This window comes from Paraburkholderia sp. BR10937, from assembly GCF_040965695.1.
Taxonomy (GTDB): domain Bacteria; phylum Pseudomonadota; class Gammaproteobacteria; order Burkholderiales; family Burkholderiaceae; genus Paraburkholderia.
This window is the reverse complement of the sequence record NZ_JBFRCL010000002.1, coordinates 225,732-283,402: the sequence shown is the minus strand read 5'-3', so window position 1 is coordinate 283,402 and position 57,671 is coordinate 225,732. Positions and strand designations below refer to the sequence as shown.

The window sequence follows — 57,671 nt, the reverse complement described above, 5'->3', positions numbered from 1 at the left end:
CGGCGAGCGTGGGCATGCCGCCCTGCGCACCGGCGCGCGTCACCGAGAGCGCGCCCGCTGCGTTCGCGCGCCGCACGGCCTCGCCAATGCCGAGATGCCAGAACGCCGCGAGCGCGCCGTTGAAGGTGTCGCCGGCGCCGGTCGTATCGACGGCTTCGACGGTGAATCCCCGCTGATGCACGAGCGCGCCATCGGCGTCGGCGTAGTACGCGCCGTCTTTACCGTGCGTCATGGCAATGCGCACAGGCGAGCGTGCGATGACCTCGGCCCACGCGCCTTCCGGCGTCTGCAGGGCGGTCGCGAGCTCATGCTCGTTGGGCGTGAGCAGCGTGGTCAGTTCGAGCAGCTCGCCGCTCAGTTCGACTGCGGGCGCGGGATTGAGGAAGAACGGCTTGCCGTGTTCGCGAGCGCGCCGCGCGGCGTGCAGCACCGTTGCATAGGGCACTTCGAGTTGGGCCAGCACGACGTCGGCCTGGGCGATCGCGGCGCTTGCACGGTCGATGTCTTCGGGCGAAAGCTCGTGGTTCGCGCCCGGCACGACGATGATCGCGTTATCGCCGCCCGAGAGCGTGATCGACGCGATGCCGGTCGCCTCGCGCCCCGTGCCCACATGCGCGATATCGACGCCTTCGCGCGCCAGCGTCGCTTTCATCTCGCTGCCGAACGCATCGGCGCCGACGCAGCCGATCATCGTCACCTCGGCGCCAAGACGCGCCGCCGCGACCGCCTGGTTCGCGCCCTTGCCGCCCGGATGGGTCGAAAAATGCGTGCCGAACAGCGTCTCGCCGAGCCGGGGAAACGTGTCGGTCGTGACGACCATGTCCATGTTGATGCTGCCCACCACCACTACGCGCGCCATTGCACTCCCTTTCCACGGCTTGCCGCGCCTGCGGTTTTTTGCCGTGCTAAAACGTAATCAGCTTGGGAGCGCAGTTATACCAGAGTCGTCACGCGGGTGAAATAGACCCAGGGTATTACCGGATACGCACAGGAATATGTCCCCGATTAGTGGCAACCAACCGAAGCGGGACGACGCCGCGTCATGCGAAGCGCTATGCTGTCGAACCCAATTGAGGAACAGCAAGGAGATGACGAAGCATGAACAGAACGGTGACGGTGGCGGGCGTGATCGGCACGGGATTGATGGGCGTTGGCATCGCGACGCAATGTGCGCTGCACGGCCTGCGCACGATCGTCCATGACGTCGATCCCGCGCGGCTCGACAGTGTGTCCGTGAAGGCCCAGGCCGTGCTCGACGAACTGATCGACGCGGGCCGCATCGACGCGGCAACAGGCGCGGCCGCGCTTGCGCGAATCGAAACGAGCGCGACACTCGAAGCCATGGCCGAAGCCCAGTTCGTCTTCGAGGCCGTGCCCGAAGTCCTCGATCTCAAGCACCGGCTCTATGCGCAACTCGGCGCGGTGCTGGCCCCCGATGCGATTCTCGCGAGCAACACGAGCGGCTTCGAGCCGGATCTGCTGGCAGGGCCGCTAACCGCGCCCGAGCGCTTCGTGATTGCGCATTTCTGGAATCCGCCGCACATGATCCCGCTCGTCGAAGTCGTGCCGGGGCGCGCCACCACGCCCGACGTCACCGCGCGAACCGAGACGCTCATGCGCGCGATCGACATGGAGCCCGTCGTGCTCGCCAAAGCGATCCCCGGCTTCGTCGGCAACCGGCTGCAATTCGCGGTGCTGCGCGAGGCGCTCAATATCGTGCGTTCGGGCGCGGCGAGCCCCGAGGTGGTGGACCGCGTGATGAAGGCGTCGCTCGGCCGCCGGTGGGGCATCGTCGGCCCGTTCGAGAGCGCGGACATGGGCGGCCTCGACACCTTCGTCGACATCTCCTCGCATCTCATGCCCGAACTGGCGAAGGACGAAGACGTGATCGATCTATTGCGCGCGCAAGTCCAGGCAGGCCGCGTGGGCGTGCGCAGCGGCGCGGGCTTCTACGACTGGGATGAAGCGCATGTGGCGCGCGTGAAGGCCGCGCGCAAAAAACTCATTGCCGGCGGGTGACTGCGCAGACTCACAGCATCAAACATCGATACCGAGGGCGACGATCCGCCGGTACAGCGTCGCGCGCGCCATGCCGATCTGCGCTGCGGCTTTCGTCACCTGGCCGCCCGCCGCGCGCAACGCTTCAGTCAGGAAGCGGCGTTCGTAGTCGCGCATTGCTTCGTCGTACTGCTGATACTGCGGCACGCCGGTATCGTCCTGCGTGTCGTGCTGAGCGCCCGGCTCTTCGTCGCGGCGCTGCCCGCGCCCATCGCCGATGAAGCGCGCGAGCGAGCGCGCATCGATGCGCTCGCTCTCCGATAGCAGCACCGCGCGCTCGAGCGTATTGCGCAATTCGCGCACGTTGCCCGGCCAGCCATACGCACACAGCACCGCAAGCGCATCTTTGTCGAGTTCGAGATGCCCCGCGCCGCTCTCCACCGCGAGCTTGTCGAGAATCGAATACGCCATCGCCTCGATGTCCGCCAGGCGCTCGCGCAGCGGCGGCACGCGAATCATCAGCACGTTGAGCCGATAGTAGAGGTCAGCGCGAAAGCGGCCCTGCGCCACGAGCGCGGGCAGATCCGCCGAGGTCGCCGCGATGATGCGCACGTCGGTGCGCACGATGCGATTCGAGCCGAGCGGCTCGAACTCCTGCTCCTGCAAAACCCGCAGCAATTTGCCCTGCAGCGCGAGCGGCATGTCGCCGATCTCGTCGAGAAAGAGTGTCCCGCCCTGGGCCAGCTCGAACTTGCCGATGCGCCCCTTGCGCTCCGCGCCCGTGTACGCGCCCGCCTCAGCACCGAAGAACTCGAGTTCCAGCAACGTGTCGGGAATCGCCGCGACGTTCACCGTCACGAGCGGACTGTCCGCGCGTCCGGACGCGCCGTGGATGGCGTGTGCGAGCAATTCCTTCCCCGTGCCCGTTTCGCCAAGCAACAGCACCGGCGACGCGAGACGCGCGGCCCGGCGCGCCTGGCGCTTCACTTCGAGGCTCGCAGCGCTGGTGCCGATCAGGCTCGAAAAGCTGTACTTCGCGCGGCGCACCTGCGCGAGCGACTGGCGCGTGCTGATCAGTTCGGCGCGCAGTCGCGCGTACTGGCTGAAGAGCGGCGACAGTCCCTTGAGTTCGTTGAACAGCACGAAGCCGACGGCGCCGATCGTTTCGCCGTTGTCGTCCTTGATCGGCAAACGCGTGACGACGATCGGATCGCGATCGGTCTCGAGAATGTCGAGCAGGATGGGTTCGCCCCCCTTCACGACGTCGCGCATCATGCTGTTCGGAATGACGGCTTCGCAATCGAGACCGATCACGGCCATGGGGTCGTCAAAGCCGAAGCGCGCCGCGTAGTCCCGGTTGATCCAGACCACCCGCGCGTTGCGATCGACGATCACGGTGCCTTCGCTGAACTTGTCGAGCGATTGAAAGAGCGATTGCATCGCCAGCTTGCGCACGTGGTCGTAGTCGGCCAGCAGCGCGGTCGTTTCGATTTCCATTCGGTGCTTTTGTTTGGGCGCGGCCCTGACGTAGCCCGTCAAGGCTAGTGGATTCTCATTTTCGGGACGCATTATCTCAGAAATGAGATTGCGCCACGTCGCCTGAAATTTCCCGGCTTTGCGCGCGGGGTGGCAAGCAGCGGCGCGCTTTCTTAGCCCAAGCCGTCTCAGTTTTGAGACTCGCAGCCGCCGCAAGCGTCCCAGCGCACCCCTGCGCCCCATGCCGCCCGTTTGCGCGCCGCTTCGCGCAAGGCTCCCCGCCCGCTGGCACATATCGTGCTCAATTGCGCGGTCGCGCCGGCTTCGGCGCACGCGAACAACAAACAGACCTGCACGAATAAACCAACTGGAGACAAGATGTCCTTTGTGATTGTGATCGCCGCTTTGGCGTTCCTGATGTTCGTGGCCTACCGCGGCTACAGCGTCATTCTCTTTGCGCCCATCGCCGCACTGGGCGCCGTGCTGCTGATCGATCCCTCCGCCGTCGCCCCCGTGTTTTCCGGCATCTTCATGGAAAAGATGGTCGGCTTCGTCAAGCTCTACTTCCCCGTCTTCCTGCTCGGCGCCGTGTTCGGTAAGGTCATCGAACTATCCGGCTTCTCCGAAGCGATCGTGGCCGCCGCGATCCGCTACATTGGCCGCTCGCGCGCCAACGCCGTGATCGTCGCGGTCTGCGCGCTGCTCACGTATGGCGGCGTCTCGCTTTTCGTCGTGGTGTTCGCGGTGTATCCGTTCGCAGCAGAACTCTATCGCCAGAGCAACATTCCGAAGCGCCTCATGCCTGGTGCGATCGCGCTCGGCGCGTTCACGTTCACGATGGATTCGCTGCCCGGTACGCCGCAGATCCAGAACATCATTCCCACCACGTTCTTCAAGACCACCGCGTGGGCCGCCCCCTGGCTCGGCGTGATCGGCTCGGTCTTCATCATCGTGGTCGGTCTCACGTACCTCGAATGGCGCCGCCGCAGCGCCATGGCGAAGGGCGAAGGCTATGGCACGTCGCTCGTGAACGAACCGGAGCGCGTCGAGACCGGCAATCTGCCGCATCCGGCGCTGGCCATTGCGCCGCTCGTGCTCGTTGGCGTTGCCAACTTCCTGCTCACGAAGTGGATTCCGCAGTGGTACGGCGAGAGCTTCACCGTCTCGCCCGACGTGCTGCCCGGCATGCATGCGCCCGTGACGGTGGCCGTGAAAAGCGTCGTGGCGATCTGGGCCGTGCAGGGCGCACTGCTGCTCGGCATTCTGCTCGTCATCGTGACGGCGTTCGGCCGCGTGAAGGAACGCTTTGCGACCGGCACGAAGACCGCAGTAAGCGGCGCGCTGCTCGCCACGCTCAATACGGCATCCGAGTACGGCTTCGGCGGCGTGATCTCGGCGCTGCCCGGATTCCTCGTGGTCGGCAATGCGCTCAAGGCCATTCCGAATCCGCTCGTGAATGCGGCCGTTTCGGTTTCGGCGCTCGCGGGTATCACGGGTTCCGCGTCGGGCGGCATGAGCATCGCGCTCGCCGCCATGTCGGACACCTTCATCAAGACCGCACAAGCCATGCACATTCCGATGGAAGTGCTGCACCGCGTGGTGGCGATGGCGAGCGGCGGCATGGATACACTGCCGCACAACGGCGCGGTCATCACGCTGCTCGCGGTCACGGGCCTCACGCACCGCGAGTCGTATCGCGACATTTTCGCGGTCACCATCATCAAAACGCTTGCGGTTTTCTTCGTGATCGCCGTGTTCTACCTGACCGGCATCGTCTAACCGGCAACGACACCAGGCCCACCCATGCATCTCCCCAACACGCTCTCCCTCGCCGGAAAAACCGCCGTCGTCACCGGTTCGACCAGCGGCATCGGTCTCGGCATCGCGACGGCGCTGGCTCGCGCAGGCGCCGACATCGTCCTGAACGGTTTCGGCGATCCGGCGGCCGCGCTCGCGCAAATCGAGGCGGCCGGCGTGCGCGCCGTGCATCACAATGCGGACATGAGCCGTCCTGCCGAGATCGAAGCCCTAGTGGCTTTCGCGGCCAGCACGTTCGGCGGGCTCGATATTCTCGTCAACAACGCGGGCATTCAGTATGTCGAAACGATCGAGAACTTCCCGGTGGAGCGCTGGGATCAGATCATCGCGATCAATCTGAGCGCGACGTTTCACGCCACGCGCGCGGCGCTTCCCATCATGCGCGCAGCGGGTTGGGGACGCGTGATCAATATCGCTTCGGTACATGGGCTCGTGGGCTCGGTGGGCAAGTCGGCCTATGTCGCGGCCAAGCATGGCGTGATCGGGCTCACCAAGGTCGCCGCACTGGAAACCGCGCGCAGCGGCGTGACTGTCAATGCGATCTGTCCGGGCTGGGTGCTCACGTCGCTCGTGCAGAAGCAGATCGACGATCTGGCCCACCGCGAGGCCATGTCCGTCGAAGACGCTACGCTGAAACTGCTCGGCGAAAAGCAACCGTCGGCAAGCTTTGCGACGGTGGAGCAGATTGGCGGCGTGGCGGCGTTCCTGTGCTCGGAAGCGGCGAACGAGATGCGCGGCGCCGAACTCAAGGTGGATGGCGGCTGGCTCGCGCAGTAAAACGGCAGCGGCGCGCGAGCGACGTACAACGCGTCAATCGCGCGCCATGCGCCGCAGTTTCATGGCGTGCAGCCAGTGGCTGAGCCCCTTGAATACACTGCTTTCGTGCGGGTCGCCAAAGTGAAACAGGACGGTGCATCGAACACTGGAAGGGGCGCAGGCCTGATTCGCATGCAGCGAGCGCAAGCCCCAAATGAAGTATAGATTCCCCGGCTGCAACGTTACGACTTTCGCAGAAAGCCACTTCTGCACACGTGGTGAGCGCCAGATCCTGGCGAGCAGCTTTTCCATGATCGCCTTCTCGACGATATTGACGATCGCAAAGCGCCGCGCATTACGTAGATTCGGAAACATCACGAGATGGCCTGCCAGTTCGCCCGGGTCATTGGGAATCTGAATCGGCAGCAGGATCGATATGGCGTACGAGTCGTAGTGGAAATTGTTCGAGTGACGGACGCCCTGTTTTCCCGAAAGCACGCGCATCACCGGATAAATCCGCTCGCTCGGCGGCAGCGTCCCCATCTTGCGCACATATAGCTGGCGCAACAACGCGTGCAGCCCCGAGTCTTCGAATAGCGGGGCGAGACAGGTGCCCGTTACCCATTGCGCCCCGCTAAAGCCGAAGTATCGGGCGCCTTGCTGCTCCACCAGCACGGCTACCCCGCTGCGCAGCTTCGTGAGAATGGCGGCTGGCACGATGTCGCGAAGCACGCCCACTCCGTCGTCGTCCATCGACTGAGCGAGCGCCTGCGCACTCTGCACGTCTACCCGCACGAATTCATCTTGCGGCCGTTCATCGTCCAGCACGTTCATCGCGGTCCCTCGCGCAGCCCGATCGGCGAATACGGGCACACGGTCAATGCAGACCGTAGACTGAGGGAAAAAACTTTCGTATTCCGTACGTCTCCGTACAGAACGCCGGAACGCGTCGATTTATATGCTGGCTGATTATTCCGGGTCGTTGCGCAGTGAATCGAAGCGATGCTGCCGCATCGATTCGTTAGCGATCGCTCCGCTCTGGCTCGCCCGTCGCGCCTTCTGCGATCAACGACCAGACCACCTGTTCGAACTGCTCGGGCTCGATCGGCCTGGAGTACAAATAGCCCTGCGCGAAATCACAGCCCATCGACTTCAGAAAATCCCGCTGTTCGATGGTTTCCACGCCTTCGGCAATGACCTGGATTCCCAGCTTGTGCGCGAGCACCACCATCGCCTCGCAGAGCACCTGATTGTTTTCATCCACGCTCAGGTTCTGGACGAATGAGCGATCGATTTTCAGGTAATCGATGTCGAAGCGTTTGAGATAGGCCAGCGAGGAATAGCCCGTGCCGAAGTCGTCGATCGAAATGCCAATGCCTGCAAGACGGAAATCGAGCAGCCTCGCGTCGATATTCGATTCGGCCTGCAGCAGCAACCCCTCGGTGATTTCCACCACCACGCTTTGCCCCGGCACGCCCTCGCGATCGAGATAGTCGTGCCACCGCACGCCGACCGTGCTGTCCTGGCGGACCTGAACCGGCGACATGTTCACGCTGATCTGGAACGACGGATCGTATTGCTCACGCCAGATGCGCGCCTGCTGCACGGCTTGCCGGAACACCCAGTCGCCGATGGGAATGATCAGGCCGGTATCTTCGGCCAGCGGAATGAATTCCAGCGGACTGATCATGCCGCGCTCGGGATGCAGCCAGCGCAACAGGGCTTCCGCCTTGCAGACCCGGCCCGTTGCCAGGTCGACGACTGGCTGATAAACCAGCCGAAGCTGACCGCGAGGCAGCGCCGAACGCAGGTCGCTGGTCAGGCGCAAGCGCGTTTCCGCCTCCAGCTGCATGTCGGGCGTGAAGTAACTGAAGCGGTTGCGTCCGGCATTCTTGGCCGCGTACATGGCCTGGTCGGCGTTCTTGAACAACGCGTCGAGTTCAACCGTGTCGTCGGGGAAAACGGTGACGCCGATGCTCGCCGAAATGTAGACCTCGTCCGCGCCGAGCTTGAACGGCTCAGTCAGTTTGCGATTGATATTGCGCACGGTCTGCTCGACCGCTTCCATGTCTTCGAGATCGGGCAAGATCACCGTGAACTCGTCGCCGCCCAGTCGCGCGACGGTATCGAGATTGCGCACACACGCGCTGATACGGCGCCCAGCCTCGATCAGCAGCACGTCGCCGCGGTCGTGCCCCAGCGAGTCGTTGACTTCCTTGAAGCGATCGAGGTCGATCAACATCAGGGCCACGCGCCTTTGCGAACGGCGCGCGAGCGCGGCCTCCTCGGTGAGACGATCGTGGAATAACTGCCGGTTCGGCAGCCCCGTCAATGCATCGAAATTGGCCTGCTTCCAGATGGTCGCCTCGAACGCCATCCGGTCGGAGAGATCGCGACCGACCGCCAGCACGGAAGTGACATGGCCGGACCGATCGATCTCAGGCGTGATGCGAATGTGAGTGCATTGCTCCTGCCCGTCCTTTCCCGCCCACCGCAGTTCGAACTGCGCGCTTTTTCCCGTCGCGATGACTTCGCCGATCTTCCTTTCGTAGACCAGCGCATTGGCCCCGCCGGGAAGCTCCGAGGGCCGCTTGCCGAGGACGGTCGCGAGATCGCATCCCGCCGACGTGCAAAAGGCCGGATTGGCGAAGGTGCGGCGCAGCTCGCGGTCATATCGCGTGATCGTATCGGGCGAATTCTCGATCAGCGTGCGCGCCTCCCGTTCGCGGGCGACGAGTTCCGCCGTCCGGTCGACGACCGTCTGTTCGAGCGACGCATTGATTTCGTTGATCTTGTGAATCTTCTGCCTGATCGCCGTACGCATGCGCTCGAAACGCTGCGCCAGGCGTGCCAGTTCGTCCGGTCCGCCAAGCGGCCCTTCCCCGTCCTTGCCGTCGTCGTCGACGGCGCCGGCATCCTCGCCGGTGTCGTGCATGCGGCGCACCAGATCCTGGAGCGGAGCCGAAATGCTGTACGAAATAAAGTAGGCGAGGAAAATGGAAAGCAGAAACCCGGAGATGCCGACCACCACGATCTGGTTGCGTACGGCCTGGGCCTCCGCAGTGAGATTCTGTTCGGCGATCGTGCTGACCACGAACCAGCTCGTGCCGGGAATGCGCGCGTAGGCGGCGAGATAATGGCCGCCGCGCTTTGCTGCGAAATTGACGAACCGGCTCGACTCGCCCGATACCCGGTGGCGCGCGATATCCTCGATCAGGCCAGGCTCGGGCGCGGCGCCCGGGTTGGGCGACGACGCGTGATTCGGGACTACGATGATCTTGTTGTCGCTCGCATCGAATACGTAAATCTCTGTTCCACTGCCCGTCGCGACGTCGTTGAAAATCGTCGAGAAGTACTCGGGGCGAACGACCAGAACCAGACTGCCGATCTTCGCGTTGTCGCTCTTGTTGTAGATGGCGCGCACCATCCCCAGGTTCTGCTGCCCGACGCCGTCGTCGTAGCTGCCCCAGTAGGTGCGTTCATGCGACTCTTCCGCGATGCCGACGAGCGCCGTCACACCCGAAGTCAACTGCGCAAATGCCTGCGTATCCAGAATCCGGTCTTTCTGGTCGAGCAAATATTTCTGGTTGATGAAATCGACCGACCCGTAATGCTCGAGCAGCATACGCGTCATGTCCTCACGCGCCTCGCTCTGCTCCCTCGCGCTGCCGCTCGCCGCTCTCGCCAGCGCGCCCTGGACCCGGTCCGAAAGCACGAGCAGATTGCTTTCCGTTTCGATCTCGTGCATGCGCAGCTCGACATTTCTCGAAACCTGCCTCACCACCTCTTTCGAGAATATCTCCGCATTTTCCTTGATCGCAGCAACTGACTTCACATAGGAAATGCAGCCCGAAATGATAATGGGCAACAGCGCCAACAGAATGAAAGCGGCAATCAGTCGATAGCGAATCTCGACGCGTCGAAGCAAATCCTGGCAGAGGTAGTCGAAAGCGCGTCGCAGCAGTGCGGAGATTGCATTCATTTGTAGTGCATCTTCGCTTCAGTCTTGACCGAGATGTCCAGGCGCTGCGCAGCCTGCCTGGGTGTAATTTTCCTGAGCAGCACATCCTGCATCAATTTATGCACCAGCTCAATCGTGTTGGAAGGAAGCGACGAATAATAAGGGCTGGCCGTGACCGGATAACGGCTGACCGCGTTCGTGTAGTCGACGATCTCCACGTCGCTCACCACGGTGCCCATGCCTTGCTGGAACGGCGAAATGTTGTGGCGCTTCCTCTGAAGAATCGGGAATCCCTTGCCGGCGACGAATTCCAGAAAGCGCATGGCCGCGGCCTTGTTGGGCGTTTCGCAAACGGCAAAGCCCGTTTCGCTGCCGAGCACCGGCACGATACGTTCGCCGCGCGTATTCCAGGGCGGCACGAACACGCCCACCGAGAAATCGTTTCCATGCAGCATGAGCCCGGCGGCCCAGCTACCCTGGAACGCCATCGCCACCTTGCCTTCCTTGAAAAGGCGAATGCCTTCGTCGTAGCCCGTCGTCATGAACGAGGGCTGCGCGTAACCGCGCTCGGGTATCAATGCGATCCTGGCGAAGATCTCGGCCACCTCCGGTGTATCGAGGTTCAGCGTGCCGTCCGCCATTTTCTCTTTCCAGTGGGGCTCGTGTGCGACCACATCATTGGCAAAGCCGGAAGCGAATGGCCCATTGCCGAGCATGTTCGGAAAGCCGCCGCTCCACATCACCGGAATCATGCCCGCCTGCTTGAGCCTCGCGCACACCGCCAGAAACTCGTCGAAATTCGTCGGCAGCGTGTCGATGCCGGCCGTGGCGAACATGGCGCGGTTGTAATAGATCATCGTCGTCGCCACGCCACCCGAAACACCGAACCCCTTGCCGTCGCGACTGGTCCAGTCGGCCTTGAGCGGATCCAGCATGTTCTTCCACGCGGCGCTCTGGCGGACATCGGCGAGCACGCCCTGGTCGGCCAGCTCCGCGGCATAGGCGTTCGGATTGATGCTGACGAGGTCCGGCAGCGTGCCCGCCGCCACGCGCGGCTTGATGTTCTCCTCGACCGAGTTGCCGACCATGAACTGCACGTTCACGTGCAGATCGGGATTGAGCTTGTCGAACTCGGCGGCGATCTGGAGCATCTCCTCCGGCCAGTCCGGCGCCCAGATCAGCGCGGTGATGGTGGTCCGTGCCGGCGCGGCCTTGCTGCTCTGGGCGCCGTTCTGATGATCGCAACCCAGGAGCAAGAGCATGCCGACCAGACCAGACCACAGCCAGGCAAACTTGATTCCGTGCACGTAACGCTCGCTTTCAGTTCGGGAATGGCGGACCCTGCGGAACGCAGGGGAACCCCATTGCATATCGGCCGAAACCGGGCGTCACTTGAGGGGGTTACGCATGAGCGTGGCACGCGATAGTCGGCGAGCCTTGCGGACGGACGATCATGCCCGTTCGCAAACGTTAGCGCAGTGCGCGATGCGCTAACGTGGTGCAATGGAATCAGGTCTCTTTGCGCAGACCCGGAGCGCGCTGCGGCGAGTTGGATGCCTCGCCGCCTTGTGTCGCTCCCGTTTCAATCGTTTCAATCGAGCGACGGGCTGCATTCGCATTCGAGCGCCGCGACCCGCGCCGGCCGCTCCATTGCCGCAAGCCGCTGCAGCGTCACGAGTCCGAACACGGCGAGCGCGCAACCGAGCAGCAGATCGGCACGTATGCCCGCACGGTCCACGATCGTGCCGCCTACCGACGAGCCAAGGGCAATCGCCACCTGGATCACGCTCACGAACATCGCCGAACCCGCTTCGGCGAGATCGGCCGTGCCGCGCTGGATCCACACGGAGAAGCACAGCGGAATCGCGCCGAACGCCACGCCCCACATCAGCATCGCCGCGATCTCGCCGATGCGCACGTGGTCGAGCAGAATCATCGCCGAGAGCGCGCACAACAGCAGCGCCGTCATCGTCGCCACGGCGGACTTCAGGCGCGTGGCCACGACCGCCGACGTCAGCGCGTTCGAGAAAAAGCCGATCACCCCGAATGCGAGCAGCAGCAGCGTGATCGCGCTCATCGGGAAGTCCTGCTGAAGCAGCGGGGCGATGAACGTATAGGTCGAGAAATGCGCGCCGAACACGAGCGCCACCATCAGCATGCTCAGGCGCACATGCGGGCGGCGCAGCAGCGTGGCGAAATCGGCGAGACGCAATGCGGCTGCGGAAGGCAGTGAAGGCACCAGCAACGCCTGCGCAACGAGCGCGAGCGCGACGAGGCCGCCCGTCACGAAGAACGACATGCGCCACGACGCGAAACCGGCGATAAAGGTACCGAGCGGCACGCCGATCACCGTCGCGAAGGTCACGCCGGTCAGGATGATGGCCGTTGCGCGCGGGGCGTCGCTCGTATGCACGAGGCGGCCCGCCGCTGCGGTCGCGAGGGTCCAGAAGCCGCCGAGCGCTGCGCCGAGCATCGCGCGGCCGACCAGCATGAGCGCGAAATTCGTCGCAAGCGCGGAGACGATATTCGATGCGAGCAGCATGGCCGTGAGCAGGAGAAATACCTGCCGCCGGTCCATGCGGCCGGCGAACATCATCAGGCCCGGCGCGAAGATCGCCGCCATGACACCCGGCGTGGTCACCATGAGGCCGGCCGTGCCTGGCGTCACGCCGAGGTCGCGGGCGATCTCGGTGAGCAGACCGACCGGCAGGAATTCGGACGTCACGAACGCGAATGCACTGATCGCCACGGCAAAGACGGACAACCACTGGCGCAGTGTCGTCTCTTCGAGCGGCGCGGGCGCGAGATTGGGAGAACGGTCGTTCATGTATCTATGACTGTTTTGTGTGTGGCGAATAATAAAAGCCATTGTTCGGCAATTTCGCACCAAAAAATGGGGAAAATCGCCGTTTAAATGGCTAATCGGGAATGACGTTTAAATTAACATCAAATAAAGAATGGCGTGCGGCCCTGCGATTAGCGGGGTCGTCAAAAGGGTTATGAATGGAATGTGACGCGGCCTGCCGAGCGCCGCGCCGGCGGGGCAGAGATTATGTCATTTCAGCCCCGGAAAAATAAGCGATATTTTTCTGGGGACAATATAGGCATCGAATAGATGCTTATGCTGGTCGCTGGCCAGGAGACTAAGGGCGCCGGGAAAGCGCCCCGTGAGGAAATGCCGGAAAGCCGGTCCATCAAGTCAAGCGAGGCGCTCGCAGGCGCCTGGGTTCAAAACCGCGTCTGCATGCCCACGCGGGCGATGAACTGATTAGGTCCACTCGACGTACCATCGGGGTCGAGCACGCCGCTGATCAGCGCCTGAGCCCCGGCGTTCGTACGCTGATACACGGTCTCCGCATACACGACCGTCCGCTTGGACAGGAAGTGATCGACGATCGCCGTGACCTGGTGCGCATGATTGTTGTCGAGATACGCGTTGCCCTTCATGTACATGTAGTCGGCGGCAATCGCCCAGTCTGGCGCAAGCAGCCAGTTCGCGCCGGCCTCGGCCTGGGCAATGGCGCCGCCGTTGAAGGTATTGCGCACGGTCGTCACCAGCAGCGTCGCCATGACCTTGCCGAAGTCGTAGTGCGCGCCCACGCCCCAGTTGCGAATGCCGACATCGGGTTCGCCGGTCTCCACGTATTTAGCTTCCGTATACGCAGCCGCCATGCCAAAGGCGCCGTTGGTGTAATTCGCGCCGGCACTGACCGTATTGCCGCGTCCGAATGCGCCCGGAATGCCACCAAAGCCGTACAGGCCGCCGAAGCTGAATCCGGCAAACTTCGGCGATTGATACTTGACAGAGTTCTCGACCGTGGCGCCGGCCATGCGGTCCCAGTCGAATTGCTGCGCGAAGGGCGGATTGCCCGGAATCGCGATCTTCGCAAACGGGCCCGCGCGGAAGTTGTAGAGGCCCCCGACTTCCATCGCCGCGTCGTCGTGGCCGAAAAACAGCGAATCGGTCATGAAGTCGTATTGATTGCCCATCGTCAGCCTGCCGTACTGGTCGCTGTCGAGGCCAACGTACGCATTGCGCCCGAAGATCCCTTGTCCTGAGATGATCGAGCCCGTCCCCATCGAAAATTGATCGACGAGATCGAACACCGCATGCAAGCCGCCGCCCAGATCTTCGCGCCCGCGTATCCCCAGCAGGTTCGGCGTGAAAATGCCGTCGTCGAACTTCACCACCGAGTGGCCGCCCTGGTTGCTGACCCACGACACGCCCGCATCTACCATGCCGTACAGCAACACGCTGTCACCCGCCGGGCCGCCTTCCGCATGTGCCTGGGCGCAAGCCATCACCGATACCGCCGTGCACCACAGTGCGAGGCTCTTCATTGACGTCTCCTTTACCTTGATCTCTTTGTTGGCACCGTTTTATTACGGATACCTTATTAATATGAATAATCGTCGAACTTCGGGAAACGGTGACGGCGCCAGGGCGCCGTCACCGCAACATCAGTCGGATTGCAGTGCGACCGGGGCCGAACGGCGTGCCAGCGCGCGCGGTGCGGTTTCGATCAGGAACGTCGAAACGAAGATGCCGCAAATGAGCCCGCCGAGCGCGAACTGCAGCGTGAACTGAATGCCATCGTGCTGCGCGACATACCCCGCAATCGCCGGCGCAATGCCGCCGCCAAAAATCTCGCCGGCACCCGAAGTAATGCCGATGGCCGAGGCGACGAGACCCGCCGGTGCGGCTTCAGTCGCGATCGGCCCGGTGAGGACGCCCAGCATGCCAAGCGCGAAGAACGACACGACGAACAGCGCGGCAAACAGCGTCCACGGGTTCGCGCCGATGCGGGCGAACACGTAGAGCGAAATCGCCGCGCCCGTGAACGAGACGACCGAAGTCAGCCGCCGCCCCGCAACGTCGGAGAGACTGGCAAGGCCGAACTCGCCGAGAAAGCCGCCGAAGCCGATCGCCGACACGACAAAGCCCATCTGCGCGGTGTCGAGATGCAGGTAGTCCACGAGATAGTTGGGCACCATCGCGCCGATCACGAAGATGCCCGCCATCGCGCAAAGCGTGGCCAGCATGGCGAGCACGACGTTGCGGCTGCCGAAGAGCGCGCTCCAGCGCGGGCCGCCCGTTGCGTGCGAAACCGCCGCGTGCACCGGCTTGATTTGCGGCGCGTCACGCAACATCGTCGCGATCAGCACGGCCACGATGAGGCCCGGCACGGCGGAAACCGCGAACACCCAGTGCCACGACGGCACGATGCGCAGCAACTGCGTCGCGATGATCGGCGCGAGGCCGAGACCCATCAGCGCGAACATGCTGAGTTGCAGCCCCTGGTTGCGCCCGCGGCGCGATGGATGCGAGGCCTCGCCTACCGTTGCCACGCTCGTGGGCGTGAATGCGCCCTCCGCGACGCCCATCAGCGCGCGAATGAGCAGCAGGCTCGCGAAGCCAGTGGCAAAACCCGAGAAGCTCGAGAGCAGCGAGAACATCACCATCGCCGCGATCATGATCTTGCGCCGGCCGATGCGGTCGGACAGGCGGCCCATGAGGATCGAGAACACGCCCCACGCAATGCTGAGAATGCCGATCAACTGGCCGAACTGCTGGTAGCTCAGGTTGAGGTCTTTCATCATGTGAGGAAAGAGCGGCGCGATCATCCAGCGATCGAGCCCGACCAGACCGAAGCCGATGGCGAGCAGGATCAGCGTCCTGCGTTCGTTTTTCAGATCGTGTGGTTCATGCGGATGGTGTGATTGGGCATGCCTCGTCACGTTTGTCTCCTGGTTTGTCTTGCGTGTTCGTATTGCGAACTACGCTTCGTTTATCGAACTTCGAACGAGATCGTAGGAAACCTCACCCGATGATGTCAATCAAAAAAGACCCTCGTTGTACACAATTTCTCTTTACTTTCCGCTTACTTTTCCACGTTTACCCTGTATTTGGCGACAGTTCTATTGAATAGATCGAACCGTTGTATACAATCTGTACACAGCACGGCGCAGAACTGCAGGCTGTCTCTGGCCGCACCCCATTCGCTTTTCACCACTTCCTTACGCATGAACGGCATCGACGACACTCCCGCCAGCACGCGCGCCGGCTTCGCCGCTTCGCAGACCGTCAAAGCCCAGCTCGGGCTGCGAGAACTGATACTCGGCGGCGAACTCGCGCCCGGCGAGCGCATTTCCGAACTGGGCGTGGTCGAGCGCCTTGGCGTCTCGCGCACGCCGGTGCGTGCGGCGCTCATGCGCCTGCAGGAGGAAGGGCTGCTCGAACCGATTCCGAGCGGCGGCTATGCCGTACGCTCGTTTTCGGAAAACGAAATACGCGACTCGATCGAATTGCGCGGCACGCTCGAAGGGCTGGCTGCGCGCCTTGCCGCCGAGCGCGGCATCACCCATTCGATGTTCCGCGACCTGCACGACTGCATCGACGAGATCGACGAACTTCTCGTGGGCGAGCTGAGCGAGGAAACCTTCTCCCGCTATGTCGAAGCGAACGGTCGCTTTCACCGGCTGCTGGCCGTGGCTTCCGATAGCGAAGTCGTGGCGCGGCAGATCGAGAAAGTCGCCACCTTGCCGTTTGCGTCGGCCAGCGCGTTCGTCGTCGTGCAGTCGCTCGACCCGCGTGCGCGCGAAACGCTGATCGTCGCGCAGGCCCAGCATCGCGCCGTGCTCGAAGCGATCGAAAGCCGCGAGGGCGCGCGCGCCGAAGCGCTGATGCGCGAGCACTCGCATATCGCCCATCAAAACCTCAAGCGCGTGCTCGACAACCAGCGCGCCATGACGAGGCTGATTGGCGGCAATCTCATTCGCCGCAATCCGCGCTAGTGGCGCGCGGTATACGCGCTCGCTAAACGGCTTGATTCGAACGGCGGCATGCGTGCCGCCCCTCACCCTGAACGACGGCGCAACCAGGCGCCCTGGAGGAGACAGATGTTCCTGAAAAACGCGTGGTACGTGGCATGTACCCCCGATGAAATCGACGGTAAGCCGCTGGGGCGGCAAATCTGCGGCGAGCGCATGGTGTTCTGGCGCACGGCCGAAGGCGGCGTCGCCGCGCTCGAAGACTTCTGCCCGCATCGCGGCGCGCCGCTCTCGCTCGGCAGCGTACGCGAAGGGCATCTGGTGTGCGGCTATCACGGCCTCACCGTGGGCGCGAGCGGGAAATGCGTGAGCATGCCGTGCCAGCGCGTGGGCGGCATTCCGTCCGTGCGCAGCTATCCCGCGGTCGAACGCTACGGCTTCATCTGGGTATGGCCCGGCGACGCGGCGCAAGCCGACCCGGCCAGGATCCATCACCTCGAATGGGCCGATAATCCCGCGTGGGCATATGGCGGCGGCCTGTATCACATCGAGTGCGACTATCGCCTGATGGTCGACAACCTCATGGACCTCACACACGAGACCTACGTGCATGCCTCGAGCATCGGCCAGCCCGAGATCGAGGAAGCGCCGCCCAAGACCACGGTCAACGGCGACGTGGTCACCACCAGCCGCTTCATGCACAACATCATGCCGCCGCCGTTCTGGGCCGCGGCGCTGCGCGGCAACGGCCTCGCCGACGACGTGCCCTGCGACCGCTGGCAGATCTGCCATTTCTCGCCGCCCAGCCACGTGATGATCGAAGTGGGTGTGGCGCACGCGGGCAAGGGCGGATACGACGCCGATGTGCGCGACAAGGCATCGAGCATCGTCGTCGACTTCATTACGCCGGCAACCGAAACGTCGATCTGGTACTTCTGGGGCATGGCGCGCAGCTTCGCCGTGCACGATCACGCGCTCACAGAAACGATCCGCACGGGCCAAGGCAAGATCTTCTCGGAGGATCTGGAGATGCTCGAATCGCAGCAGCGCAATCTGCTCACGTGGCCCGAACGCCGCATTCTGAGCCTCAACATCGATGCCGGCGGCGTGCAGTCGCGCCGCGTGCTCGACCGTCTGATCGCCGCAGAACGCAACGCAACGGCCACCGCCGCGGCGGTCTGATTCGCCCGAAGCCACGGTCGCGCGAGGACGCGCGGCCGCTCCCGTTCCCTTGCCCCAACGCCTCATGAAAGTCACCCTTTTGCGCAAGATTCCCGTTGCCACCGACATCTGCGTGTTCGAGCTGGCGGGCGCCGACGGCGCACCGCTTCCGGCATTCGCGGCGGGCGCGCACATCGACGTCCATGTGGATGGATTCGTGCGCCAGTACTCGCTATGCAACCGTCCCTCCGAGCACGGCGCCTACTGCATCGGCGTGTTGCGCGACGCCGCTTCGCGCGGCGGCTCCGTCGCGCTGCACGCGCTCGATGCCGGTACGAACCTGGAAATCAGCATCCCGAAGAATCATTTCCCGCTAGACGAACAGGCCACGCATACCATCCTGCTCGCGGGCGGGATCGGCATCACGCCGCTCATCGCCATGGCCGAGCAGTTGCGCGAGGAAGGCCGCTCGTTCGAACTGCACTACTGCACCCGCGACCCACAGCGCGCCGCCTTTCGCGAGCGTCTTGCCGAAGCGGGTTTTGCGGAGCACACCCACTTCTATTTCGACAGCGAAGGCGCCGATGCACGCATCGACCTCGCGCGCGTGCTTCGTGCTCCGCACGACGGCAAGCATGCCTACGTATGCGGCCCGGCGGGCTTCATCGATGCCGTGCTCGCAGCCACGGCCAGCGCAGGGTGGCCCGCGCAGAACGTGCACCGCGAGTACTTCGGCGCGGCCCAACCAGGCGCGAGCGCGAACGCCGACGCCAACGGCGCCTTCCAGGTCACGCTCGCGAGTTGCCAGCGCGTATTCGACGTGCCGGCCGGCACGACCATCGTCGAAGCGTTGCGCGCGGGCGGCGTCGAGGTGCCGGTCTCATGCGAACAGGGCGTATGCGGCACCTGCATCACGCGCGTGCTATCCGGCGAGCCGGACCATCGCGATCTGTACCTGACCGACGAGGAGCGCGCCGCCAACGACCAGTTGCTGCCGTGCTGCTCGCGCTCGCGCACGCCCATGCTCGTGCTTGACCTCTGACACGGCGCGGCGGCGCCGCACATCAGGACTCGCGCGCTCGCCTCACCGCGAGCAGCGCGGCGAGCGCCGCCACCAGCGTGACCGGAACGCTCGCGCCGATCACCGTCGTGGCGCTCGCACCGCCCGCCAGCAACTGCCCTGCCGCGAGAGGACCGACGATCGACCCTACGCGGCCCACCGCCACCGCCGCGCCCACGCCGGTGCCGCGCATGACGGTGGCGTAGCTCGTCGCGGAAAGCGCGTAGAGCATCGACTGCGCGCCGACCACGCCCATGCCCGCGAGCAACACCGAAACCGAGATCCAGAACAGGTTGCCTGCGCCCGCGAGCATGAAGAGCGAGATTGCGATACCCGCATAGACAGCCGCGACGACACGCCCGGGCTTGACGCGGTCCATCAGCATGCCGATGCCGAGCACGCCGATCACGCTGCCCACGTTGAAGAAAATCTGCGTGACGCCTGCCTGGCTGCGCGAAAGGCCCCGGCTCACGATCAGCGAGGGCAGCCAGTTGAGCAGGAAGTACAGCACGATGAGCGTGCAGAAAAAACTGATCCAGATCTGCGCCGTCACCGCGGCGCGTCCGTCGCCGAACAGCACCCGCCACGTGGGCGGCGGGCCGCCCTGCGTGGACTGCGCGCGGCTCGAGGCCGCTTCATAGGCCGCGGATTCGGGCAGGCAGGCGAGGATCAGCGGCGCGACCACGAGCGGTCCGACGCCGCCCGCATAAAAGATATGCCGCCATTCGGTGTCGCCTGCACTGAGCACGCCGATCAGCGCCGCAAGCGCGCCGCCGAGCGGCATGCCGCAATACATGATGCTGACCGCCGTATTGCGCAGCCGCGGCGCCACGGCTTCGGCCGAGAGCGCGATCAGGTTCGGCATGGCGCCGCCGAGGCCGACGCCGGTGAGGACGCGCGCCACCAGTAGCGTGGCGAAGCTCCACACATGGGCGGTAAAGATCGAGAACACGCCGAATGCCACCATCGAGAGCAGCAGCACACGCTTGCGCCCGATGCGGTCGGCGAGGCGTCCGCCGATCATCGCGCCGGGCAGGAGCCCGAGCATGCCCGCGCTGAACGCGAGCCCCATCTGGCTCACCGAAAGACCGAACTCGCGCGCCATGCGCGGCGCGGCCACGCCCGTCGACTGGAGATCGACACCCTCCAGCACCGCCACGATCAGACACAAACCCAACACCCATGCGGTGCCCGCCGCCGTGCGCGCGCTCACCTGCGTAGTCGATGACGACACGTTGCCTCCTCGTTTTGTAATGGAATGTCGCGGCCTTTCACCGCGCCGTCACTAGTTAGTTAACCTAACCTGTGTGCTAAAAAAATTTCATGCATAGGGCAGCGAAGCGCGGCAGCCCGCTTCGACGAGCCGCAGCCGGTGATCGAACGCCATGAGCGGGCAAGCGAAGAAGTAATGCGCGGTGACGCGCTTTTCGGCATAGAACGGATCGTCGGCGGAGGCATCCATCGCGATGCGCAGCGTGCGCGCCCAGGCGAATGCAAGCAGCAGCCAGCCGATGAGCGCGAGATAGTCGTCGGCCACGCGGTAGGGCAACTCGCGATCGTCTGCGCTGCCCTGCCTGATTTCGCAAGTGATGCGCTGCACGTCCGCCACCAGCGCGTCGATCCGTGCGCCTGCGCCGTGAAGTGCGTGATCGTGGGAAGCCACGCAGCGTGCGGCTTCCGCCGTGACATGCGCAAGCAACGCGCGCATCGCATCACCGCCATCGCCGAGCACCTTGCGCACGAGCAGATCGATCGCCTGGATTTCGTTCGTGCCTTCGTAAAGCATGGCGACGCGGCTGTCGCGCAAGGTCTGCTCCACGCCGTATTCGTGGATATAGCCGTAGCCGCCGAACACCTGCAGCGCACTCGATGCCGCCGCGAAGCCATTGGCCGTGAAGAACGCCTTGGCGACAGGCGTGAGCAGCGAAGCAAGCTGCCCCGCAGCCTGGCGCTCGTGCGCATCGGGATGGCGCGCGGCCACATCGAGCCAGTAACCGATCCAGTAGCCGATGGCCCGCTCGCCCTCCACCGTCGCGCGCAAATCGAGCAGGATGCGCCGCATGGCCGGATGAAACGCGATCGGTGCGGCCTGCGCCGGCTCGCCCTCGTAATGCGCAGGAGCGCTCACCGCGCGCATTTGTGCGCGTTCGTGCGCGTAGGCGTGCGCGCGCTGCCAGGCAAGCTGCGCATGGCCCACGCCCTGCATCGCCACCTGCAGGCGCGCCGCGTTCATCATGACGAACATCGAAGCGAGGCCGCGGTGCGGTTCGCCCACCAGCCAGCCCAGCGCGTGCTCGAAACGCATCGAGCACGTCGGGCTGGCCTTGAGGCCCATCTTCTTCTCGACGCCTTCGCAATGCACGCCGTTGCGCACGCGCTCCCCGGTCTCGCCAAAGGTCCATTTCGGTACCACGAAGAGCGAGAGGCCCTTCGTACCCGCCGGCGCATCGGGCAGACGCGCGAGCACGAGGTGCACGATGTTGTCGGTCAGATCGTGATCGCCGCCCGTGATGAAGATCTTGCTGCCGTCGATGCGCCAGGCGCCGTGCGCCGCGTCGGGCGTCGCTCGCGCGCGCAGCAGCGCGAGATCGCTGCCCGCCTGCGGTTCGGTCAGACACATCGTGGCAAGCCACTCGCCGCTCGCGATCCTGGGCAGCCAGTCGCGCTTCAGTGCATCGGAGCCGTGCGCCATTAGGCACGCCGTCGCGCCATGCGTGAGGCCGGGCGACATCAGCCACGCGTGGTTAGCCGCCGCGAGCATTTCCTGCAGCGCGACTTCGAGCAGCTGCGGCAGGCCCTGGCCGCCCGCGTCGGCGTCGAGCGCGAGCGTCGGCCAGCCAGCTGCGACGAAATCCGCATACGCCTCCCGAAAGCCCGTGGGCATCGAGACCTCGCCGTCCTCGAAGCGGCACCCCTCGAGGTCGCCCGCCGGGTTCAGTGGCGCGATGCGTTCCATCACGAAACGTGCGGCTTCTTCGAGCACCTGCTGCGCCGTCGCGCTGTCGAGGTCCTCCCATGCGGGAACGCTGCGCCACCATGCGGGTGCTTCGATCCATTCGTCGATCACGAAGCGCATGTCGCGCAGCGGGACCTGATAGTCGAGACTCATCGTGACCGTTCCTCAAACGTGCTGCAGATGATGGGCGAAGATCACACGCGTTTCCGTGCCCCGTGCGGCGTATAACGCATCCACGAGCGCCGCGCGCTGGCTCAGCACGACGCGCTGATTGATCGACCCTTTGTCCGTGATCTCGCCGAGATCCAGCGACGGCGGCGCGTCCATCACGTGCAGTCGCGTGATGAGGGTCGCGCTGCCCGTCGCCTCGCGGTTCAGCCGCTGCATCAGGTCAGCAAAGAAGTCGCGCACGGCGCTCGCGTCGAGAACGTCGCGCGCGGCGGCGCTCGCGTCGAGCCCCGCGAGCCGGCGGCATTCGTCGAGGCGCGGGAAGATCAGCACGCCGATGTCGTCGCGGTCCATGCCCGCGATCACCGCGTCCTGCACGTACGGCGCGCCGCCCGAGACGATGCGCGCGCGCATGGGCCCCACGCTCACGAACGTCCCGGAGCTGAGCTTGAAATCCTCGGCAATGCGTCCGTCGAACAGCAGGCCCAGTTCGGGTCGCCCGGTATCGACGAAGCGCACGGCGTCGCCGGTGCGGTAGTAGCCCTCTTCGTCGAACACGTCGTGACGGTCCGCCTCGTTCGCGCGCCAGTAGCCGCCCATCACGTTCGGGCCGCGAAAGCGCGCTTCGAGCTTGCCGTCCACGGGCACGAGACGCGTCTCGCAGCCCGGCGCGGGCAGGCCGATATAACCTGCGCCCATCACCGGGCCGGTCGTGAAGAGGCACGACGGCGCGGTCTCGGTCATGCCGAGGCCCGCCATGATGCGGATGCGCTCGCCGCAATGGGCCTGCGTCACGCGTTCGAGCCGGTCCCACGCCGCCTGCGAGAGCCCCGCGCCCGCGAAAAAATACATCTTCACGCGCGAGAAAAACGTCTCGCGCAACTGCGCGTCGGTTTCGAGCGCTGCGGTCAGTTCTTCCCAACCCTTCGGAACGTTGAAGTAGAGCGTGGGGGCGATTTCGCGCAAATTGCGCAGCGTCTCTTCGAAGCGGCCGGCGACGGGCTTGCCGTCGTCGATATAGAGCGTGCCGCCGTTGTAGAGCGCGATACCCACGTTGTGGCTGCCGCCGAAGGTGTGATTCCACGGCAGCCAGTCCACCAGCACCGGCGGCTCGATGCCGAACTGCGGGAACGTCTGCAGCAGCATCTGCTGGTTGCTGCACAGCATGCGATGCGTGGTGGGCACGGCCTTCGGCAGGCGCGTCGATCCGGAAGTGAAGAGGAACTTCGCGATCGTGTCGCCGCTCACGCGCGCCTGCGCGTCTTCGATGCTGCCCGCCCGCGTCTCGAGCAACGCCGAAAACGGCGTCTCGCGGCGCGCGCCGCCAGCCGGCGTCACGACCACGCGCTCGATATCGCCGGGCACCGCGGCATCGAGCGCCGCGGCAAAAGCGGGGCCGTCGGCCGCGAATACGAGGCCGGGATTGAGCAGACCCAGCGTGTGCCGCAGCTTGTTGTAATCGCTGGAGACCAGCGAATACGCGGGAGAAATGGGCGCATAGGGCACGCCGACCCATAGCGCGCCGAACGCCATCTGCAGATGTTCGAGATCGTTGCCCGAGAGCAGCGCGACCGGGCGCTCGGCCGACAAGCCGCGCTCGATCAAGGCCTGTCCGATCGCGCGGGCGCGTTCGAGCATCTGCGCGTAGCTGATGCCCTGCCATTGCCCGTCGGCGCCGCGGCGCGCCACGAGCCAGCGGTCCGGATGCGCGCGCGCGCCGCTCACGAGCCGGTCGGTCACGCGCTCGGGGAAGTCGTCGAGCGCCTCGGTCGAGCGCAAATACCAGCAGTCGCCGCGCCGTTCGATCTGCGGCGCGGCCGAGCCGATCGCGACGGCGCGATAACCGGCGAAATCCGGCTGCACGACGGCGCGAGCATGCGTTTGGGTCGGCTCCGAATCCAAAGCCTGTCTCCTTTGCTTGACCGGTGCCGGGCTGCGCGGTGCATCGGCGCAGACGGCCCGGTGGTTCATGTCGTGATGGGCGCGTTCAGATCGGATAGTGGCGCGGGCCTGTCTGCACGGTGATCCAGCGCAGGTCCGTGAATTCGGCGATCGAAGCCTTGCTGCCGAAGCGGCCATAGCCGCTCGCCTTCACGCCGCCGAACGGCATTTGCGCTTCGTCGTGCACCGTCGGCCCGTTGATATGGCAGATGCCCGATTCGATGCGCTTCGCCACGTTCATCGCGCGCGCGATATCGCGGCTGAACACTGCCGCCGAAAGGCCGTACTCGCTGTCGTTGGCGACCTTCACCGCTTCTTCGTCGCTGTCCACGCGCTGCACCGTCACCACGGGGCCGAACGATTCGTCGGCGTAGAGCTTCATCTCGCGCGTGACGTTTTCGACGATCACGGGCTGCATGATCGCGCCGTTCACCTCGCAGCCCAGCGGCAGGTTCGCGCCCTTCTCGCGCGCGTCTTCCACGAGCGCGCGTATGCGCCGCGCCGATGCTTCGCTCTCCAGAGTACCCAGCACCGAGCCCGGCTGCGTGGGGTCGCCGGCCTTCAGCGTGCGTGCCTTCGCAACGAGCTTGTCGACGAACGCATCGGCAATCTTGCGGTCGACGATCACGCGTTCGGTCGACATGCAGATCTGCCCTTGATTGAAGAACGCACCGAAGGCGATGCCTTCCACTGCCGCGTCGAGATCGGCATCGTCGAGCACGAGCACCGGTGCCTTGCCGCCCAGTTCGAGCAGTGCAGGCTTTAGATGCCGCGCAGAAAGTTCGGCGACGATGCGGCCCACGCGCGTCGAGCCCGTGAAGTTCACGCGCTTCACGGCAGGGTTGGCGATCAGGCGCTCGACAATGGCCGGCGCATCTTCCGGCGCATGCGTGAGCACGTTGACGACGCCCTCGCCCAGGCCCGCCTCGTTGAGCACTTCGCCGATCAGCGCATGCACGCCGGGACACCCTTCGGATGCCTTCAGGACCACCGTATTGCCGCACGCGAGCGGCATGGCGAGCGCCCGCGTGGCAAGAATCACCGGTGCGTTCCAGGGCGCCATGCCGAGCACGACGCCGCACGGCTGGCGCACGGCCATCGCGAGGCTGCCGGGCACGTCGGAAGGAATCACCGAGCCGTCGATCTGCGTGGTCATGGCAGCCGCTTCGCGCAGCATGTTGGCGGCGAGCATCACATTGAAGCCGTACCAGTTCGCCATCGCGCCCGTTTCCGCCGCGCCGATGGCGATGAAGTCCGCTGTGCGCGCATCCATGCGGTCGGCGGCGGCCAGCAGGCGCTTGCGGCGCTCCGTGGGCGTGAGCGCGGCCCACGCCGGGAAGGCGTGCGCGGCGGCGGCAACGGCCGCGTCCGCATCTTCCAGCGTGGCGGCTGCCGCGCGCGTGGCCACCGCGCGCGTGGCCGGATTGATGCGCTCGAAGGTCTTGCCGTTCGACGCAGCGCGCTTCTCGCCGCCGATCAGAAGCCGGGTTTCATGCATGTCGTTGTCTCCTCTGTCTGGTGCGACGCTATCGATCAGCGCTTGTATGCCTGCAGGCCCGGCTTGATGCTCTTGTCGTCGAGGAACTGCTTGAGGCCCTGCTCGCGGCCGCCTTCCTTGTCGCGATGGTTGGCCTGGTCGAGCTTCGCGTAGAGATAGTCTTCGTTCTGCTCCCACGTCAATTCGCGCGAACGCTTGAAGCCATGCTTCGCGTTGCGCAGCACGACCGGGTTCTTGTCGAGCAGTTTCGCGGCGAGTGCGATCACTTCCTCGCGCAGCTGCGCGAGCGGAACGCTCTTGTTGACGAGGCCCATTTTCGCGGCCTGCTGGCCCGTGAACGTATCGCCCGTCATGATGTAGTAAAGCGCCTCGCGGTGGCCCACCGTATCCGCCATTGCCTTGCTCACGAGGTTGCCCGGCGGAATGCCCCAGTTGATTTCCGAAAGACCGAACGTGGCTTCGTCCGCGGCAATCGCGAGGTCGCACGCCACGAGCGGCGAGAAACCGCCGCCGAAACACCAGCCGTTCACCATCGCGATGGTCGGCTTCGAATACATGCGCAGCAGTTGCCATTGCCAGCGGCTCGCGTCGCGGCGAATGCGCTCCTGCAGCACGTCGGGGCCCGCATCGACTTCGCGGAAGTATTCCTTCAGGTCCATGCCGGCCGTCCACGCCGAGCCTTCGCCGGTCAGCACGAGCACTTGCGCCTCGGCGTCGAGCTCGAGCGTTTCGAGCACGTCGATCATCTCCTTGTTGAGCGTCGGGCTCATGGCGTTGCGCTTTTCCGGCCGGTTGAACGTCACCCAGCCGATGCCGCCCTCGACTGCAACCTTGACCGTTTTCCAGCGACCTTCGTAACTCATTCTCTCTCTCTCCGTAGACACTGCCGCACTCGCGGCTTGAAATCAATTTACTATCAGGCTACCTGATATGTAAAGTAGAATATGATCTCGTCGGTACAAACCCGTAAAACACGATGACCCAGAAAACTTTTCCCACTGCGCCGCGCGCCCGAGTCGCGCAGCCAGCCGCCGAGGGCAGCCCGCACGCCGTGCCGCCCATGCGCCTGAGCTACCTGATCGGCCAGCTCGACCGCGTCGTGTCGCGCCGCCTGACCGAAGCGCTCGCTCGCCACGGGCTCACGCTGCCGCAGTACACCGCGCTTTCCGTGCTGCGTGCGCGCGGCCGCTCGTCGAATGCGCAACTCGCCGAGCGCTCGTTCATCACGCCGCAGGCCGCCAACGAAGTCGTGAAAACGATGGAGGCGAGCGGCTGGGTCATGCGCGAAGCTGACCCGATGAACCGCCGCGTGGTGCTGCTTTCGCTCACCGAAGCCGGCGACGCGCTGCTGGGCGAATGCGACGCCGCCGCCGACCATGTGGAAGGCGCAATGCTCGACGATATGGACACCGAAACAGCGGAAAAACTCCTCGCGCTGCTGCATGCCTGCGTGCGCAATCTGCGCGCTGCTTGAGCGCTCGCGCGGCGAATGACAATAAGGAGGAGACACCCTTGAACATCGACCAGCTCGTTGCGATCGACACGCACGTCCACGCCGAAGTGTCGTGCTGCCAGCCGCCCGACCTCTTCGCGAAGGAATTCGACGAGGCCGCCGACAAGTATTTCGGCACCGTGCTGAAGCAAGGCCGCCGCCCGACGATTCCGGAAACGATCGAGCACTACCGCGAGCGCAACATCGGCTTCGTGATGTTCACGGTGGATTGCGAGGCGAATATCGGGCGGCGCCGCATCGACAACGAAGAGATCGCCGACTTCGCGCAGCAAAACGCCGACATCATGATCGCGTTCGCCAGCATCGACCCGCACAAGGGCAAGTTCGGCGCGCGCGAGGCGCGGCGGCTGATCGAGGACCATGGCGTGCGCGGCTTCAAGTTTCACCCCACCATGCAGGGCTTTTTCGCCAACGACCGGCTGGCTTACCCGCTATACGAAGTGATTGCCGAATATGGCCTGCCCGCGGTGTTTCATAGCGGCCACTCGGGCATGGGTTCGGGCATGCGCGGCGGCGGCGGGTTGCGTCTGAAGTACTCGGAGCCGATCTATCTCGACGACGTGGCCGCCGATTTCCCCGACATGAAGATCGTCATCGCGCATCCCTCCTGGCCGTGGCAGGAGCAGGCGCTTTCCATCGCGCTGCACAAGCCCAACGTGTATATCGACCTGTCGGGCTGGTCGCCGAAGTACTTCTCGCCGGAACTGGTGAAGTACGCGAATACGCTGTTGCGCGAGCGGGTGCTGTTCGCTTCCGACTTTCCCTTGATCCGTCCGGATCGCTGGCTCGCAGATTTCGATACGCTCGACATCAAGGCGGAAGTGCGCCCGTTGATCCTCAAGGAAAACGCGGTACGGTTGCTGGATCTCGGCGCGAAAACCTGAAGAAAGCGGCGCGCCCCGCGCGGCTCACGCGGGTCGTTCGGCGGCCGCAACGGGCTCGCCAGGCGCCTTCTCGCGCTTGACGGCGTACATCGCGAGATCGGCGCGGCGCAAGACCTGATCGACGTCCAGGTCGTCCGCCGCCATCGTCGTGAAGCCCACGCTCGCCCCAACCTTCACCAGCAGCCCCGGCGCAAGCTCGAACGGCCGCTCGATCGCTTCGGTCACGAGGCTGGCCCAATCGCGCGGCGGCCGATCCACCTGAGGTTCGACGATGACGAATTCGTCGCCGCCCATGCGGGCCACCCATGCACCCGCGCTGGCGAGCATGCGCAGACGGCTGGCGACCTGCACGAGCAGCATGTCACCGGCCTTGTGACCATGCGCGTCGTTGACCAGCTTGAAGCCGTCGAGATCGACGAAGAACACCGTCATGCCCGCCTTGAGCGGCGTGGCGCTCGTCGGTCCGGCCGCGCTGAACAGGCCATCGCGGTTCAGGAGTCCCGTGAGGGCATCATGGCGCGCGCGATGGCTGTTTTCCCGTTCGGCCTTCATCGTCGAGATGAGCATGGCGTTCAGGTGGCGCGCGGCGGCGCTCATGGCGAACAGATAGAAGGGAATTTGCAGGAGCGAGAGCAGGAGAACCGGCTCGCCGCCTAGCAGCGCGCCAATGCAGCACGGGCCCAGCGAAAGGCAGATCATGACCGCCACCAGGCGCGGCGCCGCGAAATTGCGGAAGCAGATCCCGCCCACCATGGCGGCGGCGGAAAGAAAGGCGAGCGTAGCGGATACCCAGTCCCGGCTCATGGCGCTGACGAGCGCCCCATAGCCGACCGTCGCGCCCCACAACGGCGCGAGAAGAATATAGAAATCGGTGGGCGTGCTCTTGCCCTCCCTCGCGCGGCGGCGCGACAGGGTGAGCGTGGCGAGGCGCACCGCGCAGACCAGAATCTCGGCGATGAGCCAGCACTTGAACGGCAGCGTGCCGTGCCGGCGGGCAAGCACCCACGCCACGGCCACGGTGTTGGATACGCCGCCAAAGAAGATCGGCAACGTTCCGAACAAGGTGCCGACGAGGGCGACACGGATTTCATGCGGCGTGTCCCGTCCGGGTTCGGTCAACCAACGGGCCAGCTTGCCGCGCGGCAAAGAGTAGATTTCGTTGCGGGAGCTCACATGCATCACCGTCGGTCGTACCGCGCGCCAGACGTTATCGCCTCACGCGCCCTGTCAAGCCCGGGTCGTACGGCCATGCGAAATCAACAGGCGCCGCCACCCTGCTGCGATAACGGCAGGCCGTAAGGGAAACTTTAGGAATGCGGGGGATCTCGTTGGTTGAGCTAGCAACCAATTGGAGATTTGCTATGCGATTTACATCAGGCGAAGCACGATTCTCTGGAGAAGTGCTTGCAGGTCGCGTCGCGTGTCGATCGCGAGGTGAATAAAAACGGTGTCGTCGCGGACCTGATAATGAGGTGCTCCCGTAGCAAGTCAAACAGAGCAAGTCAAACAGGACCAAATATAGACTATTATCGGTCCGATTGCACCCGCCACCTTTTAGGGACGGGTTAGACCGCTCGCAACTCCGCACCATCCAGCACATACCGCGCAAACAGAAAGGTCCCCAATGCCGGTGACCGCATCGCCGGAGAAATCGAGCGCGACGAAATAGGCCGGGCCGCCAGCCGGATCGCGGCGGTCGAAGACGACCATGACGGGCCGCCCATCCACACATGCCGCTTCGAAGCGCCACTGCTCGGCGAGCGCGTAACGGCAACGCGTGCGTCCCGCAGCGTGGCCGCTAACGGGCGACGATGATCGTCATCTCCGATTCGTACTTGATCCGCACGTGGCTATGGTGCTTGAGGGTCTGCATCACCTCGATCAGGTCCGGGCGGCTGACCCGAATGGAACGGGCGGTGCCGGACTTGTCGACGATGGTCAGGAGGTTGAGCTTGCGGTCCACGCCGGTGACCTGCGCCACGCCGCTGAACTCGCGGAGCACCTGGAAGTTTTCCTGGTCGGCGCCGGAAGAATGCTGGGTCACCTTCGCCGTGTGGGTCAGGCGCGTGACCGCCGCGCCCTCGGCAGGCGTCAATCCGGTGACGTACGGCTCCATGTAGTGGGTCGTGAGCTTGTCGCCGACCCGGATGACCTTGAGCACGTCGGGATGATCTTTCACATTGAAGCTCAGGTCGTCGCGACCCGGCACGGTCACGACGATGAGTGCATTCTTCTGATCGATCAAACTGATGGTGCCGCTTTCCGTGTCGACAGAGGCCCCGGCTGGCACGGCTTCCGAGGCGGCGGCGTCCTGGTCAGCCGCGCGGCACAGGGGCGCCGTGGCGGCAAAGAAGCCGCAGGCGACGGCGGAGAGCGCGAGGCAGCGCGCGAACGCAATGCGCGTATTCGATCGGTAGAGCATGGTAGTCCCCTTGAAACGATCAGGTGCCACGCTTGCTGCGCCGGTCAGGGACCATGGCGTGTGCTCTCGGAGCCTAACACCGCAGGACGCTCCGACCATCGGACTTTGGTCCTATAGGGTCAAGGCTGGGGCCGAGGCTGCCTAACGCGCGAAGGCCGCCGCGCAGTTCGCCGGCGCCTGCCCCGGCACCGGCGAGCGGAACGTGAACAAGCCGCCCGCCAGCGGCTGTTTCTCGCGCTCGGCAGCCGTGAGCCCCTTCCACGCGGTGGAAACGTACACGGTCTGCAGATCGTCCCCGCCGAACGCGAGCTTCGTGATGTTCGCGCAAGGAAACGCGATCTGACCGGCCAGTTCGCCCTCGGGCGAATAGCGGTCGATGCGCCAGCCGCCGAACAGCGCGACCCACACGTAGCCCTCGGCGTCCACCGCCATACCGTCCGGGTGCCCGTCGCCGGCGATGGCGGTGAAGACGCGCTTGCCCGACAGCGTGCCGTCAATGGCGACATCGAACGCATACACGACGCGACGCATCGTGTCGTTGTGATAGAGCGTGCGGCCGTCCGGACTCATGGCCGGGCCGTTGGTGATCACGTAGCCGCTGTCCTGTGCGCTCACCACCGCGCCTGCGTCCACGCGATACAGCGTGCCACTCGGAGCTTGCTCGGCGTCGTCCATCGAGCCGAACCACAGACGCCCGCGCGGATCGGCGAACCCGTCGTTGAGGCGATTGCCCGGCAGATGCGGCTCGACATCCACCAGCTTGTCGAATTCCCCGCTCACGGCGTCGAAGCGATACAGGCCGTCAGGCAGGCCACACACGAAAACGCGGTCGCCCAGTGGCGCGATAAAACCCACCTGGTCGGGCGCGTACCACGTCGTGCGCTCCCCGGTCGTGACCTCGAAGCGATGAATCCGGCGGCCCTTGATATCGACGAAATAGACCGCGTTTTCCGCGGCCTGCCAGAGCGGCCCTTCGGCCAGCTCGGCGCCGATCGGCCAGACGCACACGGGATGCGGCATCATCATTCTCCGTACCATCCCGCGTCGACGAAGTAATCGCGCCCGGAGCAGCGCGAGGCGTCGTCGGATGCGAGGAACAAGGCCATGCGGGCGACGTGCTCGGGCTCGATGCGCAACTGCAGACACTGGCCCGCGACGACCTTCGCCTCGCTCTCCGGCGTTTGCCACAGGTTCATCTGCCGCGGCGTTTTCACGGCGCCCGGGATGATGCAGTTCACGCGAATGCCCGCGCCGCCGAGGTCGCGCGCGAGGCCGCGCGTCAGACCTTCAATGCCGGCCTTCGCGGTCAGATAGATCGGCAGGTTCGGCAACGCGACGTGCCACGACACCGAACCGAAGTTCAGGATCACGCCGCGTCCCGCCTCGCGCATGCCCCGCGCGGCGGCCTGCGCGCAGAAGAACTGGTGGCGCAGGTTGACGGCGATACGCCCGTCCCAGTAGCTCGCGGTCAGCTCGCCGATATCATGGCGGTCGTCGTTGCCCGCGTTGTTCACGAGGACGTCGATCGGGCCCGCGGCATCGACGATCGATGCGAACACGCTTTCGATCGCGTCCACGCTGCACAGATCGCAGCGCTTGAACAGCGCCGGATGCTTCGCATGGCGAAGCTTCTCCTGAAGAGCGAGCGAATCGTCTTCGGCCACGTCCAGGAAGAACACGCGTGCGCCCTGCTGCGCGAATGCCTCCACGACCGCGGCGCCGATCCCGCTGCCGCCGCCGGTGATAACCACGGTTTTGTCCGCCAGGCTCGGATAGATTGCGTACGACATCAGATATTCCAGTGTTGACTTGTCAGAACCCAAACAGGGCGGCGAGCCGCACATGGCTCGCCGCCCTGACCTGCCGCTTCCCTTTCGCTTACGAGACGATCTCGACGGCGCTCAGCATGCGCCAGTCGCGCGGGAGCGTGCGCGTGGCAGTGCCCACCACCGTGACCGTGCCGCTCAGATGGATGTCGCGGCTCGAACTGCCCACCATCAGGTCGAACTTGCCCGGCTCGACGATGCGCTCGCCGCGTGCGTCGGTGAAATTGAACAGATCGACGGGCAGCTTCACATTGACGCGAGTGCGCGCGCCTGCCGCGAGCGGCACGCGTGCAAACGCCTTGAGTTCGCGTACCGGCCGCGCCGTCGACGCGTGCTGATCGCGCACGTAAATCTGCACGACTTCCGTGCCGTCGCGCGAGCCGATGTTCTCGACCGTGAAGCTCAGTTCGACGGTGCCGTCTTCGAGCGGCACTTCGCCTTGCGCCACCGCGAGATCGCCGTAACGGAACTGGGTGTAGCCGAGGCCGAAACCAAACGGATAGCGGCTGCCGAAGTGGTAGGCGATCGGCGTGCCCGCGCTCTTGAGGCGATGGTTGTAAACATACGGCACGGCGCCTGCGCTCTTCGGCACGGAGAGCGGCAGACGGCCGCTGAACCCGGCGCGCCCCACCAGCAGATCGGCAAGCGCCTCGGCGCCGCGCTCGCCCGGCGCAAACGCCATGATCTGCGCGGCAACGCGATCTTCGAGGCCGCCCAGGTTGTACGGCCGGCCGCCCGTCATCACGACGACCGTCGGCGTGCCGCTCTCGACCACGGCCTTGAGTAATTGCAGTTGCACGCCCGGAAGTTCCAGGCTGTCCGTATCGGAGCCTTCGCCCACCGTACCGGACTGGAACAAGCCCGCCAGATCGCCGACGAACACGACAGCCACGTCCGCCTTGCGCGCGGCTTCGACCGCGGCGGGAATCGCTTCGGCATCCTTGCTGATCAGGTCGTCGCGGTTGGCGGCGGCGCTCAGGTCGAGCGACACGTCGCCCGGGAAGACCGGCGCGCCCGCACGGCGGGTCTTGATGATGTCGCAACCCTTGGCATACAGCACGCGCGCCTCGCCCAGCACCTCGCGCAGTGCGCCCAGCGGCGTGGCGATCGAAGCGACCGACTGCTCGCCCGAGTTGATGAGGTGCACCGGGAAGCTGTAACCCGCGAGCAGCGCGAGCGGGTCGTCGGCGGTCGGGCCGATCACCGCGATTTTCTCCGCGCCATTGGCGTTCAACGGCAGCACGCCGCCTTCATTGCGCAGCAGCACCGCCGATTCGAGTGCGACCTGATACGCCGTATCGGCCGCCGCCGTGCCCTTCACGTCCACGCGCTCGGGGTCCACATACGGATTCTCGAACAGGCCGAGGCGGAACTTCGTGCTCAGCACGCGCGACACCGCAGTGTCGATCGTCGCTTCGGTGATCTCGCCGCGATCGAGCGCTTCTTTCAGATGGACCGCGCACTCGTGCCCCGGCAACTCGACGTCGAGGCCCGAATTGAACGCGAGCGCCGCCGCCGACGCGCTGTCGTGCGCCACCGCGTGATGGCTGTAGAGCAGGTCGACGGCCGCATAGTCCGCGACGACGAGCCCCTCGAAGCCCCACTTCTCGCGCAGCGTATCGTGCAGCAGCGTGCGGTCCGCATGGCAGGGCACGCCGTCGATATCGTGGTACGCGGGCATGATCGAGCCCGCGTGCGCGAGCTTGACCGCCATTTCGAACGGCAGCAGAAACACGTCGTTCAACTCGCGCGGCCCGACATGCACGGGCGCATGATTGCGGGCGCCTTCGCTCGCCGAGTGGCCGACGAAGTGTTTGAGCGTGGCGAGCACGTCGCGCCGCTCGCCTTGCAGACCGTTCACGTAGTGGCACGCGAGCACGCCCACGAGATACGGATCTTCGCCGAGGGTTTCCTCGGTGCGGCCCCAGCGCGGATCGCGCGACACGTCGAGCACGGGCGCCAGGCCCTGGTGGCAGCCGATCGAGCGCGCCTGCTCGCCGATGATGCGCCCCACTTCGCCGACGAGGTTCGGGTTCCACGTCGCCGCGTAGTTCAGCGGCGAGGGAAACAGCGTGGCGTCCTTGATCATCAGGCCCACGAGGCATTCCTCGTGCGACATGACGGGGATGCCGAGGCGTGTGTCTTCGACCATCTTGCGCTGCAGCTCGTTGAGCGCGCGCACGCCCTCTTTGGGATCGACCGTGTGGGTGCCGAGCGGACGCGTGATCTGCCCAAGACCGTGTTCGAGAATCTGGTTCACCGTGAGGCTGTTGGCGCTTTGCGCGAAATCGATACTGCGCGCCTTGTGCTCGCCGTCGGCCGAGAGCACCAGCCACGCAGCGTGAAGCTGGGCAATTTTTTCGTCGAGCGTCATGCGCGCGAGCAGGTCGGTCACGCGCTGCGCCGTCGGTGCGTCGGAGCGGCGGTAAAGCGGAATCTCGGTGGTGTGTTCAAGCGACATTGCTTCACTCCCTGGTATTGCACGAGACGGCGCTTTTCTCGCCGTCTGCTTAGTTGTGCTTTTGAAAATGGCGTTGCGCGGTCGCGCGGCGAAATCCGCGCCCGGCTTAGATGAGACGACGCAGCGCCATATCGTGATCGTCGAACACGTGGCATGCCTCGGCCGGCAGCGCAAGCTTGACCACTTCATCGTGCGTCAACGCGCTGTCGCCGGGCACCTTGGCGATCAAGGTCGCCGCGCCGGCGCCCGTCTGCGTCGCGTGGATGTAGCTGTGCTCGCCCATGTGCTCGACGAGCTTCACGCGGCACGCCAGCGTCTGTTCGTTGCGCGCATCGCCGGCCACGCGCAGATGTTCCGGACGCACACCGAGCGTCACCTTCATGCCGGCGCGCGCACGCGCGCCGTCCACGCGCGCACGCACGCGCTCGCCGCTTTGCAGGTCGATGTCCACGCCGCCATCGTCGCCGCCCACCACCGTGCCCGCGAAGAAGTTCATCTTCGGCGAGCCGATGAAGCCCGCGACGAAGCGGCTCTTCGGATGGTGATACAGATCGAGCGGCGCCCCCACCTGCGCGACGCTGCCGTGGCGCTCCATGTGATCGCCGGCCTGCAGGAGCACGATGCGATCGGCCAGCGCCATGGCCTCGACCTGGTCGTGCGTCACATATACGGCGCTCGCTTCGCTGAACTCGCGATGCAGACGCGCGATCTCGGTGCGCGTCTGCACGCGCAGCGCCGCATCGAGATTCGACAGCGGCTCGTCGAACAGGAACACACCCGGCTCGCGCACGATCGCGCGCCCGATCGCCACGCGCTGGCGCTGGCCGCCAGAGAGCGCTGCGGGGCGGCGTTCGAGATAGGTATCGAGCTGCAGTGCGGCAGCGGCGCTGCGGACCTTCTTGTCGATGACGGCCTTGTCGACCTTCGCCTGACGCAGACCGAATGCCATGTTCTCGTACACGCTCATATGCGGATAGAGCGCGTAGTTCTGGAACACCATCGCGACCTTGCGCTTCGCGGGTTCGACCTCGTTCATCCGTTCGCCGTCGATGCGCAGTTCGCCGTCCGTGATCGATTCGAGTCCGGCGATCATGCGCAGCAGCGTGGACTTGCCGCAGCCCGACGGGCCGAGGAACACGCAGAACTCGTTCTTGCCGACTTCGAGGTTGGCGTCGCGGATCACGGCGTTGCCGCTCGCGTAGGCCTTCTGTACGTTGTTGAGGGAAATGCTTGCCATATCGTTTTATGCGAAGTTCGGTTAGCGGTGCGAATCAGACCTGAATCAGCCCTTGAGCGAGCCGGCCATCATCCCCTTGATCACGCGCTCCTGACCGAACGCGTAGGCGACGATCAACGGCAGCGACGTGAGCACGAGAACGGACAGCATCGAGGGTATGTTCGACGCGTATTGCCCCATGAAGTCCCAGATCGCGAGGGGCAGCGTACGGTGCTCGGACGTCGACGTGAGCATGTACGCGAAGATGAACTCGTTCCAGAGACCAATGCCGTTGAAGATCGCCACCGTGGCGAGCCCCGGTCCCGAAAGCGGGAAGAAAATACGCCAGAAAATGCGGAACGGGCTGCAGCCGTCCAGCTGCGCGGCTTCTTCGAGCTCGCGCGGAATCTGCCGCATGAACTCGGTCAGGATGAAGATCGACACCGGCAGGCTGAGCGCCACATACGGGCCGAGCAGCGCGAACTGCGTATCGTAAAGACCGAGGTTGCGCGTGAGCAGATAGATCGGCACCAGCGTCGCGTGCAGCGGCACGATCATGCCAGCGACAACGAGGCCGAAGAGCAGCTTGTTCAGCCTGAAGCGCATGCGTGCGAACACATAGGCCGCCATCGCGCTGATGACGACGATCAGCGCAACCGACACGCCCACCGTGAACAGGCTGTTACGGAAATACGTGAAGAACGGCCCCTTCAGCACGGCCGCGTAATTGCCCCAGTAAATGTGACTCGGCGGGGCCCACACGGAAGTCGTGAAGGTCTCTTCCTGGCTCTTGAAGCTCGACACCACCATGAAGAGGAACGGCACCGTGGTGACGGCCAGCCAGATCAGCGCGAGGATCGGAATCGTCACGCGGGGAAAGCGAAATTTCTTGATCATGCTTCAGACCTCGGTTGCATAGCGGCGCGTGAAGTACATCGACACCGCCGCCACTGCGATGACGATCAGGAACATCGCCGAGCCGATGGTGCTGCCGTAGCCGAGCTGGAACGAACTGAACACCGTGCGATACATGTAGGTGGCCATCACCTCGGACGAGCCCTCGGGACCGCCGCCGGTCATGACGAAGACGAGATCGAAGTAACGCAGCGAGCCAAGCACGGAAAGGATCACGGCCGTGCGCACCGTGCCCTGCAGGTGCGGCAGCTTGATGCGCCAGAAGATGGTCCACTCGGAAGCGCCGTCGAGCAGCGCCGCCTCGTTAACCTCGGCCGGCATCGACGAGAGGCCGGCGAGGAACAGAATCATGTAGAAAGGCGCGTTCTGCCAGATGATCACGGCGATGGTCGCGCCCAGCGAGAAGTGCGGATCGCCCAGCCAGTCCTTCGCGAGGCCATCGAGCCCGAACGCCTGCAGCGCGACGTTCAGGGGCCCGAAGTTGGGATCGTAGATCTGCTTGAAGAGCACGCCGATCGCAACGCTCGACATGAGCAGCGGCAGAAAATAGAGAACCTTGAGCACGCGCGAGCCACGGCCGGCCTTTTCCAGCAGCACGGCGAGCGCGAGCGCGACAGGCAGCTGAATGACGATCGAGGCAAGCGCGAGAATCACGTTGTTCTTGAGCGATTGCCAGAACACCGTGTCATGGGCGAGCCGCGCCCAGTTCGCGAGCCCCGTATAGCGGGCCGTATTGCCGAGGCCATTCCAGTCGAGCAGCGACAGCCGCAAGCTGGAAACGAGCGGATAAAGCAGGAACACGGCCAGCAGCAGCAGCGCCGGCGCGAGAAACACGACCGTGACGAGCGTTTGCGAGGAGAGCTTCAGCCGGCGTTCGGGTGTAGCGGAAAGTGCAATATTCACGAGCTTTTCTGCCGGCCGACGCCTTGCGGCGCCAGCCGGACTTTTCCTGAGTGCTGGAGATCAACCGCCCTTCTTCGAAGCGGCTTCCATTTGCTGCGCGGCCGCCTCAGGCGTCACCGACAATCCGAACAGCGCCTGCGTCGTGTCCTTGTGCAGTTCGCCCAACGCCGGCGGCAGTGCCTGGTCGTACCAGAGCTGCACGCTCGGCGCCGCGGCCAGCAGCTGCTGCAAACGCTGCGTGAACGGATCGTCGATCTTGACGTTGTTGACCGGCGGGAGCTTGTGGTCCTCCGACGCGCGCGCCTGCATCGCCTGGTCGTCGGTCAGCGCCTGGATCAGCTTGAATGCGGCGTCCGGCGTCTTGCACTCGGTCGAGATGCTCAGGAAGCCATCGCCCACCGTGCCGATCAGGTCGCGCGGGTCGCCCTTGCCGCCCGGCACGCTCGGGAACGGGAAGAAGTCGAGATCCTTCGAGAACGTCGGATTTTCGTTCGCAATCGTCGAAGCTTCCCAGGCGCCCATCAGCTCCATCGCGGCCTTCCCCGTATACAGCAGACGGCGCGACGCCCCCGAGTCATAGTCGAGACCGTTGATGCCCGGCGCGAACGCGCCCGCCTTCACGAGCTCCTGAATGCGCTTGCCGGCTTCGATGAACGCCGGATCTTCAAAGCCCTTGCCCTTTCCTGCGATCGCGTCGCTCACGACTTGCGGACCACCGATACGGTCGACGAGGTACATGTAGTACATCGAGCCCGTCCACTTGTTCTTGTTCGCAAGCGAGAACGCTGCCACGCCGTGCGACTTCAGCACATCCACGACGTGCATCAGTTCATCCCACGTCTTGGGCGGCGTAATGCCGTACTTCTTGAAGACTTCCTTGTTGTAGAAGATCACCGCGGCCGCCGCGTTTTCGGCCGCCACACCGTAGGTCTTGCCGCCGAACGTCGTGACGCTCCACGACGACTGCATGAAGCGGTTGCGATACGCCGGGTCCTTGTTCAGGTACGGCGTGAGGTCGACGATCTGACCGGATTTCACATATTCCTGCAGGCCACCGCCGCCCCAGTTCTCGAACACGCACGGCGGCTGGTTCGCGCCGAACGCCACCTTCAGCTTCGTCTTGTAAGCCTCGTTCAGGACGTGCGAATTCTCGACCTTGAAACCCGGGTCGGTCTTCTCGAAGCGGTCCGACGCGTCACGGATGATCTTGCTCGACGACGCATTGGTCTGCTGGTCCCATACCGTGATGGTTTTGGATTCCGCCGCGACGGCGTTCGAAACGACTGCAGACAGTGAAAACAGCAGTGCCGTGGCGCCGACAATGGCCCGCGCCTTGGAGAAACCTGGGTACGCCATGTTTGTGTCCCCTCTTTAGGAATTTTGAGAGCTACCTGAGTTATCTGCGGGTTTAACGTTAGCCTTAACGTTAGTTGATGTTAAGCCAGGAGCCGAACTACGGCTATGCGGGATTTTCCTGGTGAGCGCCGACGGAGCTTGCGCTCCGCGCAAGGTTGGTACGCGCGGGAACGGTTGAACAAGCGCGCATCTGTTAGAATAGCCAGCACACAAACGGTATCGCTAACGTGACGAGCGACCCATCCGCGGAGTAACCAGCGAGTCACGAGCGAGTCTTCGCAGACATGACCTCTCGTAAGCCCACACCACGCATGGCAAGGCAAACTCCCACGCTTGAGCACGTCGCCAAGCTTGCCGGGGTGTCGCAGATGACCGCGTCGCGCGCGCTCAACGGACGCCCGGGCGTGTCTCGCGAAACGCGCGACGAAGTGCTGAGAATCGCTTCGGACATCGGCTATGTCGTGAACCGCACCGCCCAGAAACTCTCGGGCGGGCGCAACGGCATCATCGGCATCATCACGCCCACGCTCGACACGCAGTTCTCGAGCGAACTGGTGCTCGGCGCAGGCCGCGCAGCACGCGGCGCGGGCATGGAAATGCTCGTGTACACCGTGTTCGACGAAGACCGCCATACGCATCACGACCTGCTCGGGTTGATCCAGCAATTTTCCGACGGCATTCTCGCCATCCTGCCGCGCGAATCGCTCTGCCTCGAAGCCCTCGCCACGGCCAAAGTGCCCGTGGTGGTGGTCGATCAGCGCGGCACGCTCACGGGCTTTCCTTCGGTGTCCGTCGACAATTACGGCGGCGCCTGCCTCGCGGTCGAGCATCTCGCGGAGCTCGGCCACAAGCGCATTGCGTTTCTCGCCGGCGACGAAACCATCGAAGGCGTGCGCGACCGCCAGCGCGGCTATCGCGATACGCTCGCCAAGCTCGGCCTGCCGCGCGAAGACGCGCTGGTCGCCGCCGGCGATCTCTCGCAAATGATGGCGTTCGACGTCACGTTCGACCTGCTCAATCTCGCCGATCCGCCCACCGCGATCTTCACGGCCAACGACCAGAGCGCGTTCGGCGTGATCGCCGCGGTCAGGGAAGCGGGCCTGCGCGTGCCCGACGACATTTCCGTGATCGGGTTCGACGACATTCCCATGTCCGAGCAGTTTCATCCTGCCCTCACTACGATTCGCCAGCCGTTCCAGCAAATGGCGCGTTCGGCGGTCAATACGCTGCTCGCGCAGATCGCCGGCATCGACGCCGCTTCGCAGCGCATCACGCTGCCTGCCGAGCTGGTGGTGCGCGACTCGACCGGACCGGTGCGAGCGCGCCACCGCCGCTCGCGTCACCAGATCGTTTCGACGTAAGTCGAGGCGCGCACCTTCGCATCGGAGGTCACGAGCGCGCCGCCGTGCGTGCGGGCGGTCGCGACGATCAGCCTCTGATGCGAGGTGAGCGCGGGCGGCAGCGTCGCCGCCCGGAAGGCAATTTCCGAATCGACCGGAATCAGGCGCACGCCATCCAGCTTCAGAAACGTCGAGAGCCAGCTGCGAGCGTCCATGGAAAGCCCAAGGCTGCCCGCCTTCACGAACTCCGCGATTTCGAGCGCGCTGATGGCCGAAATGAGGATCTCGCCGCCGTCCAGTTCACGGTCGATCGCATCGTGCGCGGCCTGACTCAGCGCTTTCTGCCTGCCGAGCCAGCACACGAGCGCAAGCGTGTCGAGCGTGATCATTACTCTTCCTGCTCGGCGGGAACCGGTGCAAGCGCGTGCTTGAGGTTGAAATGCGTGATCGACGCGCGCAGCAGCTCGAGCGGATTCTCCGTCTTGCTGCGATACGGGCGGATTTCAATGGTGGGTTGTCCCCGGTCCGTCACGACGACGGTTTCGCCCAGCGTTTCGACCTGGCGGAACAGCTCGCAGGCGCGGGACTTGAAAATGGCTTTGGATACTCGCTTTTCCATGACGCTCTCCACCCATCAAAATTCTATCGGATTTTTATTGCATCGGGTCGTTGCGCACGCAACGAAATTGCGCATCGCACCCCAATGGCTCTTTATCGGTGCTGCCCAACCGTTTGCTACCTGTATTACGCCCTTGCACCGGCCTATTCCGCACGAACGGACTGCGGGTTTTTACCGGTAACATGCTTCGCCCGAATCCGCTCCGCGGCCCTTGCGCTTTCATATAATCGGTCTGTCTGGTGAATGCCCGTCAAGCAGCCCGAGTTGTGATCGGGCGACCCGCGAGGCACGACAACAGGATGTGTTGCTTGCCGGCGGATGTGCGCGAGTCGCGGTGTACGCTTCGCTTGCCGAAACGGACGCTGCCGCAGGAAAGCGGAGCGTTGGGGAAGATGATTGCCCTTGCTGCAGACCGTCGATTAAGCAGAAACATAATAACGTTACCCTTAACGTTAATTCATGTTAAATGTCCGTTACGGGTGCCGCCATGCGTGGTTTACCTGGGCTTGGCGAATTGACGCAGAGTCCGCGCCAACCCCGCCAGACCCCGGCCCAGCAAGGAAGATCGCCTGGCAAGCTGGCCACAGGGTACTGCAAAAAAGTACCGTTCCGGCTAACGTTAAATCGGCAGTAAGAAAATTCGTAACGCCCATTCGCGACACTCACAATCATCCCTGCCCCTATATCGTCACACCGCTAGTCCAGATCGTCCGGCGGCGGCTTCGAAGAAGGCTCCGCGTCGAAATGGACGATGAACGCATGCAGCGGTTCGCGCCGCTTCTCCTGGCGGTTGCGTTGCGACTCGTAATCCCTGTCCGTCACCTGGCGCGTTTGCGCTGATGTCGCGGCCTGCCCGCTCGGCGCATTTGCAGCGGACGCGAAATCGTCCTTCGACCCTTTGTTCGCCATGGAACTCTTCCCCTAGCCAATCCGGCACGTCAAACGACGGCTTGAACGTGCTCTCCCACCTGGGGCCGCTCGAACGCCACCGCGTCGCCCTTCGCGTCGAACAGCGTGACCGCGGACGAGGCCACCTTGATGCCCACGCGCGCGCCCGGCTCGTATTGCGCGTCCTTCTTGTCGAGCTTGAGCGCGATGGCGTGCGTCATGCCGTCGAGGCGCGCGTGCAGGATCGACACGTCACCCAGATGTTCGACCAGCTCCACGCGCGCGGCGATGCCTTCGTCCGCGAAGCCGATGCTCAGGTGCTCGGCGCGCACGCCCAGGGTCAATTCGCCGTTGAGTGTGCGATCCGGACGGCCCGACAACGCGACACGGTGGCTCGCACCCGCAAGCGCGAGGACGGTTTGCACGCCGTTTTGCGACACGACCGTGGCGGCGAGCATGTTCATTTGCGGCGAACCGATAAACCCGCCGACAAAGCGATTCGCGGGCCGGTCGTACAGATCGAGCGGCGCGCCCGTCTGCTCGATGTTCCCCTTGTTGAACACCACGATCTGCTCGCCGAGCGTCATCGCCTCGACCTGATCGTGCGTGACGTAAATCATCGTCGTGCCGAGTTCGCGGTGCAGCTTCGCGAGTTCGATACGCATCTGCACGCGCAGGGCCGCATCGAGATTCGACAGCGGCTCGTCGAACAGAAACACGCGCGGCTTGCGCACGATCGCGCGGCCAATCGCAACGCGCTGCCGCTGGCCGCCCGAGAGCGCCTTGGGCTTGCGCTCGAGCAGGTGCGTGATCTGCAGGATTTCGGCTGCGCGGCCCACGACCTCCCGCACTTCGCGCTTCGACTTGCCCGAGAGCTTCAGCGAAAAGCCCATGTTCTCCGCGACCGTCATATGCGGGTAGAGCGCGTAGCTCTGGAACACCATCGACACGCCGCGATCCACCGGCTGCAGATCGTTCACGCGTATGCCGTCGATCAGAATGTCGCCACCGCTCACCTCCTCGAGCCCGGCGATCATGCGCAGCATGGTCGACTTCCCGCAACCCGACGGCCCGACGAATACCGTGAACTGTCCGTCGGGAATATGAAGATCGATGCCCTGAATGATCTGCGGACCTTCGCCATACGTCTTCACGACGTTGCGCAATACGAGTTCGCCCATTGTTACGTCCTCCTTGGTGCTCTTGCTCGCCGTCCCGCGCGAGACAGGCGTGTCTGCCCTCTTCGCGCGGGTTACGGTGCTGTCTGTGTGCCCGCGTTAGCGTGCGGCCTCGGCGGCGGCGTGCTCCGCGATTACCTCGCTATACCAGTGCGCGCTGTCCTTCAGCGTGCGCTTCTGGGTCTCGTAGTCGACGTACACCATGCCGAAGCGCTTGTCGTAACCGGACGCCCACTCGAAGTTGTCCAGCATGCTCCATGCGAAATAGCCGGCCACGTCCACGCCCTGTCGTGCGGCTTCGGACAGTGCGGCCAGGTGCAGATCGAGGAAGTGGATGCGGTCGGTGTCCTGGACGCGGCCGTCTTCGAGCACATCTTTCGACGCGCAGCCGTTCTCGGTAATGAAAACCGGCGGCAGCGTGTACTCGGCATTGAGCTTCGTGAGCAGTTCGGTCAGGCCTTCCGGATAGACTTCCCAGTCCATGTCCGTGAAGCCGTGCACGCCCGGCGGACGCTTGTTGCCCGATGCACTCGCGAAGATACGCGTGTAGTAGTTGATGCCGAGGAAGTCGAGCGGCGTGCCGATAATGTCGAAGTCGCCTTCGCGGATCACCTCTCGTGGGCCGTTCGCGCCATACCATTGCAGCGCTTCTGCCGGATATTCGCCCTTGAAGATCGGGTCCATGTACCAGCGCACGAACTTCGCGTATTCGAGCGACGCGGCAGCGAGGTCTTCAGGCGCGTCGGTCGCGCCGTGTGCCGGCGACTGGTTGAGCACGATGCCGAGCGGCGCCTTCACACCATCGGCGCGCATGGCCTGAACGGCCAGGCCGTGCGAAAGCAGCAGATGATGCGCCACGTGCGCCGCCTTCTTCAGGTCGGCGTTGCCCGGCGCGAAGTAGCCCGTCGCGTTGCCGAGCCATGCGGTGCACCACGGTTCGTTGTGCGTGGCGATCGACGCCACGCGGTCGCCCAGCACGCTGCCGATCTTGCGGGCGTAGTCGGCGAAACGATATGCCGTATCGCGGCTTTCCCAGCCGTTTTGCTCCGTCTGCAATGCTTGCGGCAAGTCCCAGTGATACAGCGTCGCGAACGGCTGGATGCCGCGCTCGAGCAGGCCGTCGACCAGACGCTCGTAGAACGCAAGGCCCTTTTCGTTGTACGCGCCGCGACCATCCGGCTGCACGCGCGGCCAGGCAATCGAAAAGCGATAGGCATTGACGCCCATTTGCGCCATCAGATCGAGATCTTCCTCGAGGCGATGGTAGTGATCGCAGGCCACGTCGCCGCTTTCGCCTTTCACGACCTTGCCGGGCACGCGGCAGAACGTGTCCCAGATCGACTCGCCACGGCCGTCCTCACGAGCCGCGCCTTCGATCTGATACGAGCTGGTGGCCACACCCCAGACGAAATTTTCCTTGAATTGAAACGTCGACATAACGGTAGGTATCCTGATTAGTCGTGTCCGCTCTTGTGTGAGCGGGCATGAAATGAACGAAGCGAAACTCAGGCCTTGACGGCGCCGGTCGTCAAACCGTCGATCAAGCGCCGCGAGGTGAAAGCGAACAGCACCAGCAACGGCACCACGGCGACCGCCGAGCCCGCCATTACCGCGCCCCAGTCCGAATTGGTCGGGCTTTGCAAAATGCGCAGCGCGAGGGGCAGCGTGTACATCGAAGGCGAACGCAGCACCACGAGCGCCGAGAGGAAGTTATTCCAGGCCTGAATGAAGCTGATGAGGCCGAGCGTGCCCAGTGCCGGCCCGAGCAGCGGCAGCACGATGCTCCAGTAGATGCGGAACTCGCCGCAGCCGTCGATGCGCGCCGCCTCGATCAGGTCGGACGGAATGGCCGACGCGATGTACTGGCGCATGAGGAACACGCCGAGCGCGGCAGCCGCGCCGGGCACGTAGAGCGCGCGCGGCTGATTGATCCAGCCGAGCAGGTTCATCGTCATGAAGGTCGGAATCATGCTGAGGAACGGCGGCACCAGCATGGCCGTGAGCGCAACGGCAAAGAGCGTCTTCTTGAAGCGGAACTCATACATCGCAAACGCGTAACCGGCCATCGAGGTGACGAGCAGCGTCAGCAAGGTCTGGATCGTGGCCGTGTAGAAGCTCCAGCCCAGATTGCGCCAGAACGGGATGTGACGCATGAGCGACGCCATGTTGTCGAGAAACGCGTTGCCGAACCACAGCGGCGGCGGCATCGAGAAAATTTCGGAACTCGTGTGCGTGGCGAACACGAACATGAACCAGAACGGCGAGAACATCAGCACCGCGCCCGCCAGCACGACGGCGTAACCCGTATAACGCGCCTTGTTTTTCGACAGTTTCATCGCTGTGCCTCTTCTTTCATGCCACTGCGGTGGAAAATGCGCGTGTTGAGCCACATCAGCGCGGAGATCGTGATAAAGAGCAGCCACGCAATCGAACTGGCCGTGCCGAAGTCCCCGTCGTGGAATGCCGTGCGATACATGTAGACCGCCGTCGTCAGGCCTGACTGGCTCGTGCCCATGCCTTCGTTCGGGAGCAGGATGAACGGCTCCTCGAACAGTTGCAGCCCACCGATGATCGAAAGCGTGACCGCGAAGAAGATCATCGGCTTGAGAAGCGGAATCGTGATGCGCGTGAACTGTTGCCAGCCATTGGCGCCGTCGATGCGCGCCGCCTCGTAAATGTCCTTCGGAATGGTTTGCAGCGCGGACAGATAGAGCACCGTATTCCAGCCCACGTAGCGCCAGAAGACGACGACGGAAACCGCCGGCTTCACGTTCGCGGGGTTATACAGCCACTCGATCGGTTTCGAAGGCACGATCCAGTGCAGCCCGGGGATCTTGCCGATCTCGGCAATGGCGAGGTTGATCATGCCGAAATCGGTCGAATACAGCGACGAGAAGATCAGCGCGATCGCCACGCTCGACGTGATGAAGGGCAGGAAATACAGCCCGACCACGAAATTGCGCCAGCGGCGAAACGCGGTTTGCAGAAAGAACGCCAGCGGCAGCGCAATGAGGTGCTGCGGAACGCCGGACATGACCGCCATCGAAGCCGTGTTGTAGAGCGATTTCCAGTACCACGGGTCAGTCAGCGTGAAAGTGAAGTTCGACAGGCCCACCCACTTCATGCTCGCCAGACCCGCTGTCGCGTCCCAGCTCTGGAACGAGAGATACAGCGAAAACAGCAGCGGAAAGGCCAGGAACACGGCGAACAGCAGGAAAAACGGCGCGAGAAACAGGTACGGCGCGATCTTGACCGGATTGAGCCGCGGCTTGCCACGAGCGTGGGCGAGCGGCGCGAGCGTATCGCGCACGAGCCCTTCTCGGGAGACCTGTTCAGTTGTGGGCAGAGGAGAGTTCATCGATAGTTCCGTCCATTCGGGCGTGGCCGGCCGGGGCGGCCGGCCACGCTGTTGCAGCGGGCTTCAAAGCGCGGCGATGGGTGCCGCGCCGTTTCATCAGAGCCGCTTAACGGCGGATCCGATGCGTGATCTCAGCCTGTGCTTCCTGCAGCGCCTGGTGGATGTCCTCGTTGCTGTCGACCACCTTGTCGAGCGCCGAGTGGACCGCCTCTTCGGCAACCTGGTCATACTTGCTGCGCTGGATCGCCGGGATATGCGAGGCCGCATCGCGCCAGATCAGGCGAGCCTTCTCATCGCCGAGGAACGCCACGGGCTGCGCAAAGAAGTCGTCGTGCTGCGCGGAAAGCAGCGCCGGGAAGGCGTCGATCGAGCGGAACGAAGCGAGTTGCTCGTCCGGGCGCGTCGTCAGGAACTTGATGAATTCCCACGAGAGCTGCTTTTGCGTGGCCTTCACCGGAATCGACCAGAACGTGCCGCCAAACGATGCGTAAGCGCCGTCGGGCAGATTCGTTGCGCGCCACAGGCCCTTCGTATCCGGCGCGATCCACGACGAGAGGTGGCCGCCGAGCCATGCGCCCATCATTTGCGTGGCGACCGTGCCCCGCTTGAAGCTTTCGGCCCATTCGTTCGACCACGGCGTGATCTTCGCGTCGAGACCGAGATCCCGTGCCTTCTTCGCCAGCTCGAATGCCTTCACGAAGCGCGGCGACGTCACGACCGGATTGCCGGCCTTGTCGAAGTACACGCCATCGCCTTCCTTCAGGTCGGCGCGAATGTAGATGTCTTCGATATCGCGCGACGACGCCATCAGGTACGCGCCGGTCGCCTTCTTGATCTTCTGCCCGGCCGCCAGATACGACTCCCACGACTTGGTCAGCTCGGCTTCGCTCACGCCTGCCTTGTCGAGAATGTCCTTGCGGTAGAACAGCGTGCCCGGGCCGATATCGCCCGGCATGCCGACGATCTGCCCGTCCTGCGTCGTAGCCTGCGCGAACGTGTAGTTGATGAACTGGCTCTTGTACTGACCGGCGCTATAGGGCGGCTTCGCCAGGTTCTCGAGACCGCCGCCGGCTGCGAATCGGCCAATGAAGCCGACTTCGACGGCCATCACGTCGGGCAGGTCCGAGCTCGTTGCGAGCGCGGTGGTCATGGCGTTGTGGTGATCGGCGATCGCAAGCGACGACACCTTGATGTCGACGTCCGGATGGAGCTTCTTCCACGCGGGAATCGCGTCCTTGATTTCCTGGTCGAGCTTCGGAAACACCGCGACGGTCAGCGTGGTGTTGGCATGCGCAGCCACGGTAGCCAGGCTGAGCAAGACTGCTGCGGCAGTGCCTGAAAAACGGAATTTCATTACATGTCTCCTGGTGAAACGTTTGTGAGTGACGTTCAAATGCTCCCCTGCTGCTACGAACTACTTCCCCTGTTGTATTCATTTGCAGTGCTTGACGCTCTGCTTGCCGCGCTCCGCTGTTTGAAAGCGCTTTCACCGCAAAACCAAAAAAACGGCCCGATCTGGATTCGAACCTTATGCGCCCGTCTCTCCCGGGCTCGACGACGGCCCGATGCGACGCGTCGTTTCGCGCGTCACCAGCGTGAGCGGAATGGGGCTCAGCGCGATCGGCTGCTTGCGGATCATCTGCACGATGCCTTGCGCGGCGAGACGGCCGATTTCATAGGTCGGCTGGCGCACTGTAGTCAGAGGCGGCGTCATGTACGAAGAAGTCGGCAGATCGTCGAAGCCGACCAGCGACACATCCTCGGGTACGCGCACGCCGCGGCGGAACATCGCGAGACGCGCGCCGTACGCGGTCTGGTCGTTCGCGCAGAACACCGCGCTCAACGACGGCCGGCGCACCAGCAGGCGCTCCATGGCGGCGAGCCCGCCCGTTTCGAGGTAATCGCCCTGCTCCACCAGATCGGCGTCGAAGCCGATACCCGCTTCTTCCAGTGCGATGCGGTAGCCGTCGAGACGCTCGATCGCGTCTTCGTGACTGCTCGGGCCGGCAATGAACGCGATCTCTCGATGGCCCTGCTCGATCAGATGACGGGTCGCGTCGCGTGCGCCCTGCAGGTTGTCGATCGGTAGGCCCGCGAGCGCCGTGCCGTTTTGCACCGAGCGCCCAAGCACGAGCATGGGCGCGTAGCGCGCGTATTCGGTGAGCGTCGGCTCGTCGAGTTGCGCATGCAACAGAATGATGCCGTCCACGCGGCGCGCGATGAACTCTTCGAGGCGGGCCTTTTCGTCGACGACATTCCAGCGGCTGCTCACGAAAATCGGCGTGAAGCCCGGCTCGGAAAGCGCCTCTTCGATACCGCGCAGCCACTCCGCGTAAAACGGGCTCGACACGGCCTGCGTCAGGACGCCGATGGTTTCGGTGCGGCCGCTCGCGAGACTGCGCGCCAGCACGTTCGGACGATAGTTGAACCGCGCGATCGCCTCTTCCACCGCGCGCTGCTTTTCGGGGAGAACACGCGCGGTGCCGTTCAGGATGCGCGACACCGTGCTCGGAGACACGCCGGCTGCGCGCGCAATTTCTTCCAGCGTCACGTTGGGACCCGGAGTGGGTCCGCTCGGGACACTGGGCGCGCCGGGTGCTTCGTTGGTGCCATCAGTCATGAGTTCCGCCTGAACATTTTCATGAAAGCGCTTTCAAACACTGAAAAAAGCGTTCCCAGATACGAATTCGAAGTGACTAAAAAAAGCGGAAAAAGCAGCCGGTGCAACCAGGGTGGAGGAGAGATCGCACCGGCCTCTCTATGTAGAGAATTAAGCAGTACCTAACACAAAGAGATCACAACAACTACAGGTCAAACGAAGTCAAATCAGAACATGTGCATGATGCCCGCGAACACGCCGGTCTGGCTGTGGCCGTAGTTCGGGTTGTCGTTCGACGACGTGCCCGTCGCCGCGTCGAAGTTGTTGTTGCCGTACGAACCGTTGCCGAGGTTGATGTTCGACGTCGAGCTGTTGTGCACGTAGCCGGCTTCCGCGTACAGGAACGTGCGCTTCGACAGGTTGTACGTCGTGCCGAGCGTGAACAGCGTCGCGTTGCCGTTGCCGTTGTTCGCGTTCGCATGGAACACCGCAGCCGTGATCGCCGAAGCGTCGTTCACCTGCCAGCCAGCGCCGATCCACTCGTGGTCCACCGCCGTCGGTGCGCGCACGCCAGCCGGCTGCGACGCGTCGGTCACGCCCACGCTTGCGTTGGTGGCGCTCGGCGCGCTCAAGTGCTGGTAGCCCGCGTAGATCTTCACCGGACCGATCACATACGTGCCGCCAGCGAGAATCGAGCGCGAAGCCGAATACACGTTGTTGAACGAACCGTCTGCACCGCGGACTTCGTCATAGATCACACGGAAATCGCCGCTGCCCCACGTGTAGATACCTTCAATCGCGTTCGTACGGCCCTGGCCCGTCGGCACGCCCTGCGCGTTGACCGGCGCCGAGTTCCAGCTCGTGTTGTTGGTCAGCGAGTACTGGCCCTTGAACACGAGACCGCCGAACAGCGTGGGCGAATCATATTCCGCGCCGTTGCTCGTGCTCGCCCAGTTGCGGCCGCGCACCAGCGTCGAGATGGCGTAACGCTGCATCAACTGCGGGTCCGCACCCCAGCTGTCCTGCGAAAGTTCGCCAGCGCCGAGATTACCCATCTTGAACAGACCGAAGCGGTCGTTGCTGAAGCCCACCGTGGCGTGACGACCGAACAGGTTGCCTGCCGAGGCGCCCGTCATCGTATTCAGCTGGCCTTCCAACTGGAACACCGCCTTCGTGCCGCCGCCGAGATCTTCCGAACCCAGCAAGCCGAACCAGGAGCAACCCCAGTCGCCGCTCTGTGCCGAGAACCTGCTACCGCCCGGCAGGCCGGTTTCGTACTGCACGCCGTTGTCGATACGGCCATACAGTGTGACGCTGCTTTGCGCGTGCGCCATCGTCGTCGCAGCTGCCATCACCGACAATGCAATAAGCTTCTTTTTCATTAGCTATCCTATATATATTTTGGCGTCTCCAAACCGCGCAGGTCGCGTGCTCTCTACACGTTCCCTACCAGGCTGCCTCACTGAAATGTTCCGAATCACATTTCGAGGCGATTATAGGGACGCGCCTGCCCCGTGTATCGAACCGGCAGTCCAGGGAAAACGCTGTTACCGATAACAGTTGCGCGCCGCGCGGCCCCGGAGTAGACCCCTGCTTTGTGACCATTCCGTTATGGTCACAAAGCTCGCAACTCCGTTTGCGGTCGTGCGGGAAAATATGCGCAGCGAGGGAAATGCACCGAACACCCGTGCTACTTCGGCCAAATTGCGCTTGACAGCGCTTTCAAAAGCGACGCTCTGACGTTGTGAAGTTGCAACGACAACACGGAAATTTTTTTCCCGTTGTGTCCGCGGCGTTGCAGTTCTGCTGAGAGCGCTGTCACCAGCAGGTCTGGGCAATAGCGACTATGATCAAGGTATACCCTGCCGGGCAACGAGTTGAGATTCTCCGGGAAGCACACTCAGCGCGGGACGTTGAATCAATCCCGCGGGCTTTCCGGCTTCAGACCATCGCGCCACGCAATTCGCCGCGCCTCGACTCCCGCTGTTCCCCGCCACGTCGCGCGCGCGACGTCCCGTCCGAACGCAATGCACCAGCACGCACCAGCGCAACTTTCGCCGGGCGACGGCGCTGCCGTTGCATGCCCGGCTGGCTAAACCCCCGACGCGTCCTTGCGGTGACCACTACGCCGCGCACTGCGCGGGCTGGTTTGCCCTCTGACTTCCGCGGCCCTGCGTTGAAGCAGGACCGGAAGACTTGCTGCCGGCTGTGACCGGCACTTTCGCCACACTGCAAGGAGGTATCGTGAAAGCCATCATCACTTCCACGCTCGCATTGCTGATTTCCAGCGCCATGGTGCCGGCCGTTCAGGCTCAAACCGACTCAGGCGCAAGCAACCCGCAACTCGCGCACAACGTCCGGGTCGCTTTCGCGCGCAATGGCGTCAACACTTCTCATATATTTGTCTTTGCTCGAGGAGGCACCGTCACGCTGCTCGGATGGGTAGACGCGCACGAACAGGTCGCGCTGGCCGAGCGCAGCGCAGCTTCGGTCGAGGGCGTGCAATCGGTGGACAGTTGGCTTGCGCGTGGACGCTGAGGTCAATGAGATCGAATGCATCGCGGCGCGCGGACGGCGACCTTCTCGTCCGCGCGCCGTTCTTCATTTATCGATCGCGCCGCGCAATGGGATGTCTGATCCGTTTGATCCAGCCGCCGCGCCCATAGTCGGTCTGCTGCAGAAACACGGCAATCACGATGATCAGTCCTTTGAGGACCAGTTGGGTATTGCTGTCGATATCGTTGAGCAACAGGATGTTGCCGAGGAAGCCGAATATGAGTACGCCCGCCACCGTGCCCGATATCCGCCCAACGCCACCGGCAAGACTCGTCCCGCCAATCACCACGGCGGCAATCGCGTCGAGTTCCCAGCCGGACCCGGCATCGGCCTTACCCTGGCGGTACTGCGCCGCATAGAGCACGCCAACCAGCGCCGATAGCAGGCCGGAAATGGCGTAGGCCATCAGTTTGTAGCGGTTGACATCGAGCCCTGAAACCACGGCGCATTTCTCGTTGCCGCCTATCGCGTACAGATATTTACCGAACACCGTGCGATTCATCACGAAGCTGAACACGAGCGCGATCACGAGAAAGAAAAGCGCAGGCACGGGAATCAGATTGAACAGCAGCGCGCGCAGATTCTCGATTTCGGCGGTCGCGTTCGTTCCGCTGTAAATCGAATAAACGGCGGTGTCCTGCCCGGCGATCAGCCGCGCGGCGCCGAGCACGCCGACCATCGCCGCGAGCGTGACAATGAACGGCTGCATGCGCCCGCGCGTGATGATCCAGCCGTTGATGCTGCCCACCGTGAAGCCCGCGAGGGGCACGATCCAGAGCACGCCTGCGAGCGGCATGCGGTGCGCCGCGTGCAAGGCGATATACAGGCACGCCAGCGCCGCGCACAGCAGCGCTATGCCGCCGCGCACCGCGCGTGCGGCGCCCGCATGCGCGCCATGCGAACGTTGCGGCCTGCGCCACGCGCCGAGCACGATGAACACGATCGAGAACACGGCGATCGCGTTGAGCACGATTGAAGCGTAAGTCGCCCGGTTCCATCCCTCCGTGGTCAGCAGCATGGCGGTCAGCACGCTGCCCAGCCCCATGATGGCCCCGACGGAGAGATCGATGCCCGCGGTGATGATCACGAGCGTCATGCCGATCGACATCACGCCGACGTTGGCGACCTCGCGAAACACGTCGGAGATATTGGCGCTGGAGAGAAAGATGTTGCTGCCATCGGTCGAGTGAGGCGAGGTGAACGCGCCCACCACGAGCAGCAGGATCAGCCCCAGGTAGTACTTCAGGTGCGTCATGAGCGTGCTGAGTTGACGCCTGCGCGTTGGCGCGTCCGGCTCGGCGACATGGTCCTGCACATGCAGCATGGTCAGTCTCCAGTCAGTATCGATTCAGGGCGAAGCGAGATTGATCAGCAGATCGCCGGAAAAATCGCTGCGCGGCACGATCTGTTTCGCGCGCCCTTCGCACAGCACGAGAATGCGGTCGCACAGCAAGGTCAATTCGTCGATTTCCGAGCTGGCGATCAGCACCGTCACGCCCGAGCGCGCCGCGTCGAGTATCTGGCGGTAAATCTCCGCTTTGGCGGCGACGTCCACGCCGCGCGTCGGTTCGTCGAGCAGCAGGATGCGCGGCTTCGTCATCAGCCATTTGCCGATGATGAGCTTTTGCTGATTGCCGCCCGACAGGCTATTGGCGCTTTGCGCGAGGCTGCGATGCTTGACCCGCGAGGCCCGTGCCTGTTCGGCGGCCCAGCCGCACAGCCTGCGCCGCCGGTAGAACGGAAAGCCGGGCACGCGCGGCAACGACGGCAGCACGAAGTTCGCTTCGAGCGACTGGTCGAGCACGAGGCCGTCCTTCTTGCGGTCTTCGGTTACGAAGGCGAGACCCGATTCCGCGGCTTCATTTGGAGACCTGAATGACCGGTGCTGCCCCGCAATCGCGATGGCACCTTCCTGCCGGTAGGCCGAGATCCCGTAGATGGCTTCGAGCACTTCGGTCTTGCCCGCGCCGAGCAGACCTGAGAGGCCGAACACCTCGCCCTCGCGCACCGCAAACGACACGTCGCGCACCATCGCGCGCGCCGGTCCCCACAGCGAAAGATTGCGCACCTCCACACTCGTGCTGCGAGCGCGCGGCGCCTCGTCCGCACCGCGCTCGGGCGGCGCGAAGTCCTTGCCGATCATCATCGAGACGAGCGCCGTCGAGGACTCCACCTGCGCGACCGGCAGCGTCGAGATGCGCCGACCGTCGCGCAGCACGGTCACGCGGTCGGCCACGGCGAAGACTTCGCCCAGCCGGTGGCTGATTAGCACGATGCCCATGCCGCGTTCGCGCAGCTGCCGCGTGAGCGTGAGGAGCGCGTGGGTCTCCGCGTCGGAGAGCGCCGAGGTCGGCTCGTCCATGATCAGCACCCGGGCTTCGGCCACCAGCGATTTGGCAATTTCCACCAGTTGCTTTTCGCCCACCCGCAGCGCGCCGACCAGCGCATCGGGACTCGCGCGAAAGCCCAGTTGGCCGAGTATGCTGCGCGCGGCCGTGCGCATGGCGCGCCGGTCAGGAAAGCCCCAGCGCGTGCGCGGCTCCTTGCCGAGGAATATGTTGTCGACCGCGGACAGCGTATCGACGAGATTCAACTCCTGATGAATCACCGCGATCCCTGCATCGATCGCGTCGTTGACGCTCGCGAGGCGCGTGGGCACGCCCCGCACCCGTATCGTGCCGCTGTCGGGCGTATAGAGGCCGCCCAGCATCTTCATCAGGCTCGACTTGCCTGCGCCGTTCTCGCCGACGAGCGCATGCACCTCCCCCGCCACGACATCGAAGTCGACGCTCGACAACACGGCGCTGCCGTTGAACGAAATCGACAGGCCTGCCGCCTCGATGAGCGGCGCGGTGACAGTGGCATTCATTCAGGAGTGGCTAGCAATATACGCCTTGGCGTTGTCCGCAAAAATGCCCTGGGTCGGCAACGTGACCTTCTTCGGGATCTTTTCGCCGTGCAGCAGCTTGAGCGCCTGGCGTATGCCTTCGGCGCCGGGCGTGGGGTACATGAACGTACCGGCGAGCAGGCCTTGCGAGACCCACGTCGCGCCCTCCTGCGGCAACCCGTCGATGCCCACGAACTTGATGCTCTTGTCGCGCCCCGCGTCCTTGGCCGCGAGATAGGCGCCGTAGGCCATCGGATCGTTGTGCCCGTACACCACATCGATTTTCGGATTCACGCGCAACACCGTCTTCATGTACTCGTACGCCTTGTCCTGCTTCCAGTCGCAGTCCACGCGTTCGCCCACGAGCTTGATGCCCGACTCCTTGCCGATCACGCTCGCCGCGCCGTCGTGGCGGTCGTGCGCCGGCTGCGCGCCGAAGCCGCCCCAGACCTCGACGAGATTGCCCTGCGCGTGACCCGGGCCGCCCATCAGCTTGACGATGAATGCGCCGGCTTCGCGGCCGATCTGCACGTTGTCGCCGCCGATGAACTGCGTATAGGATTCGCCGTTCACCTCGCGGTCGAGCACGAACACGGGAATGCCTGCCTTATAGGCCTTTTCCACCACGCCGGTCAGCCCCGCCGACTCCTTCGGCGAAATGAAGATCGCATCCATTTTCTGGGCAATAAAATTCTCCATATCGGCATTCTGCTTGTCGGTGCGGTCGCCGGCGTCGGCAATGATCAGATCGACCTCGGGATGCTTCGCGGCCTCGGCTTTCATGTCCTTGTTGAACTGCACGCGCCAGGGCTCGACCGTGGTCACCTGCGAGAAGCCGAAGCGGTATTTCTTCTGCTGCCCGAACGCGGGCGTGCTGAGCGTCCCGAGAAGACCCGCTGCGCCGGCGAGTGGCACGGCGACCAGACCCGCAATCAGAATGCGTCGTTGACTGTCCATTGCCCTGTCTCCTTTGTTGTCTGAACCGGGCGGCGCGTGCGGCCAGCCTCGGGTGCTGCAAAAAATAAAACGTTATAGCGGCGGCGCCGCGGAGGCGCGCGCCGCTTCGCCCCATTCGTCATACCGCACCGGGCCCGTGCTGTCGCGCACGCGCAAGTCGGCACGCATGCGCAAGTGCACGATCTCCGGGTTCTCGCCCAGCAACTGCTTGTGCAGGAGATGCCAGATGCCGCGGGCGATCGCCTCGGCGGGCTGACGAATCGAACTGATGCCGGGACGCAGCACCGACATCCACGGCGCGTCGTCGAAGGAAAGCAGCGAGATGTCGTCGGGGAGTTGCAGGCCCGCGTCGCGGATCGCCCGCAGCGCGCCGAGCGTCGCGACGTTCGCGCCCGTGAAGAGCGCCGTGGGGCGCTCGCGCGCGGCGAGCACGCCGAGCGTCGTCGCGTGGCTTTCGGTATCGCTCATGCCGCACACCACGACGTTGGCGTGCTGCGCCAGCCCGGCGCGCTGCATCGCGTCCTGGTAGCCCTGGGCACGCTCGCGGCTGTTCACGAGGTCGAGCGCATTGACGATGAACGTGATGCGGCGGTGGCCGAGCGCGATCAGATGCGCGGTACCGTCCATCGCCGCGCGATGACTGTCGGTCGTGACCGTGTTGGCGGGAAAGCTGTTGTCCACGCGATCGGCCATCACGAGCGGCACGTCGCATTCGCGCAGTTCGCTGATCGCGTGCTCGTAGCCGTGGCAGGGAATGATGATCATGCCCGCCACCTGGCGCGAGAGGACGAAGCGGATGCGCTCCGCTTCGCGCTCCGGGTCCTCCTGGGCGTGCGCGAGGATGAGCCGGTAACCGGATTCGAGTGCATGGTCTTCGAGCGCGCAGACCAGTTCGATGAAAAACGAATTGGTCAGGTCGGGCACGACAAAACCAATCGACGTGGAGCGGCAACTGCGCAACTCGGCGGCCAGACTGTTGCGCCGGTAGCCGAGCTTGCGGGCCGCTTCCCAGACCTGGCGCTGGCGCGCTTCGCTCACGTTTGCGGCGCCCGCGAGCACTTTGGACGCCGTGCCCAACGAAACTCCCGCGGCGTTCGCGACGTCCTTGAGTGTACTGGCACTTTTCTTGCGGTCGTCCATGCTGGTCTGTCCGCCCGAGGTGACACGCTTGAGGTTATCTACCCGAACTGAAACGTTTCATAGAGTAGGAAATGGATTTTCAGGCTTCAAGGGAGGGTTTTTCCGGGTCGCCGGGGGAGAGCGTGGGGACTAGCGGTAATTCACGAAGTTGATGATGTCGTTGAGGAACCACGGAAGAATCAGTTGCGTGTCGGGATCGCTGACGCCCACGGTTAGCCTCGGCGGCTTCGAGGCGCGCGCGCCATCGGGCGCATGCAGCATGTAGGTGTTGGTGTCGGCAGCGGGCGGCGGCGACGGCGAAGCACAGCCGGCAACGAGTAAGGCGAGGAACGCTGCGCAGCACAAACGCTTCATGATCGGCAATCTCCAGCCTCGTGATCTCGACAAGCCCAAGCGTACCATTGGCCCCGCCGCAATCGCGCGCAGCTGTGCACACACCTTGCTTGCCTGGCCGTCGATCAATAGTCGAATTGAGTTCGGTCAGAACCAGAATATTTGTCGCATGCCATCCCACTGCTTTATGCAAAAGCTAATCAATCAAATGTGGCCGCGACCCGCAATCTTCGGCTGCGTTTTGACCTCCATTGACACGTATCAACGGGAGCAACGCTTATTACCCTATCGACCTACGCGATCGAATGAGCACGGGATATTCTCTGCCGACTCATTCAGGCCACTATGGGAACAGTCTTCCATGAGAATCAGTCGCACCGTTTTTATTCCCGCCGCAATACTGATCGCGGGAACAGCACTTCCGGTCCTTGCGCAGCAAACCGTCGTGTACCCATCGAAAGGCCAAAGCGCCCAGCAGCAAAGTTCCGATGAAGGTGCCTGCTATGCGTGGGCAAAACAGAAAACGGGCGTTGACCCTGCGGTCGTGGCAAACGCTGCACCGCAAGCTCAGGCGTCGAATGGCCAACGCGTCCGCGGCGCCGCCGGAGGCGCGGCCATTGGCGCCGCCGCGGGTGCGATCGGGGGCGACGCCGGCCACGGCGCGGCCATCGGCGCCGTGGCCGGCACGGTTGCCGGGGGCGTAGCGCACCGGCGCCAGGGGCGTGCCGCGGCGGCGCAGAACGCACAGATGGAATC

The 57,671-nt window shown here is 64.1% G+C and carries 47 protein-coding genes and 1 pseudogene (2 of these 48 cut by a window edge); 11 read left to right on the top strand and 37 right to left on the bottom strand.

The features are described from left to right. A pseudogene (gene rbsK / locus AB4Y44_RS03235) lies at window positions 1-933 on the bottom strand (ribokinase); it reaches 32 nt to the left of the window's first position. Between the two features lie 165 nt (window positions 934-1,098). Between rbsK and AB4Y44_RS03230 the strand changes: the two are divergent. Further along, entirely contained in the window at window positions 1,099-2,019 is a 921-nt protein-coding gene (locus tag AB4Y44_RS03230) for a 3-hydroxyacyl-CoA dehydrogenase family protein (RefSeq protein ID WP_368698682.1), read from the top strand. 18 nt (window positions 2,020-2,037) lie between these two features. On the opposite strand, the gene AB4Y44_RS03225 is transcribed toward AB4Y44_RS03230, so the two are convergent. After that, entirely contained in the window at window positions 2,038-3,495 is a 1,458-nt protein-coding gene (locus AB4Y44_RS03225; RefSeq protein WP_368698681.1) for a sigma-54 interaction domain-containing protein, read from the bottom strand. Between the two features lie 357 nt (window positions 3,496-3,852). Here AB4Y44_RS03225 and AB4Y44_RS03220 point away from each other — a divergent pair, with 357 nt between their 5' ends. Both AB4Y44_RS03220 and AB4Y44_RS03215 read left to right on the top strand, forming a co-directional pair. Further along, the gene (locus AB4Y44_RS03220; protein WP_342921738.1) at window positions 3,853-5,253 is read left to right on the top strand and encodes a GntP family permease; all 1,401 of its coding nucleotides are present in this window, start codon (window positions 3,853-3,855) and stop codon (window positions 5,251-5,253) included. A 24-nt stretch (window positions 5,254-5,277) separates the two neighbouring features. Further along, window positions 5,278-6,069: a 3-hydroxybutyrate dehydrogenase gene (locus tag AB4Y44_RS03215; protein WP_368698680.1), complete on the top strand. Its 792-nt coding sequence runs from the start codon at window positions 5,278-5,280 to the stop codon at window positions 6,067-6,069. A gap of 33 nt (window positions 6,070-6,102) precedes the next feature. Here the strand turns inward: AB4Y44_RS03215 and AB4Y44_RS03210 are convergent, their stop codons facing one another. The 6 genes from AB4Y44_RS03210 to AB4Y44_RS03185 all read right to left on the bottom strand — a co-directional run bounded on the left by AB4Y44_RS03210 (window position 6,103) and on the right by AB4Y44_RS03185 (window position 15,748). Then, window positions 6,103-6,882: a hypothetical protein gene (locus AB4Y44_RS03210; protein WP_368698679.1), complete on the bottom strand. Its 780-nt coding sequence runs from the start codon at window positions 6,880-6,882 to the stop codon at window positions 6,103-6,105. A gap of 187 nt (window positions 6,883-7,069) precedes the next feature. Beyond that, window positions 7,070-10,030 (bottom strand): EAL domain-containing protein, encoded by a 2,961-nt coding sequence (locus AB4Y44_RS03205; protein WP_342921741.1) that lies wholly within the window; start codon window positions 10,028-10,030, stop codon window positions 7,070-7,072. Then, entirely contained in the window at window positions 10,027-11,271 is a 1,245-nt protein-coding gene (locus AB4Y44_RS03200) for an ABC transporter substrate-binding protein (RefSeq protein ID WP_368698711.1), read from the bottom strand. Before AB4Y44_RS03200 ends, AB4Y44_RS03205 begins: the two co-directional genes overlap by 4 nt. A gap of 329 nt (window positions 11,272-11,600) precedes the next feature. Next, a complete protein-coding gene (locus AB4Y44_RS03195) occupies window positions 11,601-12,836 on the bottom strand; it encodes an MFS transporter (RefSeq protein WP_342921742.1) in 1,236 nt (411 codons plus the stop codon). A gap of 401 nt (window positions 12,837-13,237) precedes the next feature. Beyond that, window positions 13,238-14,350, bottom strand: coding sequence for a porin (locus tag AB4Y44_RS03190; protein WP_368698678.1), 1,113 nt, complete (start codon window positions 14,348-14,350; stop codon window positions 13,238-13,240). 120 nt (window positions 14,351-14,470) lie between these two features. Further along, window positions 14,471-15,748: an MFS transporter gene (locus tag AB4Y44_RS03185; RefSeq protein ID WP_368698677.1), complete on the bottom strand. Its 1,278-nt coding sequence runs from the start codon at window positions 15,746-15,748 to the stop codon at window positions 14,471-14,473. A gap of 285 nt (window positions 15,749-16,033) precedes the next feature. Between AB4Y44_RS03185 and AB4Y44_RS03180 the strand changes: the two genes are divergently transcribed. The 3 genes from AB4Y44_RS03180 (at window position 16,034) to AB4Y44_RS03170 (ending at window position 18,983) form a co-directional block, all read left to right on the top strand. Beyond that, window positions 16,034-16,804, top strand: a complete 771-nt coding sequence (locus tag AB4Y44_RS03180; protein ID WP_368698676.1) for a GntR family transcriptional regulator — start codon at window positions 16,034-16,036, stop codon at window positions 16,802-16,804. Between the two features lie 105 nt (window positions 16,805-16,909). After that, the gene (locus AB4Y44_RS03175) at window positions 16,910-17,962 is read left to right on the top strand and encodes a Rieske 2Fe-2S domain-containing protein (protein WP_368698675.1); all 1,053 of its coding nucleotides are present in this window, start codon (window positions 16,910-16,912) and stop codon (window positions 17,960-17,962) included. A gap of 64 nt (window positions 17,963-18,026) precedes the next feature. Then, window positions 18,027-18,983: a 2Fe-2S iron-sulfur cluster-binding protein gene (locus AB4Y44_RS03170; RefSeq protein ID WP_368698674.1), complete on the top strand. Its 957-nt coding sequence runs from the start codon at window positions 18,027-18,029 to the stop codon at window positions 18,981-18,983. Window positions 18,984-19,005: 22 nt separating this feature from the next. On the opposite strand, the gene mhpT is transcribed toward AB4Y44_RS03170, so the two are convergent. The 5 genes from mhpT to AB4Y44_RS03145 all read right to left on the bottom strand — a co-directional run bounded on the left by mhpT (window position 19,006) and on the right by AB4Y44_RS03145 (window position 26,427). Continuing rightward, window positions 19,006-20,235 (bottom strand): 3-(3-hydroxy-phenyl)propionate transporter MhpT, encoded by a 1,230-nt coding sequence (gene mhpT, locus AB4Y44_RS03165; RefSeq protein ID WP_368698673.1) that lies wholly within the window; start codon window positions 20,233-20,235, stop codon window positions 19,006-19,008. 87 nt (window positions 20,236-20,322) lie between these two features. Beyond that, window positions 20,323-22,110 carry an acyl-CoA dehydrogenase family protein gene (locus AB4Y44_RS03160; protein WP_368698672.1) on the bottom strand — a complete coding sequence of 596 codons (1,788 nt, stop codon included), beginning with the start codon at window positions 22,108-22,110 and terminating at the stop codon, window positions 20,323-20,325. Window positions 22,111-22,122: 12 nt separating this feature from the next. Next, window positions 22,123-24,027: a feruloyl-CoA synthase gene (locus AB4Y44_RS03155; protein WP_342921750.1), complete on the bottom strand. Its 1,905-nt coding sequence runs from the start codon at window positions 24,025-24,027 to the stop codon at window positions 22,123-22,125. A gap of 85 nt (window positions 24,028-24,112) precedes the next feature. Further along, window positions 24,113-25,564 carry an aldehyde dehydrogenase gene (locus AB4Y44_RS03150; protein WP_368698671.1) on the bottom strand — a complete coding sequence of 484 codons (1,452 nt, stop codon included), beginning with the start codon at window positions 25,562-25,564 and terminating at the stop codon, window positions 24,113-24,115. A 35-nt stretch (window positions 25,565-25,599) separates the two neighbouring features. After that, window positions 25,600-26,427, bottom strand: a complete 828-nt coding sequence (locus AB4Y44_RS03145; protein ID WP_324153650.1) for a p-hydroxycinnamoyl CoA hydratase/lyase — start codon at window positions 26,425-26,427, stop codon at window positions 25,600-25,602. A gap of 113 nt (window positions 26,428-26,540) precedes the next feature. Between AB4Y44_RS03145 and AB4Y44_RS03140 the strand changes: the two genes are divergently transcribed. Together AB4Y44_RS03140 and AB4Y44_RS03135 are read left to right on the top strand one after the other, a co-directional pair. After that, the gene (locus tag AB4Y44_RS03140) at window positions 26,541-27,038 is read left to right on the top strand and encodes a MarR family transcriptional regulator (protein WP_342921752.1); all 498 of its coding nucleotides are present in this window, start codon (window positions 26,541-26,543) and stop codon (window positions 27,036-27,038) included. Window positions 27,039-27,076: 38 nt separating this feature from the next. Continuing rightward, the gene (locus tag AB4Y44_RS03135; protein WP_368698670.1) at window positions 27,077-27,961 is read left to right on the top strand and encodes an amidohydrolase family protein; all 885 of its coding nucleotides are present in this window, start codon (window positions 27,077-27,079) and stop codon (window positions 27,959-27,961) included. Between the two features lie 24 nt (window positions 27,962-27,985). On the opposite strand, the gene AB4Y44_RS03130 is transcribed toward AB4Y44_RS03135, so the two are convergent. The 9 genes from AB4Y44_RS03130 to AB4Y44_RS03090 all read right to left on the bottom strand — a co-directional run bounded on the left by AB4Y44_RS03130 (window position 27,986) and on the right by AB4Y44_RS03090 (window position 39,060). After that, entirely contained in the window at window positions 27,986-29,134 is a 1,149-nt protein-coding gene (locus tag AB4Y44_RS03130) for a diguanylate cyclase (RefSeq protein ID WP_342921754.1), read from the bottom strand. Window positions 29,135-29,759: 625 nt separating this feature from the next. Beyond that, window positions 29,760-30,383 (bottom strand): hypothetical protein, encoded by a 624-nt coding sequence (locus AB4Y44_RS03125; RefSeq protein ID WP_342921755.1) that lies wholly within the window; start codon window positions 30,381-30,383, stop codon window positions 29,760-29,762. A gap of 141 nt (window positions 30,384-30,524) precedes the next feature. Next, the gene (locus tag AB4Y44_RS03120) at window positions 30,525-31,409 is read right to left on the bottom strand and encodes an SMP-30/gluconolactonase/LRE family protein (protein ID WP_368698669.1); all 885 of its coding nucleotides are present in this window, start codon (window positions 31,407-31,409) and stop codon (window positions 30,525-30,527) included. Further along, complete coding sequence (locus tag AB4Y44_RS03115) at window positions 31,406-32,173, bottom strand: SDR family oxidoreductase (protein WP_342921757.1); 768 nt, start codon at window positions 32,171-32,173, stop codon at window positions 31,406-31,408. The genes AB4Y44_RS03120 and AB4Y44_RS03115 overlap by 4 nt, the downstream gene beginning before the upstream one ends. Window positions 32,174-32,261: 88 nt before the next feature. After that, on the bottom strand, window positions 32,262-34,670 hold the full coding sequence (locus AB4Y44_RS03110; protein ID WP_368698668.1) for a glycoside hydrolase family 3 N-terminal domain-containing protein: 2,409 nt from the start codon (window positions 34,668-34,670) through the stop codon (window positions 32,262-32,264). A 106-nt stretch (window positions 34,671-34,776) separates the two neighbouring features. Further along, window positions 34,777-35,907: a sn-glycerol-3-phosphate ABC transporter ATP-binding protein UgpC gene (locus AB4Y44_RS03105; protein ID WP_342921759.1), complete on the bottom strand. Its 1,131-nt coding sequence runs from the start codon at window positions 35,905-35,907 to the stop codon at window positions 34,777-34,779. Window positions 35,908-35,952: 45 nt separating this feature from the next. Further along, a complete protein-coding gene (locus AB4Y44_RS03100; protein WP_342921760.1) occupies window positions 35,953-36,783 on the bottom strand; it encodes a carbohydrate ABC transporter permease in 831 nt (276 codons plus the stop codon). Between the two features lie 3 nt (window positions 36,784-36,786). Continuing rightward, window positions 36,787-37,704: a carbohydrate ABC transporter permease gene (locus AB4Y44_RS03095; RefSeq protein WP_256094494.1), complete on the bottom strand. Its 918-nt coding sequence runs from the start codon at window positions 37,702-37,704 to the stop codon at window positions 36,787-36,789. 60 nt (window positions 37,705-37,764) lie between these two features. Continuing rightward, a complete protein-coding gene (locus AB4Y44_RS03090; protein WP_342921762.1) occupies window positions 37,765-39,060 on the bottom strand; it encodes an extracellular solute-binding protein in 1,296 nt (431 codons plus the stop codon). Window positions 39,061-39,371: 311 nt separating this feature from the next. Between AB4Y44_RS03090 and AB4Y44_RS03085 the strand changes: the two genes are divergently transcribed. Further along, entirely contained in the window at window positions 39,372-40,421 is a 1,050-nt protein-coding gene (locus AB4Y44_RS03085) for a LacI family DNA-binding transcriptional regulator (protein WP_110383696.1), read from the top strand. Here the strand turns inward: AB4Y44_RS03085 and AB4Y44_RS03080 are convergent. The 10 genes from AB4Y44_RS03080 to AB4Y44_RS03035 all read right to left on the bottom strand — a co-directional run bounded on the left by AB4Y44_RS03080 (window position 40,400) and on the right by AB4Y44_RS03035 (window position 50,424). After that, complete coding sequence (locus tag AB4Y44_RS03080; RefSeq protein WP_201695153.1) at window positions 40,400-40,789, bottom strand: type II toxin-antitoxin system VapC family toxin; 390 nt, start codon at window positions 40,787-40,789, stop codon at window positions 40,400-40,402. The genes AB4Y44_RS03085 and AB4Y44_RS03080 overlap by 22 nt on opposite strands. Further along, window positions 40,789-41,019 (bottom strand): type II toxin-antitoxin system Phd/YefM family antitoxin, encoded by a 231-nt coding sequence (locus tag AB4Y44_RS03075; protein WP_069262207.1) that lies wholly within the window; start codon window positions 41,017-41,019, stop codon window positions 40,789-40,791. Before AB4Y44_RS03075 ends, AB4Y44_RS03080 begins: the two co-directional genes overlap by 1 nt. Window positions 41,020-41,715: 696 nt before the next feature. Continuing rightward, window positions 41,716-41,928 (bottom strand): hypothetical protein, encoded by a 213-nt coding sequence (locus tag AB4Y44_RS03070; protein WP_342921764.1) that lies wholly within the window; start codon window positions 41,926-41,928, stop codon window positions 41,716-41,718. A gap of 29 nt (window positions 41,929-41,957) precedes the next feature. Next, window positions 41,958-43,088: an ABC transporter ATP-binding protein gene (locus AB4Y44_RS03065; RefSeq protein ID WP_368698667.1), complete on the bottom strand. Its 1,131-nt coding sequence runs from the start codon at window positions 43,086-43,088 to the stop codon at window positions 41,958-41,960. Between the two features lie 96 nt (window positions 43,089-43,184). Further along, entirely contained in the window at window positions 43,185-44,522 is a 1,338-nt protein-coding gene (locus AB4Y44_RS03060) for a GH1 family beta-glucosidase (RefSeq protein ID WP_368698666.1), read from the bottom strand. A 68-nt stretch (window positions 44,523-44,590) separates the two neighbouring features. Continuing rightward, window positions 44,591-45,421 carry a carbohydrate ABC transporter permease gene (locus AB4Y44_RS03055; RefSeq protein WP_342921767.1) on the bottom strand — a complete coding sequence of 277 codons (831 nt, stop codon included), beginning with the start codon at window positions 45,419-45,421 and terminating at the stop codon, window positions 44,591-44,593. After that, window positions 45,418-46,443, bottom strand: coding sequence for a sugar ABC transporter permease (locus tag AB4Y44_RS03050; RefSeq protein ID WP_342921768.1), 1,026 nt, complete (start codon window positions 46,441-46,443; stop codon window positions 45,418-45,420). The genes AB4Y44_RS03055 and AB4Y44_RS03050 overlap by 4 nt, the downstream gene beginning before the upstream one ends. A gap of 106 nt (window positions 46,444-46,549) precedes the next feature. Next, on the bottom strand, window positions 46,550-47,797 hold the full coding sequence (locus AB4Y44_RS03045) for an extracellular solute-binding protein (protein ID WP_342921769.1): 1,248 nt from the start codon (window positions 47,795-47,797) through the stop codon (window positions 46,550-46,552). A 174-nt stretch (window positions 47,798-47,971) separates the two neighbouring features. Then, the gene (locus AB4Y44_RS03040; RefSeq protein ID WP_342921770.1) at window positions 47,972-49,063 is read right to left on the bottom strand and encodes a LacI family DNA-binding transcriptional regulator; all 1,092 of its coding nucleotides are present in this window, start codon (window positions 49,061-49,063) and stop codon (window positions 47,972-47,974) included. Window positions 49,064-49,269: 206 nt separating this feature from the next. Then, complete coding sequence (locus tag AB4Y44_RS03035) at window positions 49,270-50,424, bottom strand: porin (RefSeq protein WP_342921771.1); 1,155 nt, start codon at window positions 50,422-50,424, stop codon at window positions 49,270-49,272. 814 nt (window positions 50,425-51,238) lie between these two features. Here AB4Y44_RS03035 and AB4Y44_RS03030 point away from each other — a divergent pair. Next, complete coding sequence (locus AB4Y44_RS03030; RefSeq protein WP_342921772.1) at window positions 51,239-51,580, top strand: BON domain-containing protein; 342 nt, start codon at window positions 51,239-51,241, stop codon at window positions 51,578-51,580. 67 nt (window positions 51,581-51,647) lie between these two features. On the opposite strand, the gene AB4Y44_RS03025 is transcribed toward AB4Y44_RS03030, so the two are convergent. From AB4Y44_RS03025 to AB4Y44_RS03005, 5 genes are all read right to left on the bottom strand, one after another. Next, entirely contained in the window at window positions 51,648-52,922 is a 1,275-nt protein-coding gene (locus AB4Y44_RS03025; protein ID WP_368698665.1) for an ABC transporter permease, read from the bottom strand. A 24-nt stretch (window positions 52,923-52,946) separates the two neighbouring features. Then, window positions 52,947-54,467 (bottom strand): sugar ABC transporter ATP-binding protein, encoded by a 1,521-nt coding sequence (locus tag AB4Y44_RS03020; RefSeq protein WP_368698664.1) that lies wholly within the window; start codon window positions 54,465-54,467, stop codon window positions 52,947-52,949. Further along, window positions 54,468-55,442, bottom strand: coding sequence for a substrate-binding domain-containing protein (locus AB4Y44_RS03015; protein ID WP_342921775.1), 975 nt, complete (start codon window positions 55,440-55,442; stop codon window positions 54,468-54,470). It abuts the gene before it with no gap. A 72-nt stretch (window positions 55,443-55,514) separates the two neighbouring features. Beyond that, complete coding sequence (locus AB4Y44_RS03010) at window positions 55,515-56,582, bottom strand: LacI family DNA-binding transcriptional regulator (RefSeq protein ID WP_342921776.1); 1,068 nt, start codon at window positions 56,580-56,582, stop codon at window positions 55,515-55,517. 129 nt (window positions 56,583-56,711) lie between these two features. Beyond that, window positions 56,712-56,936, bottom strand: a complete 225-nt coding sequence (locus AB4Y44_RS03005; protein WP_368698663.1) for a hypothetical protein — start codon at window positions 56,934-56,936, stop codon at window positions 56,712-56,714. On the opposite strand from AB4Y44_RS03005, the gene AB4Y44_RS03000 reads away from it, so the two are divergent. After that, window positions 56,935-57,671 carry the 5' portion of a YMGG-like glycine zipper-containing protein gene (locus tag AB4Y44_RS03000; RefSeq protein WP_368698662.1) on the top strand. Its footprint extends 79 nt past the window's final position, so 737 of the gene's 816 nt are visible here — the first part of the coding sequence; the start codon lies at window positions 56,935-56,937; its stop codon lies beyond the right edge, outside the window. The genes AB4Y44_RS03005 and AB4Y44_RS03000 overlap by 2 nt on opposite strands.

Coding starts and splice junctions, on each gene's coding strand:
- AB4Y44_RS03230 (WP_368698682.1), top strand. CDS start 1,099: ATGAACAGAACGGTGACGGTGGCGGGCGTGATCGGCACGGGATTGATG.
- AB4Y44_RS03225 (WP_368698681.1), bottom strand. CDS start 3,495: ATGGAAATCGAAACGACCGCGCTGCTGGCCGACTACGACCACGTGCGC.
- AB4Y44_RS03220 (WP_342921738.1), top strand. CDS start 3,853: ATGTCCTTTGTGATTGTGATCGCCGCTTTGGCGTTCCTGATGTTCGTG.
- AB4Y44_RS03215 (WP_368698680.1), top strand. CDS start 5,278: ATGCATCTCCCCAACACGCTCTCCCTCGCCGGAAAAACCGCCGTCGTC.
- AB4Y44_RS03210 (WP_368698679.1), bottom strand. CDS start 6,882: ATGAACGTGCTGGACGATGAACGGCCGCAAGATGAATTCGTGCGGGTA.
- AB4Y44_RS03205 (WP_342921741.1), bottom strand. CDS start 10,030: ATGAATGCAATCTCCGCACTGCTGCGACGCGCTTTCGACTACCTCTGC.
- AB4Y44_RS03200 (WP_368698711.1), bottom strand. CDS start 11,271: ATGCTCTTGCTCCTGGGTTGCGATCATCAGAACGGCGCCCAGAGCAGC.
- AB4Y44_RS03195 (WP_342921742.1), bottom strand. CDS start 12,836: ATGAACGACCGTTCTCCCAATCTCGCGCCCGCGCCGCTCGAAGAGACG.
- AB4Y44_RS03190 (WP_368698678.1), bottom strand. CDS start 14,350: ATGAAGAGCCTCGCACTGTGGTGCACGGCGGTATCGGTGATGGCTTGC.
- AB4Y44_RS03180 (WP_368698676.1), top strand. CDS start 16,034: ATGAACGGCATCGACGACACTCCCGCCAGCACGCGCGCCGGCTTCGCC.
- AB4Y44_RS03175 (WP_368698675.1), top strand. CDS start 16,910: ATGTTCCTGAAAAACGCGTGGTACGTGGCATGTACCCCCGATGAAATC.
- AB4Y44_RS03170 (WP_368698674.1), top strand. CDS start 18,027: ATGAAAGTCACCCTTTTGCGCAAGATTCCCGTTGCCACCGACATCTGC.
- AB4Y44_RS03160 (WP_368698672.1), bottom strand. CDS start 22,110: ATGAGTCTCGACTATCAGGTCCCGCTGCGCGACATGCGCTTCGTGATC.
- AB4Y44_RS03150 (WP_368698671.1), bottom strand. CDS start 25,564: ATGCATGAAACCCGGCTTCTGATCGGCGGCGAGAAGCGCGCTGCGTCG.
- AB4Y44_RS03145 (WP_324153650.1), bottom strand. CDS start 26,427: ATGAGTTACGAAGGTCGCTGGAAAACGGTCAAGGTTGCAGTCGAGGGC.
- AB4Y44_RS03140 (WP_342921752.1), top strand. CDS start 26,541: ATGACCCAGAAAACTTTTCCCACTGCGCCGCGCGCCCGAGTCGCGCAG.
- AB4Y44_RS03125 (WP_342921755.1), bottom strand. CDS start 30,383: ATGCTCTACCGATCGAATACGCGCATTGCGTTCGCGCGCTGCCTCGCG.
- AB4Y44_RS03120 (WP_368698669.1), bottom strand. CDS start 31,409: ATGATGATGCCGCATCCCGTGTGCGTCTGGCCGATCGGCGCCGAGCTG.
- AB4Y44_RS03115 (WP_342921757.1), bottom strand. CDS start 32,173: ATGTCGTACGCAATCTATCCGAGCCTGGCGGACAAAACCGTGGTTATC.
- AB4Y44_RS03110 (WP_368698668.1), bottom strand. CDS start 34,670: ATGTCGCTTGAACACACCACCGAGATTCCGCTTTACCGCCGCTCCGAC.
- AB4Y44_RS03105 (WP_342921759.1), bottom strand. CDS start 35,907: ATGGCAAGCATTTCCCTCAACAACGTACAGAAGGCCTACGCGAGCGGC.
- AB4Y44_RS03100 (WP_342921760.1), bottom strand. CDS start 36,783: ATGATCAAGAAATTTCGCTTTCCCCGCGTGACGATTCCGATCCTCGCG.
- AB4Y44_RS03090 (WP_342921762.1), bottom strand. CDS start 39,060: ATGGCGTACCCAGGTTTCTCCAAGGCGCGGGCCATTGTCGGCGCCACG.
- AB4Y44_RS03085 (WP_110383696.1), top strand. CDS start 39,372: ATGGCAAGGCAAACTCCCACGCTTGAGCACGTCGCCAAGCTTGCCGGG.
- AB4Y44_RS03080 (WP_201695153.1), bottom strand. CDS start 40,789: ATGATCACGCTCGACACGCTTGCGCTCGTGTGCTGGCTCGGCAGGCAG.
- AB4Y44_RS03075 (WP_069262207.1), bottom strand. CDS start 41,019: ATGGAAAAGCGAGTATCCAAAGCCATTTTCAAGTCCCGCGCCTGCGAG.
- AB4Y44_RS03070 (WP_342921764.1), bottom strand. CDS start 41,928: ATGGCGAACAAAGGGTCGAAGGACGATTTCGCGTCCGCTGCAAATGCG.
- AB4Y44_RS03065 (WP_368698667.1), bottom strand. CDS start 43,088: ATGGGCGAACTCGTATTGCGCAACGTCGTGAAGACGTATGGCGAAGGT.
- AB4Y44_RS03060 (WP_368698666.1), bottom strand. CDS start 44,522: ATGTCGACGTTTCAATTCAAGGAAAATTTCGTCTGGGGTGTGGCCACC.
- AB4Y44_RS03055 (WP_342921767.1), bottom strand. CDS start 45,421: ATGAAACTGTCGAAAAACAAGGCGCGTTATACGGGTTACGCCGTCGTG.
- AB4Y44_RS03050 (WP_342921768.1), bottom strand. CDS start 46,443: ATGAACTCTCCTCTGCCCACAACTGAACAGGTCTCCCGAGAAGGGCTC.
- AB4Y44_RS03045 (WP_342921769.1), bottom strand. CDS start 47,797: ATGAAATTCCGTTTTTCAGGCACTGCCGCAGCAGTCTTGCTCAGCCTG.
- AB4Y44_RS03040 (WP_342921770.1), bottom strand. CDS start 49,063: ATGACTGATGGCACCAACGAAGCACCCGGCGCGCCCAGTGTCCCGAGC.
- AB4Y44_RS03035 (WP_342921771.1), bottom strand. CDS start 50,424: ATGAAAAAGAAGCTTATTGCATTGTCGGTGATGGCAGCTGCGACGACG.
- AB4Y44_RS03025 (WP_368698665.1), bottom strand. CDS start 52,922: ATGCTGCATGTGCAGGACCATGTCGCCGAGCCGGACGCGCCAACGCGC.
- AB4Y44_RS03020 (WP_368698664.1), bottom strand. CDS start 54,467: ATGAATGCCACTGTCACCGCGCCGCTCATCGAGGCGGCAGGCCTGTCG.
- AB4Y44_RS03015 (WP_342921775.1), bottom strand. CDS start 55,442: ATGGACAGTCAACGACGCATTCTGATTGCGGGTCTGGTCGCCGTGCCA.
- AB4Y44_RS03010 (WP_342921776.1), bottom strand. CDS start 56,582: ATGGACGACCGCAAGAAAAGTGCCAGTACACTCAAGGACGTCGCGAAC.
- AB4Y44_RS03005 (WP_368698663.1), bottom strand. CDS start 56,936: ATGAAGCGTTTGTGCTGCGCAGCGTTCCTCGCCTTACTCGTTGCCGGC.